This is a genomic window from Pseudomonas sp. B7(2017) (genome assembly GCF_002112745.1).
Classification (GTDB): domain Bacteria; phylum Pseudomonadota; class Gammaproteobacteria; order Pseudomonadales; family Pseudomonadaceae; genus Aquipseudomonas; species Aquipseudomonas ekonensis.
This window is the reverse complement of sequence record NZ_NEIP01000022.1, coordinates 1-56,727: the sequence shown is the minus strand read 5'-3', so window position 1 is coordinate 56,727 and position 56,727 is coordinate 1. Positions and strand designations below refer to the sequence as shown.

Below are 56,727 nucleotides of genomic sequence, written 5' to 3'. Positions count from 1 at the left end.
GTCGACCTTGGTCATGCCGACGCTGTCGGTGTCGTGGATGATCTGGCGTTGCAGGTTGGTCAGGTCGACCGTGTCGAAGTCCGCCAGGTGCAGCTCGCCGACACCCGCCGCCGCCAGATACAGGGCCACCGGCGCGCCGAGCCCGCCGAGGCCGACGATCAATGCCCGGCTGTCCTTGAGCCGCAGCTGGCCGTCGATGTCGACGTGCTGCAGCAGGATCTGCCGGCTGTAGCGCAACAATTCCTGATCATTCAGCACGGCAGGCGCCCCAGGCTGATCCGTTGGTGGCCGCCCAGGTCGGTGCGGCTGTGGACGTCTTCGAAACCGCGGGTCAGCAGCAGGTCGCGCACGGCCTCGGCCTGATCATAGCCGTGCTCGAGCATCAGCCAGCCACCGGCCTCCAGATGCTGCGGCGCCTGGGCGACGATCAGGCGCAGGTCGTCGAGCCCGTCGGCGCCGGCCACCAGCGCGCTGGCCGGCTCGAAGCGCACATCGCCTTCGGCCAGGTGCGGGTCGGCGGCGCGGATGTACGGCGGGTTGCTGATGATCAGCCCGAAGCGCTGGCCTTGCAGCGAACTGAACCAATGGCTGCTCAGCACCTTGGCGTTGCTCAGGTTCAGGCGCTGGCGGTTGCGCTCGGCCAGGGCCACGGCCTCCGGCACGCGGTCCACGGCGGTGACCTGCCAGGCCGGGCGCTCGCTGGCCAGGGCCAGGGCGATGGCGCCGGTGCCGGTGCCGAGGTCGAGGACGCTGGCCGGGGTCGCCGGCAGCAATTCGAGGGCGGCCTCCACCAGCAGCTCGGTGTCCGGGCGCGGGATCAGGGTGTGCGGCGCCACTTCCAGGTCGAGTTTCCAGAACCCTTGCTGACCGAGGATGTAGGCCACCGGCTCGCCGCTGCGGCGGCGTTGCAGGTATTCGGTGAACACCAGCACCACCTCGCTCGGCACGATGCGCTCGGGCCAGGTGTGCAGGAAACTGCGCGGCTTGCCCAGGGCGGCGGCCAGCAGCAGCTCGGCGTCCAGGCGCGCAGTGGGCGAGTCGGGCAGTTCGGCGGCGCGCAACAGGCTGGCGATGATGGTCATTTATTCACCTATCGCTGCGAGCTGGTCGGCCTGGTATTCGGCCAACAGGGGTTCGATCACCGCTTCGACGCCGCCGGCGAGGATCTCGTCGAGGGAATACAGGGTCAGGTTGACGCGGTGGTCGGTGACCCGGCCCTGGGCGAAGTTGTAGGTGCGGATGCGCTCGGAACGGTCGCCGGAACCCACCAGCAGCTTGCGCTCGCTGGCGATGGCGCTGGCGGCGGCGGCGGTCTGCTGGTCGTTGAGCTTGGCCGACAGCCAGGCCATCGCCCGCGCGCGGTTCTTGTGCTGGGAGCGTTCTTCCTGGCATTCGACCACAATGCCGGTCGGCAAGTGGGTGATGCGGATCGCCGAGTCGGTCTTGTTCACGTGCTGACCGCCGGCCCCGGAGGAACGGTAGGTGTCCACGCGCAGATCCGCCGGGTTGATCTCGATCGCTTCCTGCTCGTCCGGCTCCGGCAGCACCGCCACGGTGCAGGCCGAGGTGTGGATGCGGCCCTGGGATTCGGTGGCCGGCACGCGCTGCACGCGGTGGGCGCCGGACTCGAACTTCAGCTTGCCGTAGACGTTGTCGCCTTCGACCCGGGCAATGACTTCTTTGTAGCCGCCGTGCTCGCCCTCGTTCTCCGAGAGGATCTCCACGCGCCAGCCGCGCTTCTCGGCATAGCGCGAGTACATGCGGAACAGGTCGCCGGAGAAGATCGCCGCTTCGTCGCCGCCGGTGCCGGCACGGATCTCCAGGAACACGTTGCGTCCGTCGTTCGGATCCTTGGGCAGCAGCATGCGCTGCAGGTCGGCCTCAAGAACCACCAGTCGCTCCTTGGCTTCGCGGACTTCTTCCACGGCCATTTCGCGCAGGTCCGGGTCGCTGTCCTTGAGCAGCGCCTGGGCGCCTTCGAGGTCGCCTTGCACGCTGAGCAGCTTCTTGTAGGCCTCGACGACCGGCTCGACTTCCGCGTATTCCTTCGAATAGGTGCGGAACTTGGCCTGATCGGAAATGACTTCGGCGTCGCCCAGCAGCGCCGTCAGTTCCTCGAAACGTTCCTGGAGAGTCTCCAACTTATTGAGCAGTGACGCTTTCATTGCGGTTTTTTATCCGAAAAGCTATCCGGTGAGCCCTCAAGGGCAAAGAGTTCCTGGGCCATGGCCAGCGCATCGACGCGGCCTTCGGCAGAAAGCTTTTTCAACTGCACGCTCGGCGCGTGCAGGAGTTTGTTGGTCAGGCCCCGGGCCAGCTGGCCCAGCACGTCTTCGGCGTTGCCGCCGTTGGCCAGCGAGCGCAAGGCCTTCTGCAGCTCTTCGTCGCGCAGGCGCTCGCTCTGTTGACGATAGGCCTTGAGCACGTCGACCGCCGCCAGTTCACGCAGGCGCGCCATGAAATCGTCGGCGCCGACCGAGACCATCTCCTCGGCGGCCTGGGCAGCGCCCTGGCGGCTCTTGAGGTTCTCGGCGACCACTTCGTGCAGGTCGTCGACGCTGTAGAGATAGACGTCGTCCAGCTCGCCCACTTCCGGCTCGATGTCCCGGGGCACGGCGATGTCGACCATGAAGATCGGCTTGTGCTTGCGCTGCTTCAGCGCGCTTTCCACCGCGCCCTTGCCCAGGATCGGCAACTGGCTGGCGGTGGAACTGATGACGATGTCGCTGCGCACCAGCTCCGCCGGGATGTCCGACAGCAGCACCGCGTGGGCGCCGAACTGCTCGGCCAGCAGGCTGGCGCGCTCCAGGGTGCGGTTGGCCACGACGATGCGCTTGACCCCCAGCTCGTGCAGGTGGCGGGCGACCAGGGTGATGGTCTCGCCGGCGCCGATCAGCAAGGCCTGGCTGCGCTGCAGGTCGCTGAAGATCTGCTTGGCCAGGCTGACGGCGGCAAAGGCCACGGAGACCGGGTTCTCACCGATGGCGGTGTCGGTGCGCACCTGCTTGGCGGCATTGAACGTCGCCTGGAACAGGCGCCCCAGCAGCGGGCCGATGGTGCCGGCCTCGCGGGCCACAGCGTAGGCCGACTTCATCTGGCCCAGGATCTGCGGCTCGCCCAGCACCAGCGAGTCGAGCCCGGAGGCGACGCGCATCATGTGACGAACGGCCGCATCGTCTTCATGCACGTAGGCGCTGGCGCGCAGCTCGTCGAAGCTCAATTGGTGGTATTCGGCCAACCAGCGCAGCACGATCTCCGCCGACAGGTGATCCTGTTCTATATAGAGTTCGCTGCGGTTGCAGGTGGAGAGGATCGCCGCTTCGCGGCTGTCGGTGAGCCGGCAGAGCTGCTGCAGGGCCTCGACCAGCTGCTCAGGGGTAAAGGCCACGCGCTCGCGGACGTCTACTGAAGCAGTCTTGTGGTTGATACCGAGTGCGAGGAAGGCCATTCAAGGTCGCTGATGGTGACGTGAAGCCGGCAATTGTCCTACTTCGAAAGATCCAGAACAACTACCGCCGACTATTGTCTCCATTGCCGGCCCCTATAATGGCCACAATCGAGACTCGGTTATGTTTGGCCGAAGGCTTGTGTCATGATGATCCGACCGCAGGTTAGTCGCCACTTCCCCCATATGAATAGATCTTCCGCGTTGTTCCTCGCTATTGCCTTCCTCAGCGGCTGCCAGTCCCTGGCCCCCGTTTCGACGGACGGCACCCCGCCGGTCGAAGACACGGCCCCGGCGCCCGAAAAGGCCAAGGTCTACAGCTCGTTCAGCGAGGAAACCGTCTTCAGCCTGTTGAGCGCCGAACTCGCCGGCCAGCGCAACCGGTTCGACATCGCCCTGGACAACTACGTGACCCAGGCCATCAACACCCAGGATCCGGGCGTCTCCGAGCGGGCGTTCCGCATCGCCGAGTACCTGGGCGCGGACCAGCCGGCCCTCGACACCGCCCTGATCTGGGCGAAGAACGCCCCGGACGACCTTGAGGCGCAGCGTGCCGCCGCCGTGCAGCTGGCGCGGGCCGGGCGCTATGACGACTCGATGGTCTACATGGAGAAAGTCCTGCAGGGCAAGGGCGACACCCATTTCGACTTCCTGGCGCTGTCGGCCGCCGACACCGACCAGGAAACCCGCAACGGCCTGATGAAAAGCTTCGACCGGCTGCTGCAGCGTCACCCGCACAACAACCAGCTGATCTTCGGCAAGGCCTTGCTGCTGCAGCAGGACGGCGACAACAAAGGCGCGCTGACCCTGCTGGAGGACAATCCGCCGGAGGACGGCGAAATCGCCCCGATCCTGCTGCGCGCGCGTCTGCTGCAAGGCATGAACCGCGGCGACGAGGCCCTGCCGCTGCTGCAGAAGAGCATCCGCAAATACCCGGACGACAAGCGCCTGCGCCTGACCTACGCGCGGATGCTGGTCGAGCAGGACCGGATGGACGACGCCAAGGCCGAGTTCTCCTCCCTCGTGCAGCAATACCCCGAAGACGACGAACTGCGCTATTCACTGGCGCTGGTGTGCCTGGAGGCCAAGGCCTGGGAAGAGGCCAAGGGCTACCTGGAAGACCTGATCGCCCGGGAAAGCCATGTCGATTCGGCGCACCTGAACCTGGGCCGCATCGCCGAGGAACGCAACGACCCGCAAGGCGCCCTGATCGAGTACGCCCAGGTCGGCCCGGGCAACGACTACCTGCCGGCGCAGCTGCGCCAGGCCGACATCCTGATGAACAACGGCAAGACCGCCGAAGCCCTGAGCAAACTGGCCGTCCAGCGCGACGAACAGCCGGACTACGCGATCCAGCTGTACCTGATCGAGGCCGAGACCTTGTCCGCCAACAACCAGGGCGACAAGGCCTGGAAAACCCTGCAGCAAGCCCTGCAGCAGTATCCGGACGACCTCAATCTGCTTTACACCCGCGCCATGCAGGCGGAAAAGCGCAATGACCTGGCGCAGATGGAAAAGGACCTGCGCCTGATCATCAAGCGCGACCCGGACAACGCCATGGCGCTCAACGCCCTGGGCTACACCCTGTCCGACCGCACCACCCGCTACGCCGAAGCCAAGACCCTGATCGAACAGGCGCACCAGCTCAACCCGGAAGACCCGGCGGTGCTCGACAGCCTCGGCTGGGTCAACTTCCGCCTGGGCAACCTCGACGAAGCCGAGCGCTACCTGCGCCAGGCGCTGGAGCGTTTCCCCGACCACGAAGTGGCCGCGCACCTGGGCGAGGTGCTGTGGACCAAGGGCAACCAGCGCGAAGCCAAGCAGATCTGGGGCAAGTTCCTCAAGGATCAGCCCGACAGCACCATCCTGCGCAGCACCATCAAGCGCCTGACCGGATCCGAGACCCTATAACCCATGTTTTTGCGCCACCTCATCGTTTTCAGCTTCATCGCCCTGCTCGCCGGTTGCGCAGGCTTCGGCGCCCGTGAATCGGTCGAAGGCCACGGCAACCCGGCCCAATGGCGCGAGCACAAGCAGCAACTGACCGGGCTCGACGGCTGGCAGATCGACGGCAAGATCGGCATCCGCGCGCCGAAGGACTCCGGCAGCGGCACGTTGTTCTGGCTGCAGCGCCAGGACTACTATGACATCCGCCTGTCCGGCCCGCTGGGCCGCGGCGCGGCGCGCCTGACCGGGCGGCCGGGCAAGGTTTCGCTGGAGGTCGCCAACCAGGGCCGCTACGACGCACAGTCGCCGGAAGCCCTGCTCGAAGAGCAACTGGGCTGGAAACTGCCGGTGTCGAACCTGGCTTGGTGGGTGCGCGGCCTGCCGGCGCCGGACAGCAAGAGCCGCCTGACCCTCGACGCCGACAGCCGCCTGGCCAGCCTGGATCAGGACGGCTGGCAGGTCGAGTACCTGAGCTATGCCGAACAGAACGGTTTCTGGCTGCCGGAGCGGATCAAGCTGCACGGCACCGATCTGGACGTGACCCTGGTCATCAAGACCTGGCAACCGCGCAAGCTGGGGCTGTGAACATGAGCGCACCTCGCCTGACCCTGCCGTCGCCGGCCAAGCTCAATCTGATGCTGCACATTCTCGGCCGCCGCGACGACGGCTACCACGAACTGCAGACGATCTTTCAGTTCCTCGACTACGGCGACGAGATTACCTTCGCCGTGCGCGACGACGGCGTGATCCGCCTGCACACCGAATTCGACGGCGTGCCCCACGACAGCAACCTGATCGTGCGCGCGGCGAAGAAACTCCAGGAGCAGTCCGGCTGCACGCTGGGCATCGACATCTGGATCGACAAGATCCTGCCGATGGGCGGCGGCATCGGCGGCGGCAGCTCGAACGCGGCCACCACCCTGCTGGGCCTCAACCATCTCTGGCAGTTGGGCTGGGACGAAGACCGCCTGGCCGGCCTCGGCCTGTCGCTGGGCGCCGACGTCCCGGTGTTCGTGCGCGGCCATGCCGCCTTCGCCGAAGGCGTGGGCGAAAAACTGACCCCGGTCGAACCCGCAGAACCCTGGTACGTCGTGCTGGTTCCGCAAGTCTCTGTAAGTACGGCAGAAATTTTTTCCGATCCGTTGTTGACACGTAACACACCGCCCATTAAAGTGCGCCCCGTTCCCGAGGGAAACAGTCGAAATGACTGCTTGCCGGTGGTTGCAAGGCGTTATCCAGAAGTACGTAACGCATTGAATTTGCTAGGTAATTTCACCGAAGCAAAACTCACCGGAACTGGAAGTTGTGTGTTTGGGGGCTTCCCAAGCAAAGCTGAAGCTGATAAAGTTTCGGCCCTTCTGACAGAGACCCTTACAGGGTTTGTAGCCAAAGGCAGCAACGTTTCGATGTTGCATCGCAAGCTACAGAGCCTGCTCTAACGGAACCAAGTGCACGGCACTTGCAGCAACAGATACAGGGGCGTCGCCAAGCGGTAAGGCAGCAGGTTTTGATCCTGCCATGCGTTGGTTCGAATCCAGCCGCCCCTGCCATTTTCCTATACTCATCCAGGTATACCCTCAGCCTTCAGGTACTGCGCGTGTCCAAGATGATGGTCTTTACGGGGAACGCTAACCCCGATCTGGCTCGGCGTGTCGTACGTCAGCTGCATATCCCTCTCGGTGACATTTCTGTCGGTAAGTTTTCCGACGGCGAAATCACTGCCGAGATCAATGAAAACGTTCGCGGTAAAGACGTCTTCATTATTCAGCCGACTTGCGCTCCGACCAACGATAACCTGATGGAACTGGTAGTGATGGCTGATGCCTTCCGCCGCTCCTCGGCTACTCGTATCACTGCTGTTATCCCTTACTTTGGTTATGCCCGTCAGGATCGCCGTCCGCGTTCCGCACGTGTGGCCATCAGCGCGAAAGTCGTCGCTGACATGCTCACCGTCGTCGGCATCGACCGTGTGCTCACGGTTGACCTGCACGCTGACCAGATTCAGGGTTTCTTCGATATTCCGGTAGATAACATCTACGGCTCCCCGGTTCTGGTGGATGACATCGAAGACCAGCGCTTCGAGAACCTGATGATCGTGTCCCCGGACATTGGCGGCGTCGTGCGTGCACGGGCCGTTGCCAAATCCCTGGGCGTGGATCTCGGGATCATCGACAAACGCCGTGAAAAAGCCAATCACTCCGAAGTGATGCACATCATCGGCGATGTCGAAGGTCGCACCTGCATCCTGGTCGATGACATGGTCGATACCGCCGGCACCCTGTGCCATGCGGCCAAGGCCCTGAAAGAGCACGGCGCAGCCAAGGTCTTCGCCTACTGCACACACCCTGTGCTGTCGGGCCGGGCCATCGAGAACATCGAGAATTCCGTGCTGGACGAGCTGGTGGTGACCAACACCATCCCGCTGTCCGCTGCAGCACAAGCCTGTGCGCGTATCCGTCAACTGGATATCGCACCGGTGGTTGCCGAAGCGGTTCGCCGCATCAGCAATGAAGAATCGATCAGCGCGATGTTCCGTTAAGGGCCCTGCCCTTCTCGAAATGTCCTGTTGACGAAAAGCGCCCCGCCCCGGCATTCCTGTCCGGGGCGGGGCTTTTTTGCCCATACCGTGTTTGGCGCTGGTCGCAAACGCCACTCGGTGATGGCTATTTTGGAGATATGAAATGACTGATTTCACCCTGAACGCACAAGCGCGTACTGACCTGGGGAAAGGTGCGAGCCGCCGCCTGCGTCACGCCGCCAACATCCCGGCCGTTGTCTACGGTGGCAACAAGGACGCTCAGTCCCTGACCATCCTGGCCAAGGAAATCACCAAGCTGTTCGAAAACGAAGCTGCCTTCAGCCACGTGATCGAGCTGAACGTCGACGGCACCAAGCAGAACGTCATCGTCAAGGCCCTGCAGCGTCACCCAGCCAAGCAGTTCATCATGCACGCTGACTTCGTGCGCGTTGTTGCCGGCCAGAAACTGACCGCCAAAGTACCGGTTCACTTCATCAACGAAGAAGCCGCAGTCAAGAAAGGCGGCGAGATCTCCCACGTCGTGGCTGAAATCGAAGTTTCGTGCGAAGCCAAAGACCTGCCTGAGTTCATCGAAGTTGACCTGGCCAAGGCCGAAGTCGGCACCATCATCCACCTGTCCGACATCAAGGCCATCAAAGGCGTTGAGTTCGTGGCACTGGCTCATGGCAACGACCTGGCTGTCGCCAACGTTCACGCTCCACGTGTTGCTCCAGAAGCTGCAGAAGGCGCAGCAGAGTAATTTCACTCTGCTTGCCGGAGCGGGCGGAACATCGCGGACTTAAGCGTAGCGAGAAAGCGGGCGAGAACGCGGAGTTTACATCCCAGGTAAATGCGCATCTTTCGTCCGTTTTCGCCGCATGCACGAGCTGCGGCGATGACATCCACCACTCCATAGAAGGGCCCCTATCGTGACTGCCATCAAACTGATCGTTGGCCTGGGTAATCCAGGCGCCGAATACGAACAGACCCGGCATAACGCAGGGGCCCTTTTTGTTGAGCGCATCGCCCACGCACAAGGCGTCAGCCTCGTGGCCGACCGCAAGTATTTCGGCCTGACCGCACGCTATTCGCATCAAGGTCAGGACGTTCGTCTGCTGATTCCCACCACCTACATGAACCGCAGCGGCCAGGCCGTGGCGGCACTCGCCGGTTTCTTCCGCATCAAGCCCGAAGAGATCCTGGTGGCACACGACGAACTCGACCTGCCTCCGGGCGTCGCCAAGCTCAAGCAGGGCGGCGGCCATGGCGGTCACAACGGGTTGCGCGACATCATTGCGCAACTGGGCAATCAGAACACGTTCCATCGCCTGCGGCTCGGCATCGGCCACCCGGGCGTGGCCAGCATGGTGTCGAATTTCGTCCTGGGTCGTGCGCCGCGCGCCGAACAGGAAAAGCTCGACGCCAGCATCGACTTCGCCCTCGGCGTGCTGCCGGATATCCTCGCCGGAGAATGGAACCGCGCGATGAAAAACCTGCACAGCCAGAAGGCCTGACTCTTATCCGAGGGGAAACACCATGGGATTCAATTGCGGCATCGTCGGCCTGCCTAACGTCGGCAAGTCCACCCTGTTCAACGCCCTGACCAAGTCCGGGATCGCGGCCGAGAACTTCCCCTTCTGCACCATCGAGCCGAACAGCGGCATCGTGCCGATGCCGGATCCGCGCTTGAACGCGCTGGCGGAAATCGTCAATCCGAAGCGCATCCTGCCGACCACCATGGAATTCGTCGATATCGCAGGCCTGGTGGCCGGCGCATCGAAAGGTGAAGGCCTGGGCAACAAGTTCCTGGCCAACATCCGCGAGACCGACGCCATCGCCCACGTGGTGCGCTGCTTCGAAGACGAGAACGTGATCCACGTCTCCAACAGCGTCGATCCGAAACGCGACATCGAGATCATCGACCTGGAACTGATCTTCGCCGACCTCGACAGCTGCGAGAAGCAACTGCAGAAGGTCGCCCGCAACGCCAAGGGCGGTGACAAGGACGCCGTGGCGCAGAAAGCCCTGCTGGAACAGCTGATCCCGCACTTCACCGAAGGCAAGCCTGCGCGCAGCCTGATGAAGAACATGAGCGCCGAGGAAAAGGCGATCATCAAGGGCTTCCACCTGCTGACCACCAAACCGGTCATGTACATCGCCAACGTCGCTGAAGACGGCTTCGAGAACAACCCGCACCTGGACGTGGTCAAGGCCATCGCCGAAGAAGAAGGCGCCGTGGTGGTTCCGGTGTGCAACAAGATCGAGGCGGAAATCGCCGAGCTGGACGACGGCGAAGAGAAGGACATGTTCCTCGAGGCCCTGGGCCTGGAAGAGCCTGGCCTGAACCGCGTGATCCGCGCCGGCTACGAAATGCTGCACCTGCAGACCTACTTCACCGCCGGTGTCGAAGAAGTCCGCGCCTGGACCGTACGCGTGGGCGCCACCGCGCCGCAGGCCGCCGGCGTGATCCACACCGACTTCGAGAAAGGCTTCATCCGCGCCGAAGTCATCGCCTACAACGACTTCATCCAGTACAAGGGCGAAGCCGGCACCAAGGAAGCCGGCAAATGGCGCCTGGAAGGCAAGGACTACATCGTCAAAGACGGCGACGTGATGCACTTCCGCTTCAACGTGTAAGACACAGCGCCCATGAAAAAGCCGCGTTCGATACGCGGCTTTTTTGTGCCTGCCGCTAGCCCAAGAACCCTGTGGGAACAGGCTTGCCAGCGATGGCGGCAGGTCAGGCGACAGAGATGCCAGCAGTGCCGGCCCTATCGCTGGCAAGCCAGCTCCCACAGGATGGGTGGCGGCCGCCCACTCTGCCGACACCCGCGATTCCTGCTGGCCCGGAATCAGGCCTTCTTCGTGCGCGGCAGGAAGATCGCCAGCACCCCGAGCAACGGCAGGAACGAGCACAGCAGGTACACCTGCTCGATGCCGTAGAGGTCCGCCAGGTGCCCCAGCAGCGCCGCGCCGATCCCGCCGAAACCGAACATCAGCCCGAAGAACACCCCAGCGATCATCCCGACGTTGCCCGGCACCAGCTCCTGGGCGTACACCACGATCGCCGAGAACGCCGAGGCGAGGATGAAGCCGATCACCACGCTCAAGACGCTGGTCCAGAACAGGTCGACATGGGGCATCAGCAAGGTGAACGGCGCCACGCCGAGGATCGAGAACCAGATCACGGCCTTGCGCCCGATCTTGTCGCCGATGGGGCCGCCGAAGAACGTTCCCGCCGCCACCGCGCCGAGAAACAGGAACAGATGCAGCTGTGAGCTGGCCACCGACAGGTCGAACTTCTCGATCAGGTAGAAGGTGAAGTAACTGGTCAGGCTCGCCATGTAGAAATACTTGGAGAACACCAAAAGCCCGAGCACCACCAGCGCACCGGTCACCCTGCCCTTCGACAATCCGTGCGTCGCCGCCTGGCCGGCCTTGAGCTTGAACAGGTTCAGGTGATCGGCGTACCAGCGGCTGATGCGGTACAGCACGAACAGCGCAAACACGGCGAACAGCCCGAACCACGCCACGTTGCCTTGGCCAAAGGGAATGATGATCGCAGCCGCCAGCAACGGACCGAATGCCGAACCTGCGTTGCCGCCGACCTGAAAAGTGGACTGCGCCAGTCCGAAGCGTCCGCCCGACGCCAGCCGTGCGATACGAGAGGCTTCAGGGTGAAAGGTCGAAGAGCCGATGCCGATCAGCGCCGCCGCCAGCAGGATCAACGGGAAGCTGCCGACCATCGACATCATCACGATGCCGACCAGCGTGCACACGGAACCGGCCGGCAGCAGCCACGGTTTCGGATGGCGGTCGGTGTGGTAACCAACCCACGGCTGCAGCAGCGAGGCGGTCAACTGGAAGGTCAGGGTGATCAGGCCGACCTGAGTGAAGCTCAAGCCGTAGTTGGCCTTGAGCATCGGGTAGATCGACGGCAACACCGACTGGATCAGGTCATTGATCAAATGCGCCAGCGCCACGGCGCCGATGATGCGCATCACCAGTGGGCTGCTTTGGGGAGACGCCGGCGCCGAAGCGGCGGGCTGGACGTTGCTGATGGCCATGGGAATTTCCGGACAGCGGATGGGTGCACGCAGGCAGGTGCGCCAATGTGCCATTTTTCGGTGCGCAAGCGCCATCCCCTTAGCCAGCTAACGAACTAATCGTTCATCGCCGCAACGGTGATAGCTCAACGCCATGGTCTGAATCTTGCCTTGTCTGTCCCCTTGAACGCGGCCCCTTACAAAGGGGACCGAGAATGGGAAGTTTCGCTACAGAGCCGGCCCACAGAGCGGGCGAGAGTGAACTTTCGAGGCCTTTTAGCAGGGCACCGGTCGAGGTCGCGACGACCGCGACGCACGCCGATGGTGCGCGGTGTCCAGAGGAGTCATGGGGCATGCAGGCTTTTTTATCGCCGGGGATCGGTTTGCTGGGGCGCTTTGGTTTCGCCCGCAAATTCCAGCTGTTGTTTCTGCTGTTCATCCTGCCGCTGGCCGGCAGCCTGTTGATGATCGGCCAGGACTACCGCGACAGGCTCAACCTCATCGCCGGCGAACGGGCCGGCGTCCGCCAGTTGCTGGCCCTCGACGCGCTGGACAACCTGCTCACCGCCCAACGCGACCGCGCCGCCCGCTGGCGCGCCACGGAAACCAACCGCCAGCCGACGCCCGCCACCCTCGCTGCGATGGCCGCGTTCGATGGCGTGCAGCCTGCCGTCGCACAGGCCACCACCGAGCTGGGCAATGCCTTGCAGGCTGAAGGCGCCGGCGGCGAAACCCTGGCCCGCTATCAGGCCCTGCAGACCGCGCTGGGCGGCCTGGACTCGAAAAGCCTGGGCAGCGTCGGCTGGTGGCCGGACGGCTACGACCGCTTCACCAACGCCCTCAGCGCCCTTCAGGCATTGCGGGAACAGATCGCCATGGACAACCGCCTGACCCTGGCGCCGTGGCTGGAGACTTACCTGCTGACGCAGATTTCCACCCAGCATGCGCCGGACCTGATCGAACGGGTCGGGCGCCTGGCGGCGGTCGGGCAGGCCTCGGTGGTGTCCGGTCAGTTCACCCTGCAGAGCCGCTTGCAGTTGCGTGACCTGCGCAGCCGCATCGGCGACGCCCGCGAGCAACTGGTGAAGACCGCCAGCCTGCTGGAGGCGCGTCTGCCGAGCGACCTGCAAGGATGGGCCGCGCAGTACCACGACAGCCTCAAGCAGCTCGACACCGGCCTCAAGGTGCTGGACGACGGCGTGTTCGGCGGCAGCATCAACCTCAAGCCGGACGACTTCGAACGCAGCCTCGACGCCCTGCTCGGCAACCTGGCGACGCTGCGCCAGCAATCGCTGGTCTCGCTGGACGGGCGGCTGGACGACTACCACGGCTCGGCCATCCGCCAGTTCATCGTCGTGGCGGCGGTGTTCGGCTGCCTGTTGCTGCTGGCGCTGTACCTGTTCCTCTGCCTGCAGGCCTCGATCCGCCGCAGCGCCAGCGGCATCACCCTGCTCGCCGAAGCCCTGCGCGACGGCAACCTGAGCCTGCAAGTGGCGGTGCAGGGCCGCGACGAACTGGCGTCGATCAGCACCGCGCTCAACGTCGCGGTGGTGCAGCTGCGCGGCAGCCTGCTGGGCGTCGATCACGAGACTGCGCAGTTGAGCCAGGCCGTGCGCAGCCTCAACGACCACTCCAGCGGCGCCTTGAGCGAAGTCGAGGCGCAGCAATCGCAGATCAGCCAGATCGCCGCAGCGGCCACCCAACTGGCCGCCACCTCCCAGGGCGTGGCGCAGAGCTGCGAGCAGGCGTCCGGCAGCGCCCAGCACACCCGGCGCATCGCCGCCGACAGCAGCCGCGACAGCCAGCGCACCACCGCGAGCATCCAGCAGCTCAATCAGCGGCTGAACGAAACGGCGGCGGCGCTGGGCCGGGTCAGCGAACAGGGGCAGCAGATTCAGTTGGTGGTCGACACCATCCGCGGCGTGGCCGAACAGACCAACCTGCTGGCGCTCAACGCCGCCATCGAGGCGGCCCGCGCCGGCGAGCAGGGCCGCGGCTTCGCCGTGGTGGCCGACGAGGTGCGCAGTCTGTCGCAGCGCACGCAGTCGTCCACGGCGCAGATCGCGGGGACGGTCGACAGCCTGCGCACCACTGTCGACGAAGCGGTGAGCCTGATGGAAGCCGCCTGCGGCCAGGCGCAATCGGACGCCCAGGCGGTCACCGGCCTGGGCGAACGCCTGGGCGAGATCGCCAGCGCCGTGCAGAGCGTCACGGACACCCTGGCGCAGATCGCCACGGCGGTCGACGAACAGGCAAGCACCGCCGATGAGGTCAGCGGCAACATCCAGCAGGTCGATCAGGCGGCGCTGCGCCTGCTCGAAGGGGCGCGGGCGGTGAATCTGGCGGCCGACACCCTGAGCGAAGGCAGCCGTGCGCTGAGCGCCAACACCGCGAGATTTCAGCTGCGCTGACCCCTCCTCCCCCCGTTTTTCGGGCCTGGCGGGTTAAGCGGTTGAAAATAAGAAGAAATATTTTGAATTCGCGCTTGACGCATCTGCATTACGGGTGAATAATGCGCGCCACTTGGCTACATAGCTCAGTTGGTTAGAGCATAGCATTCATAATGCTGGGGTCCGGGGTTCAAGTCCCTGTGTAGCCACCAAGTACCGATTCACAGATGTCTCTAGATATCTCTGAATCAAAACAAGAAGCCCGCCATGTGCGGGCTTTCTTGTTTCTGGCTATCCCTCCTTGTATCCCCCTATACCTTCCCTCCTTGTATCCCACTGTGTATCCTCGACAAATAATTGAACCGAGGGGATACAGGTCAGATGAAGCGTTCAGAGATCAAGCGCCGCCCCCTCTCCGACACTGCGTTAGCCGGGCTAGAGCCTGACGCCAAGGAATATCGCGAGCTCGACGGGAACAGCCTTTATTTCCGCGTCAAAACTGACGGTCAGAAGTCCTGGCAGCTCCGGTACAAGAAGCCTGACGGGAAATGGTCATGGCTCGGGCTGGGTGGTTATCCCGATGTGAGCGGGTCAGTGGCCAGGCAGAAAGCTGCCGTGTTGCGCGCCGACGCTGCTGATGGAAAGAACCCGATCGTCACAAAGCAGGCTCGCAAGAAAGCGGAAAGGAACACTGCCTCCGAAACATTCGAGCCGCTGGCAAGGGAGTGGTACACCTCACGACTCACCAACTGGGATGCGGGCACGTCGAAGCGAATCATGGGAGCCTTCGAGCGCCATGTTTTCCCCGTGTTCGGTAAGAGACCCTACGCAGAGATCACCCCACTCGAGTGGATGGAGTTTCTGCGAGGCATGGAGCAACAGGGAATACTCGAGCAGATGAGCCGGGTTCGCTCGTACTGCAGAGACGTTTACGACTTAGCCAGGGTAACCGGCCGCGCGACTCATAATCCGCTGGAAGGCCTTCAGAAGTACCTCCAGTCAGGTAAGGCAGAGAACTACGCTCACGTGTCGCCGGAGGAACTGCCAGGCCTGATCCGCGCAATAGCAGCCTACCCTCATGCCCATGATGTGCGCCTCGGCCTGCGACTGCTGAGTCTCTTCGCCGTGCGACCTAGCGAATTGCGCGAGGCACGCTGGTCTGAGTTCGATTTAGCCAAGAAGATTTGGACGATCCCCGTCGAACGTAAAGGCCGCAAGAAAGGCCTTGAGCACTTGGTACCACTTTCCACTCAAGCGATCGCCGCGCTGGAGGAACTGCGTCATTACACCGGCAGCTATCCCCTTCTCTTCCCGGGCCGGAGCGACCACACCAAGCCGCGCAGCGACACGGTGTTCCTCATGGCACTGCGTCGGATGGGATACGAAGGTCGGCAAACTGGCCATGGGTTTCGGCATATCGCGTCGACGGTGCTCAACGAACACGGCTTCGACGAGAACCATATCGAGGCCCAGCTTTCGCACAAGAAGCCCGGCGTCGCAGGCGTTTACAACAAGGCACAGTACCTGCCGCAGCGCACGACGATGATGCAATGGTATGCGAACTATCTCGACACCCTCGCAGGCGGGGTCGTTGTACAAGGTGACTTTGGCAAGAGGGCCTGATGCGTCTCTTCCTTTGCTTTCATAGACACATATAGACTGAAATCACGACTGTCCGGATTGCCGTGATCCGGACATGCATAGCGTTTCGGCCAACCTAGCCCGACGGGGCGAACAGCGGACACCCATCCGCCCGGTTGGCTGCTTTCTCGTTAAAGGGCGCCGCGGGAGGCGTTTATCGTGGATACAGATAAAGAATTCGATGCTTTTAGGGACACGGTGCCGCTCGATCCCATATATCGGCTACGCGGCATGCAAGCGCGCGCCAAACTCGTGCTTGAGAAACGATCAGAACTAGAGATCAGAGGGGCCGCCTCAACTATCGAGTGGCTCACCAGCGAGTATTTTTACGAAGAGAAAGAATCCTGGATTGCTCATCAAATAAAGAACAATGGGCCGATACTCCGTTATCTCCCCGACGAAAAACGGACAGAAGATGGGCTATGGGAGCTGGTCGATCGCAACCCTGAAATCATTTCCGATGAGTTCGATTTTCCGAATGAGGACAACACTAGCCCTCTTGAAGCACTGGAAGAGAGTTTAAAAGGGGTCGACCTTGACGACGAACATTTCCCTGACGCAAAACCTTACGAGTACATCGCCGTTTTAGCATTGGTGCTCATTGGTCAAGCGATGCTTTCATTCCAAGACGATGAATGGTGGCCACCCGTCCTGAAAGAAGACTTGCCTATGGTGCGCCTCAGCTCCATTGCCAACAATGCGGTAGATATCATGGAGGTCGTTTGTAGAGCAGAGCAGTATCAAGACCAACACGAAATGCTTAAGAGAATCGAGTTTTTCCTGCAGGGCAATGAAAAAAGTATCCCCGAGCAGGTAGATGAACTGGTGAGGAAAAAGGTTTCTCTCGCCGCAAGTCTAGCAGCCAATGCTCGACACAAAGAGACGAGCCAAAGCAAAACAGCCGCTCTATTGTGCTGGGACACCACTGGCTCGAACTTCAGTAGCCGAGCAGCTTTTGCCAGAAATATGCACAAAGACTACGGAGTTACCGATAGAACGCTTTATGGTTGGATCACAGCGCATGAGCGTTTGAAGACCTGACTGAGGCATTACCATCCTGCGCGCAGACTGTACGTTTTGCGCGCTAACTGTACAGTCTGCGCGCAGGCGGGTCTGCCAAGAGTAACCCTGCGCAATCACCATGTTTCCCGTCTACACCAGTATCGGGAAACACAACATGCACACCATTCACGCACCGTACCAAATGTCTGCCGCAGCCGCGCAGAACTTTGACCCATCGATCACCCTAATTCGGATGCCGGATTTGGAGGCCATCACCGGCCTCGCCCGCCCCACCATTTACAAGCGCCTCAAAGACGACCCGACCTTCCCTCGCCCTGTACCCTTGAGCAACAGCAAGTCGCGCGGTTCGCCAATTGGTTTTGTGCTTGCGGAAGTTGAGGCCTGGGTTCGCCAGCGCATCGCACTGCGTGGGGAGGCTGCATAAATGACAGACAAAAAAATGGCCGACCAACAGGCCAGCCGCGAAAACACTCCCGTTGAGAATACCAGCGGAACCGCCCAACGCGCACGCCTTTTGGAGCGTTTGAAGGCCGGCCCGATTGACACATTCACCGCCGTTCGTGAGTTGAACATCGTTCGCCCTGGCGCTCGCATCTGCGAACTGCGAGCCCTTGGCCACAACATACTTACTCACCGTGTGAACCTGACCGACGATCAAGGTCGGCGGCATGGCGGCATGGCTCTGTACTACCTCAGCACCAATCCGCCAGCGGGAGCGTCTGCATGATGACTATGCTCATGCCAAGCGATATTCGGTTGAACGCTTCGCTTGCTCAGATGCAGGGCCGGCGTTATGGTGTAGGGGTCTCGGTAAATCCCGTGACCGACCTTGGCCGGTCGAGTATCGTTAGGCGCACAAGCGCCCACCATCCGATTGCAGGCGCTTTTTTTGCGTCCGCACAATCGTGTTATGGCGGCTGTGCGTGGGACACCTTCGGGTGTGCCGGGCTCCTAACGTCCCGGTCGGCCAACCCGCGTACAGCTGCCACCCATCCTCGCTTGGCCGCGAAAAGTGGCAGCTCCTCAACGTTAGGAGCTACACCGATGAAATACTCCATCACTCCGTCCGCAAACTGCGCCTTTGCTCACCGCCGCATGGCCATGAGCGCTTTCCGCGCAAACCCATCCCTTTCCTCTCGCCTCGCCCGCTACAACACCAACATGGCTATCGCTCTCACTCGGAAAGCCGTCGGGGGTGTGCAATGAATACCAAAACCAAAGCATCAAGCTACAAAGACGTCGCAGACGAAGCCGCTTTCCAACTGGACTGTGACCGTGAGTTTGCCGACTGGATGTTCACACTCATGACGGCGATCAACAACGACCACAGGCACTCATCCGGGGCCAACTCCGCTGCGCTGTCGAGACTCGGGGTGTACCTCTCTGAAAGTCACCTGGCTGACACTGAGCGCGCCCTCGAAAACGTCAGCAACAACCTGATAGCCTTGGGAGGTGAGCAATGAACCGGATAGCCACCCCACAGACATTCTTCATCGTTCAGGTGGAGAACGCTCAAGGCGTCTTTGGCTTTCAGATCTGCCTAACCGACCAGGCATTTGCTCGCCACGTCTATGAGGTGCTGGGGCGTGATCTGCCAGGTCGTCGGGTCATTTTGCACAGCCTGGAGAAGCCACCTGAAACCGTCAAGGACGTAGCGGTTTTTCGATCCATGACGCAGCGCATGAAGCTCCTGATGGAGCGCTGCCAAGTACAAGACTCGCCCGGGCGGGCGTTCCTGATCGCTTACGTTGAACACTGGCACGAACAGATGCCAACGAGCGTCATCGAGGCTTTCTTTGAGCACGCTACGTACGAGCCAGACCACGAGCAATTCGTCTACATCCAATGCGCCGGTCGGCAGCTCGGAGCGGCCTATGAACGCCCATAACCATGTTCGGTTTCGCGTAGCCAAGCAAGAGGCTTAATCACCATGAGCGACCAAACCTGCAGAACAGCCGGTGCGAACTCGGCTTGCCCAAAGAAAGCTACTGAGCTGTTTTTCGTGACTCATCCCAAGGCCGCCAAAGCGCTGCTGGGGCCATTCTTGAGCGCGGCCGATGCCGAGTGCGGACGCGTAGTTGTGCGTAGTCCTGGCGCTCAGGTGACGGCCTGTCTCGTTGACTCGATCGACGACATCACGCACTGGCACGCCGTGAACAATGGCCGGGTTTGCCGAGCCTTCGTGGGGAGCACCAGCCGCGGATGACGCTACAATCAGATGCGATAAGACTTCTGCTGACTGCAGCCAAAAAGAAAAGGATCTGCGCAAATGAACCACGGAAACTTCTTCGCGATTGGGGCTGATGAGTTCTCGGCAGCCTGTGATCTTGGGTTGCGGCCGGCGGTTTCCTTGCTTGTTATGGCGAGAGGCACCGGAAAGGACAACTCCACTACCTCATGGAGTGCCCAGGCCATTTTTGAGAAGACCGGCATAGCATGGCGGCGCGCCAAGGAGGCGATCGATGCTTTAGTTGCCGCGGAAATTGTCAAAGTGCTGAAAGCTGGGAAAAAGCCGCGCTACAAGCTCAGTAAACCCAATGATGATGCGAAGCTCATCTGGTTGCCGAATGAGCTGATCGATGGTGCCGGTGGAGAAATACCGCCGGTCACCAAGCTTCGTGAAACTGGCGACTTGGTACTGCTTCAGAAATTCATCGAGCTCTATGGGGCCCATGACATCGACAACGACGGAGGTCTACCGCGAAGCTTGGCGTGGCAAACGTATTCCCGCGAAACGATTTGCCCGATAGGCCCTTTCATCCTTTATGGCTTTGAGCGGCAAGAAGCTAAAGCAAGGGCTACAGGCTCTTTAGCTGTACTCAACGGGCAGGAAGACGATGCTGGCAACCAAGGCGCTTGGATTGTTCTATCCCCTCTGGTGGGGCTTGGACTTCTCCAGAAGGTCAGCTACATCGCAGAATCCAATGAGCAGGATTCAGAGCTTATCTACCCCGTCAACGATGAGACAAACCAGGCGATTGGAGTAATTCATAACTGGTTGGAGGAAAGCGGAGGGGAAGGGTTCGCACGACAGATTGGATTTTACGACGGTATTGGGATTGCTCCGAAGCACATCAGCAAAGCAGCAATGGTCGGCTTGTTTCGTATGACATATCGACCGAAGACAGGAAAGACCTCCCGCTGGTGGGCACTTGAGCGAGATCGAACCGAGGCCATGGTATCCAATGTTGCGGCGATCTGTAGGCCGAAAGGGGTTGTTGTTGATATCAAGGCTTTTAAAGGTTCTTAAAGGGGTCTCAAGGTACCTCAAGTAACCTATGTGTTGATATCAAGGTAAATCAAGTCGAGTAATAGCAGGCGCGATTTGCAGCGAAACACGGAGTACTGACGAATGAGCTCATTGATCATCATGTGGAAGGCATTGAAGAGCCGCGAAGAGGACAAGCGTGTAATCAATGAGCACAAGCTGGAAGCGCGGGTACTAAAGGGAGGATGTGTATTGATCAAGTTCCCGAGAAGCAAAGCGTAATCAGCACAGTGTGTAGATATCTACACAGCGTGTTGAAAACTACACACTGTGGCGATCCCAGCACATTCGGCACCAAACCCAGGAAGACGAGGCCTCCGCCCGCATCAACAGTGCGCCATCTACCTCCCCCATAGAACCGCAACAACAATCAGACGACTGACACGCCAAAACACTGTTCAAATATACAGATAAAGCCAAATCTGCTAATATTAGGTTATAACCTTGCATCGGAGAATGAGTTATGAGCACCAAGACCCGAGGCCACCAAACCAAGCCAACCCGCGCAGAGATCACAGCCGCATATGAGCGCCTGCGCATCGCAGCGAACTCTGGAAGCGTGCAGGCGAACGCCGCACTGATCGCCCTCGCAGAACGCCGTCCTCTGCTTCCGATGGAGGTCTTGGTCGCATGAACAGTTCTCAATTTGCCCTGGGCCTTCAGGCCTCCCCTTTCCCACGCCGTCAGTAAATGACGGTTCAGCATCGCACCACGTGGAGCTGATATGGACGGACTTCTTGATTTCGTGAAAACGCCGGAGGGGCAAGGGCTCCTCTCGGCCGCATTCGGCGGCCTGGCAGGCGCGCGCCGCGGCGCCCCGGTAAACACGCTGGGAATCGCCGGCCTGGCAGGCATCGGCGGCTACAGCAATGCCCTGCAGCGCCAGGCAAGCGACCAATACCGCAACATGCAGGCGCAGCAGATCCAGGCCAACCTCATGCAGAGGCAAAGGCAGAATGACTGGCTGCAACAGCACATGCCAGGGAACAACCCGGGAGCAGGATCAGGCAATATGCAGCCTGCAGTCGGCCCCGATAGTGCCCAGGCTTTCCCTCAGCCTAACCGTCAATCGCCTATTCAGGTTGGCAGTGTTGATGGGGGTCAAATGCCTAGTTCTTCAGGATTGCCTAGCACACCGCCTGGCGGCATGTCGCAAAACCCAAAAGCTCAAGGCGAATTCCCACTAAGCCTGACTGACATCATGACTTATCAGATGCTTGGCATGGATGGCGGGGGAACCTTGCTCGACCTGTACAAGCAGGCGAACAACCCGCAGGAACGCAAGTCGGGCAGCTACTACTTCGATCCGCGCACTGGCAAACAGACCTATACGCCGAAGGTAGCGGAAGGCGTCATGCTGAATGAACAGGGCCAGGCCGTGCCGATCCCCGGCGCCGCCCAAGCCAACGCCGGCTATAAGGGCGCCGAGGCCGGCTCAATAAAGGCGGCGCAATATCCATGGGAAGTTGCGCAGAAGCGCTCCGAGCAAATTGGCGCAGCTAATCTTGATCCGATGCAAGTGATTGGGTCGGACGGCAACAAATACTACGTCGACCGCGGCACTGTCGCCGGCGGCGCCGGGGCAGGCGGCCCGTTCATGTCAGCACAAGACCCGGTGAGGCAATCTGCGAATCAGGATCTCAATAAAAACTGGATCACTAGCACTTACCAGCCGACCCTCGATGCCGGAAAGAGCGCCGCCGACATGAGGAATTCAATTACGGCCGCGCGCAATATTGACCTGAATACTGGATATGGCACTGAAGCTAAAGCGCTTGGAGCCAACTTCCTGACCAGTCTTGGGATTGCTCCAAAAAATGCGGAGCTTTTCGCCACCAACGCGCAGAAGTTGCAATCTGTGGCCATGGATCGCTTGCTGACGGTGCTGGGCGCTCAGAAAGGGCCTCAGACCGAAGGGGATGCTGATCGAGCAAGCAAGACGTTCGTCAGTCTCAAGAACACGCCGGAAGCGAACACTTTCATTCTGGATCTGGCAGAGGCAAAGGCCAATCAGGATGCTCGCAAGGCGCAGTTTTATCAGGACGCGCTGCCTCAGGCGCAGAAAGAAGGCGACCTGATGCGTATCGATCGCGAGTGGCGGAACATTCAGGGCTCTATCTGGAACGATCCAATACTTAGTCGCTGGCAGAAACGCTAATGGGTCTCTTCGATGGTCTGGAGCGGCGCAATGGACTGCCGGCAGGGCTTCTGGATGCCGTTTGGTCGGCCGAATCGAGCCGCGGGCAGAACATGCAATCGCCGAAGGGCGCACAAGGGCATTTCCAGTTCATGCCAGCCACCGCCGAGCAGTATGGCGTCAGCGACCCAAACAACCTCCAGCAGTCCGCCGCCGGCGCCGCCAGGATGCTCGCCGACATGGTGCGGCAGACCGGCAGCGTCCCGGGCGCCCTGGCCGCCTACAACTGGGGGATCGGCAACCTCCAGCGCAAGGGAATGGCCGCCGCGCCGGCGGAGACGCGCAACTACATCAACAAGGTGACCGCCAACATGTCTCATCAGGAACCGCAAGATGATGCTTGGGCTGCACTTCGCAGCAAGTACAGTCAGCAGGCGCCACAGGCGCCCGCGCCAGACGATGAGTGGAGCGCTCTCAGGCAGAAATACTCGATGCCAGAACCGCAACAGGTTCCGCTCGGAAGCACTGCCCAACCCGGCCAATCTGATCAGGTCGCCCAAGTAACCGCGCAGCAGGCTCGCAGCACTCCACCAGATCGACTAGCCGGCAGGAACTGGCTGGAACGAGGCACTCTCGGCGCCGGCAAGGCTGTCGCAGATTTGATGGAAGGCATCGGACTGGGCGGCGTCATCTGGCCTCGCGGGTGGCAGCGTGCGCCGGGGGCCGATGACGACCTGATGTCCGACCCCGCCGGTCTTGTCGGCAACATCGGCGGCCAGGTCGGCCTTGCATACCTTGGCGGTCGTGGACTGCAGGCAGGTGGGCAGGCGCTTGGAGCGACCAAGGCAGCCAGCATGCTGCCGAGCCTGAAAACCGCTGGTGGCCTTCTGGAGGGCGCCGGCAATGCGATGGTGAACCCATCAACCTACAAACAGGCGATCGGCGCCGGCGCGGCTTTCGGGGCCATCTCTCAGCCTGGAGAGCTATCTGACCGGCTGGCGAACGCCATCGCTGGTGGCGCAGGCGGTGGGGCTGGCTTGGCGCTAGGGCGAGGCATCGGCAAGGCCGCCGGCGGCATCCAGGCCATGATGAAGCCGGCAGCGCCCATCGAGATGGAAGTGGCTGCAAAACTCTCCAGAAAGGGTGTCGACTTCTCGGCATTGCCACAGTCCATCAAGGATCAGATCGTCGATATCGGCAAGAGGTCGATGGATGACGTGGACAACCTTGACGGCGACCAGTTGGGGCGCATGGCGGATTTCAATACCCTCGACATCAAGCCAACGCGCGGCTGGCTCAGTCGCGATCCGAAGCAATGGTGGATGGAGAACAACCTGAACACCGTCGACGACCAGATCCAGAAGCGGTTTGTCGATGCAAATCAGTCGCTGCTCTACGGCGTACGCAAGGGCGCCGGCATGGAGACCGACTACCAGCGCGGGCAGACCCTGCAAAAGTCGATCACCGATTACGACGCCAGCCTGAAGGACAAAGCCGACAAGCTTTACCAGACGGCCCGGGACACCGCCGGCCGAGATATTCCTCTCGACCCCCACAAGTTCGTCAGTGATGCCTCGACCGAACTTGACCAGCAGATGCTCGGATCGAAACTGCCAGCAGACACCCTGAAGTGGTTCAAGAAGGCCACCACTGGCAAGGAACCATTCGACATGGGGACTGCCCTGCAGCGGCTCCAGGCCCTGAACGGCAGGATCTACAGCACGAACGACAAGGCCGAGGCGGTGGCCCTCAACATCGTCAAAAGGCATCTGATCAACGCCATCGACAATGGCGAGTCGGCGGCCTTCAATCCGGCGCCAGGCTTCCGTCCTGGGTCGACCCCAGGTGTCCAGCCTGTTCCCTCGGATATCGGCATGATCGAAGGCCCAGGGCGATTCCTGCCTGGCGGCGCCCCAGTACCAGGACAAGGCGGCATCGTTCCATATCAAGGTGGGATTGGGCCATTCACTGGCGGCGCCGAACAGGCTGCCGAACAGGGCCCAATGGGGATCGCCGACGCCTTCCGCGCTGCGCGCACGGCCGCGGCAGACCGCTTCCGTTTCCAGGAAGCCAGTCCGCTGATCGAGAAGATCCTGAAGGGCAATTATGCTGCGGAAGACCTGCCTGACATCGTCGGCAAGATGAAGGTCGACCAGCTGAAAGACCTTTCCCAGCTTGAGCGCCAGAGAGGCGTGCCGATCATGAGCTCGCTGCGCAGCGCAGCCCAGGCCTACATCCGTGATTCTGCGACCCTGCAGGGAGAGACGGGTGGATCGTTCACTATCCACGGCATGCGGAAGGCTCTGGACAAGATCGGGCCTGAGAAAGGCAAGGAACTGTTCGGCAACGCCGGCTGGAGCGACTACCAACGAATCCTCAGGGCGGGCGGGGCGATCATGAACCCACCAATGAAGCCTGCCGGCTCCAGCACGGTTCCGAACCTGCTGAGGTTCGTCCAGTCTATGCCCAAACTCCCAATTGCCCATGGCCTCCTGAACATGACGGTCACGGCCGCCGGCAAGGCCAAGCAGATGGCTGATGTCGGCTCGGCGCTGAATCCGCCATTGAAGGTGATCGTCCCAAAAGAACCTCAATCAAGCCTTCTGCCGCTATTCACGGCGCCGGGCCTGCTTGGGTTCTCGGAGCAGTAGCTCAGTCCTCGTCAGGATTGATCAGGACGATCTTCCTGATCCTGCTGCCCTTCGGCAGATGCCTTTTGGCCAGAACTGTCAGCCACTCCTCAAGCTTGACCAGCAGCTGCACGCCGATGAATACGGCGGATATCTGAATCGCCTTCAACCAGTGTTCATCGACCATGCGAACCTCCAAGGTGCAATGCCTTCACCTACCGGAGCGGTACCCGGCTCGTCATGAGTCTAGTCGCTCCACGGGGCTTATAAGGTCAACAAAATTGACCGTTTGTCAGCCTGGCCGCACTTCGGTAACCAGTAACGGTAACCACCTCGTCTGGTTCCCAGTATCAGCTCTGGTATCCACTGTTTAGACCATTTCAGGCGGATATCGGAGATGGTGAGCAAGCGCGGTCACTGGCATCAGCGACCACCACTTTCCCTGTCATCGTCGGAACGAATACACCCGTTGGTTTCCACTCAGGTTTCCAGGTATTCCGAGTTTTCGGATGCCCTAAAAAGGATCAGGCGCCCGTACCGACGACGTGTAACAAGGCAGGCTGTTACAGCTCCCGTTACGGCAAAACACGCTGTTTCTCGTAGCGCTTCACGCACAGGTTTCGCGCACCAGAGTTGCGGCAAAAACCACAACGTACGCAGGCTGTTACGCGCCATAAGTACGCTCCCTGGTGCGCTTATCGCTCAAGAATCCAGCTCTAAGTCTCGGACACCAAAAACCAACTGAGCGGCGACGGGGTGCCATAGCACTGATGTAGCGTTCGCTGAAGCGACTACTTGGCGCAATGATTTATCTAGTAAGGGCCCTGGGGAGTGGGTCGACTTGCCATCGTGAGTAATTACGATTGCCGTTCCAAAAGCAGATAGCGATTTGATCGCTTCCGTGACGTAGCCTGGGATCGGCCCTGCGAAATCAAATGTCAGCCATACAGTCATCTTCTCCATCCATCGATGAGAGGCCTCAATGGCGCCAGCTAACACAGCACCTGCGTCAGTGCAGGCCGGGCGCAACGGGCAGATGATCTTGTTAATTACATATGAGTCGCCCACTTGCTGGAATGAGCCAATGTCGAACCCGGCCTTTCTTGCCGCATTGAGTGCGGCTGTATCCGTAGAGTTGTAGCCCATTGAATCCTCCTCACCTTGTCTTGGAAAATCTATCGGCAATTCCAACCAGTTCTTTATCTGCGTCGCGTATCGCCGAAAGCGCCGTAGCCCGGACAAAGCTACACAGCATCTGCCTTCGGAAATGGAGGACAACCAGATTCACTAAATTCAGATTCCCTGCCGACAAAGAGGTAGGAATGCCACATTGTGGCAATGGCACCACGCCCATGAGCTAAGTGAAATCAACCAGCCGACGCTTTCGCGCGCCAATGGAACCGGCTATACACCCCAGGCATTGATCATCTGCAGCGACTCGAAACGCTTGTCAGCAAGTGAGCAGTTTGTTTCATGCTCCTATCGAACCTGCGCTGCTACGCTTTCATTTTCTCGAATGGAGACGAAGCGATGCCTTCCCCCGAGTACTCTCTCCCAGATGTCCTAGAGCGCATGTATCGTAACCAACTCGCCGTGGAAGCCGCGCTAATGGAGCTGACCCTGCTAGTCGAAAGCCAGGGGCACGCAGACGTCGGCGACAATATCCGCACCGCGCTGGAGACGATTGGAGAAAACGCCGGGCACATCAAGCAAGGTTTCGCCCGGTTGAAGGCACAAGGGCCGCAGTGAACGAACCAGCGTCAGAACCGCCCATGGGCGATGACTTCGAGGTGGAGTTCATAGCGGGGCTAGGCAAGATGCTTGGCCGAGCTGAGGCGTCGGTCTGAGAAGGAGCACGCCGTAGTTCCTCCACCGATTAGGCGGCCTGGCGCCAGTCGGCAATCGCCAAATGGATATTGGATCTGAGCCAGGTTAGAGATTAAATGACTGCAGGGCGGAAGTGTTCTCGTGAAAACTGAGCTCCATGAACGGGCTCAGCCTACCCATGTTACCCGCGGGGTAAGCCGCATGACTCTGATATCGATCTCCGAAGCCGCCGCTCTATTGGGCATCGGTCGCACGACGGCCTATCGTCTCGCAAGAGAAGGCCGCATTCCTTGCGTGCGAAGCTTCGGGCCTCTGAGAATCCACGCAGAAAGGCTTCAAGCCATGATTTACGCAGAGGCTGAGGCGAGCATTGCGCCTGAACCAGATTCAAAGCACAACTCAGCAGCAGTTCGGCCGGCAGCCAAATCTGGGATTGGCGGATCACACCCAGTGCAGCTTTCACGAAAGCTTGACGCCCTACTCCAGTCCGGGCCCAGGAAAAAGTAACTTCGCCTATTGCGCACGCAATGTTGTTGGACAGCCCAGGGCGGCTATACCTAAAGATCTACACAGCGCTGCTCCTGGGGAACAGGATGAAAGGAACTCTCTATTGCACAAAGTGCGGAGCTGCTAACTCTGCTGACGCCAACTACTGCTTCAATTGCGGCCAGCAGATGACCAAGGTGCAATCCAACGTAGTCAATGAAAAGGCACTCCCTCCGACTGAAAATCCAAACCTTGATGCGGCGATGCAACCAAGCGATGACGGTGCACCAGCAGTATTAACAGCGCCGAATGTTGCCCCCAGCAGGTCTTACAACTTCATCGCCAAACACTGGCGCGGGGAATACTCCCTCGGTATTTCCTATTGGCTATTCGGCTTTTTGGTCGCAGCCTTCGTCGCTCTCATGGATATAGCGTTGAGCAAACTCAGCGAAGCTATGAGTCTGAACACGCAGAATCAAGGTTTCCTGATCCTAAGCTACTACCTCGTTACGATCATGGTGGCGGTCTGGCAGATCGTCGGGGTGATTCGTTCATCTTCCTCCCACGTTTCGCGCGGAGGCAAGCATTTCTGGGCGGTTATGGCCCAAGTGTTGGTCTGCCTTGGCGCGTTCCAACTTCTCGTTAGCTTCATCGTTAACGGCGTCCCCCTCATTCGCGAAGGGCTCGATATGATTCGGGGGACTGACAACATCCCGCCATATTCGCTACGCCTACTGCGCAACAACACAGAGCTTGAAGTAGCCGGCGGGATTCCGATCGGCACAACCGATGCGGTCAGGATCATGCTCGATTCCTCACCCGCTGTTCGAGTCATTCACCTGAATAGCATCGGCGGCCGAATAGTGGAAGCGAACAAACTCGCCGGCTTGATCTCTCAACACCATCTTATTACCTACACAAGCACAAACTGCTCCAGTGCGTGCGCACTAGCCTTCCTCGCTGGCCAGGAGCGCTATATCGGTGAACACGGCAAGATCGGCTTCCACAGTGCCTCCATCAATGGAGCCACAGGTGACGACGAACTCGACATCAACGCCAGCTTTAGAAAAAGTCTTTCCCGTTTAGGTGCAACGCCCGCGTTTGTTGCGAAGGCGACTACCACTAGTCCACAAGACATGTGGTTTCCGACCAATGAAGAGCTGAAACAGCAGAACATCATTTCTGCGGTTGTCGACTCCCGCTACTTTGGCCTGTCAGGAATCGTTGATTGGCGGGATGCCAATGTGATCGAACAGTCGCTGCTGAAAACGCCAGTCTACGAAGCGTTGTCGATCTACGACGCCGGTAACTATGCCAAGCTCAGGAAGGCCGTCGTCGAAGGAGTGCAAGCAGGGCGCTCGATGGCTGAGATACAAGTGGACATTCAGACGCTGTTCACTAGCTCGATTGTGCCGTATTACTTAGTCCATGCCCCTGACCTGCCCCTCCTCCGCTACTGGCGCTCACAGATTGCCGAAGTGAGATTCCTAGGCAAGACAAACCCTTCACATTGCGTGACTTTCCTCGGCATTGACAATAAAACACCAATCCTGAAGTTGATGGAAAATGTCCCGAAGGATCTGACCAATGAAGACCTCGCAGCACTCACAGAAGTAATCAAACAAACGGCTTCGGTGCCCGACAAACCACAGCCGTTCTCGAACTATGACAAAGACTTCGAAAAGGTGCTGCGTGTAATGATGGCAAAGGATCTACAGTTGGTAGAAGTGATGGCGAATCCTGAAAAATTCTCAAATGACCCGACAGCCACTTGCAACAGCCTAATCCTGCTGTACGACACAATCCTTTCACTGAGTGACTCAAAAAAATCAGCAGGCATCTTGCGAAGTATGATCCAGGAGTCGAGGCGATAAATTAGCAGCGTTCAAATGCTGATGGCACAAAGCATTGGGAGAACAAGTGCCAACGTTGCCACCAACGCGAGCAGTGAGTAGCGACTCGGTCGAAAATCGCAGGCGGGACTTGGATAAAAGATAAGGTTTGGCGGAAGGCTCGAGATGGGCGCGTGCTGATCGACGTAGATGGTTGCGAAGCCTGGGTAGAAATGGTGCGCCATCCGCGGCCGATCACAAGAATAGGCCATGATCGACAGAGAAACCTGTAGCTCTGTCGATCATGGCCTCCAGATGTAGAAGCCCAAAGCCGTTAATTTGATGCCGTTCGTCGGAGCATACTCATAAGACACGGGTGAGTTTCGAGCGCCCGTCGGAAAGTTGAAACAAGGCCAAAAAAGCGTCTAGGAACGAGCGCCGTGTATCCCTGCATGTATCCCCAGAACAACCGAAAACACAAAATACCATTAAATACTGATACTTAAATCATCAGTTCAGTTGTCTGTGTACCACCAAGTACTAAAAACGGCTTACCGAAAGGTAGGCCGTTTTTTTATGCCCCGAGAAAAGCCGCAGTTCAGGAAAGCACTGTAGGGAAACCAGCACCCTCCTGGTACGAACTGGATTTTTCGTGAAATCAGGCGCCTGAAACGCTCCCCGTCGGTTTGCCCGCCTCCCCCATTGACCGACAAGCTCCCTTGGCTCGATTCAGGCCATACAGGGAGTTGCCGTGGCTCGATTCAAACCTCTCTTCGATGATGAATGGCTTCGCAAACGTCGCAATGATGTTTACTCATGGGCCACATGGAGCCCGCCACCGCCGCCTGAGCCGGTGTACATCGAAAAGGATGAATGGCCGACGCCCAAGTCCCCTGAAGATCAGGTGTTCGCCAAATCCTGCACGGCGAACAACTGGTGCCGTACGGATGTCGGCACGGCAGCGGAACCCTCCTCCAACTTCGGCAAGGTCATGGTGGCGGGCGCCATGCTCTTTCCGTCCGCCAGCAGCGCGGTAGCAACGGCACTCGGCGCTGATCTGGCATTGGGGCGCATGGCAGGCGGCGGCATCTTGCAGCAGCGCCTCAACTGGGCGGTACGCGGTGCAGGCGGCCCGGCGAGTGTGTTCATCCTCGGAATGCTCCCGGCCAGGATGGGCGACGGCACTCTTCATACCGATGAACAGTTGCGCCGCATGACCCGCGCCACTACCCGCGTGCGTTTCCAGTTCCGGCGCGATGCCGAAGGCGTCATGCAGGTCTACGGCATCCATACCGGCGCCTCGGGCGATGACTCGGTGCGCACCGTCAAGGTCGAGTGGAACAGCGACAAGACAGCGATGGAGGCCAGTCTCAACGGCATCACGATATTGTGGACGCCGCAGCGCGGGCCCCTGGGGTCATTGCCGCCGCTGATCTATCCGGAACACGCGGAGCAACTGGGTACAATCCTCGTTCACCCGATTCCCGAGAACACCGACAGCCAGATAGAAGGCCTGCCCGGTGAAGACATCACCGCTGAGGATTGCATCCTGGTGTTTCCGGCGGAGACCGGACTCAAATCGCTGTACGTGGTGTATTCGAAGCCGGCCAGGCTGATGCCGGGCACCGTGACGGGGATTGGTGAGGATGTGCCGGGAATGTGGCTTGCGGGCGCGGGGACGGGGATCGGCGCGCCGGTTCCGACACGGATTGCGGATAAACTCAGGGGACGGGAGTTTTCGAGTTTCGATGCATTTCGCAAGGCATTTTGGCAAGCCGTTAGGGATGATCCGGATCTCTTCAATCAGTTCAACAAAGATGCCCAGGATCGCTTGATGTCAGGCAATGCCCCCGCAGTTCGAAACAGAGAGGCTGTAGGTATACGAGGAGTGTTTGAGTTACATCATCTCGAACGGGTCGCAGATGGCGGCGCTGTCTATGACGTAGACAACCTTCGAGTCAACACCCCCAGGAATCACATCAATCAACACAGAATCCAATGAGCATGTCATGACAAACATATCTGACTACACCGAAGCTGAATTCATTGGTTTCATCGAAAGGATACGAGCCACAAACAAACGCGGCTCAGATGCGGAACTGGGCGAGTTGCTGGCGCAATTCAGAACGCTTACCGAACACCCGGAAGGCACCGACCTCATTTTTTACCCGGAACCTGGAGAGGACAGTTCTGCCGAAGGTATTGCGCAGACAGTGAAGCACTGGCGTCAGGCGAACAGTTTGCCGGGCTTCAAGCAATAAACACCTGGCCGACCCGACTCACCTACATCCTGCACCGTTCTCCCTCTCCGAACGGCCTATCGAAAGGCAGGCCGTTTTTCATGCCCCGAGAAAAGTGCCGGGCATCACTCGCCCAGCGCCGCCAACCCCTTCGCCCAGATCTGCCGGGTGCGCAATCCCACCATCGCCCGCCAGTCCGGATCTGCCGGATAGAACTGCTCCAGCAGGTTGAGCTTGATCTTGCGCCCCTGCGCACCGAGCGGATCGCCGTGCAGGTGCAGCCAGTGGTCGTCGCGCAGATGCCGGTGCACCTGCGCCCCCGGATAGGTGCCGCACTCGATCACGAACGGCATCATCCGCACGCCCGGCAGCGCATCGAGCAGCGCCTGGGAGGTGTAGCCGGTGGCCGTCGCCGCGACGCCGGTTTCGCTCAGGGTATCGGCGCCGGTGTGCAGGGTGTACAGCCACGGGCCGTAAACCGCTTGGGCCTGGGCCAGCGCAGGGTATGGGCCTGGGGTGATGGTCAGCAGCATCGGGTGGCCGTACTCGCCCGCGCCGGTGTGCAGGTCGAAACACATCACGGTTTCGGCACCCGCCAGGTGCTGCTGGACGATGCGGTGCAACGTGCGGTTCGACCAGGCCGGTTCCCGCCCGCCATAGAACAATCCGTCGGGGTGGCTGTGCTGGCCGCCCTCGACGATCGACATCACCGCCGGCCAGCCGTGTTCGGCGATCTGCGCGTCAAGCAGGGCATCGGCCCGCTGCCGCTCAGGGCCGTCGAGCTGCGTGCAGGCATAGATCCCGTGCAGCGCCGCATAGGCCCGGTTGTCCGGCAACGGCCGGGAGAAGTCCAGGTGGTTGCGGTTGAGGTCGATGTTGTCCTCGTTGACCCTGCGCAGCCACGCCGTGCCCCACGGGTTGATCAGGTGCACCATCACCACGGCGACGTCCCTGGGCAACTGGTCGGGCGTGAACCGCTTCAGCCAGTCGATCTGGCAGTCGGAGCCGTAGTAGCCCTCCACCCCGTGCGTGCCGCTGATGGCCACCAGACGCCGCTTGGACTGGGGATCGCCCAGCACCGCGACATCGGTGCTCAACGGCTCGCCGAACGGCCCGTTGAGCGGATGCGCGTAAGAGAAGAGGGTCGCCCCGGCGATGTTCGCGGCGGCGAGAAAGCGTTCGCGCTGAAGGCGGTAGCCGGTGTGTGTGGCAAATGCGTTGTCCATGGAGGCCTCTTGTAGGTTTTCTGGCGTCTCGTGTGCCTTCGACCCTACAGAAAATCCACCGGGGCTTGAAGGAGAAAGTACCCGGCGGTTTGCGTCCCGTACGGTCGGCCGATACAGTCCGTCAGTCTTTTCACCCCACGGACGGAGAAGCCCGCGTGTTTCCAGCCCTGCCCCTGAGCCGTTTTCGCCTGCCTGCCCTGAGCCTGATCGTCAGCGCCCTCACCCTCGCCGCCTGCAACGCCCCGCCCGCCTCGACGTTGCCGCAGGCACCGGAAGCCGCCTCCGGCTACCGCACCGGCCTGCAGGCCAGCCACGCCAGCCGGCACATGGCGGCCGCCGCCAACCCGCTGGCCGCCGAAGCCGGCCGGGAGATGCTGCGCAAGGGCGGTTCGGCCGTCGACGCGGCAATCGCGATGCAGGCGGTGCTGACGTTGGTCGAGCCGCAATCCTCGGGCATCGGCGGCGGTGCGATGATCGTGCTGTGGGACGGCAAGCAGGTGCGCACCTACGACGGGCGTGAAACCGCGCCGGCCGGCGCCACCGAGAAGCTGTTCCTGCAAGCGGACGGCAAACCGATGCCGTTCCCCCAGGCGCAGATCGGCGGGCGCTCGGTCGGCACGCCCGGGGTGATGCGGGCGCTGGAGCTGGCGCACCGGCAGCACGGTCGCCTGCCGTGGGCGACGCTCTTCGAACCGGCGATCAAGCTGGCCGAGGACGGCTTCGCCCTGTCCCCCCGACTGCATTCGCTGCTGGCGTCTGACCCGGCGATCGGCCAGTCGCCGGACATGGCCAGGTACTTCCTCAACGCCGACGGCAGCGTCAAGGCCGTCGGCACACGCCTGCGCAATCCCGAACTGGCCGCCGTGCTCAAGCGCATCGCCCACGAAGGCGCCGACGCCCTGTACAAGGGCCCGATCGCCGAAGAGATCGTCGCCAAGGTCCAGGGCCACGCCAACCCCGGCAGCCTGTCGCTGAACGACCTCGCCCGCTATCAGGCCAAGGAGCGCGCGCCGCTGTGCACCGACTACAAGCGTTGGCAGGTCTGCGGCATGCCGCCGCCGTCCTCGGGCGGGATTGCCGTGGCGCAGATCCTCGGCACCTTGCAGGCCCTCGAGACCCGCGACCCGCGCCTGGCGCTGACGCCGCTCAAGCCCCGCAAGACCGACCTGCCCGCAGGCATTGAGCCTGCGCCTGAAGCCGTGCACCTGATCGCCGAGGCCGAACGCCTGGCCTACGCCGACCGTGCGCAATACGTGGCCGACACCGACTTTGTGCCGGTGCCGGTCAAGGGCCTGGTGGATCCGGGCTACCTGGCCACACGTGCCGGCCTGATCGGTGAGCGCAGCATGGGCAGCGCCCGGCCGGGCAACCCGCCAGGGGTACAGGTGGCCTATGCGCCGGACCGTTCGCCGCTGCGCATCTCCACCTCGCAAGTGGTGGCGGTGGATGACTTCGGCGGTGCGATCTCCATGACCACCACCATCGAGGCCGCCTTCGGCTCGCACCTGATGGTCCAAGGCTTCTTGCTGAACAACCAGATGACCGACTTCTCGTTCATCCCCGAGGAGAACGGGCAGAAAGTCGCCAACCGCGTCGAGCCCGGCAAGCGCCCGCGCTCGTCGATGGCGCCGACCCTGATCTTCGACCGCGCCAGCGGCGGGTTCGTCGCCACAGTCGGCTCCCCGGGCGGCTCGCAGATCATCGAGTACGTGGCCAAGACCACCGTCGGCCTGCTCGACTGGAACCTCGACGCCCAAGACGCCATCAGCCTGCCCAACTTCGGCAGCCGCAACGGGCCCACCGAACTGGAGCAAGGCCAGTTCAGCCCGGCCCTGATCCAGGCGCTCAAGGCCCAGGGGCACGCGGTGAACGAGATCGACATGACCAGCGGCACCCAGGCCATCGTGCGGGTCAAGGATGCGCAAGGAAAGGTCTCTTTCGAGGGCGGGGCGGATCCGCGCCGTGAAGGCGAGGCGTTGGGGGATTGAGCTTGCCCTTGGGGCAGGCTTTAGCGTGAGTCCCGAGCAGCCAAACAGGAGAGATTCATGCTGACCATCGGACAAATGGCCCGCTGCCACGGGCTCACCACCAAGACCCTGCGCCACTACGACAGCATCGGGCTGTTCAGCCCGGCGCTCACCGGGCGCGACAACGGCTACCGCTACTATCGCCCGGAGCAGATCGTCATCCTCGGCCGGATCCTCTGGCTCAAGGGCCTTGGCCTAGCGCTGGAGGACATCCGCTCGCTGGCCGCAGGCGGCGGGCTCGACAGCGTCGGCGCGATGCGCGAGACCCTCGAAGCCCACGCCCGGCACTTGCGCGCGGAACTGCAGCGCAGCGAAAACGTGCTGGGCCAGCTGACTCGCTACCTCGCACAGCCGGATCGCGGACTGCCGGCCCTGCAGGCGCCCGAACGGGTCGCCTACCCCGCGCTGCGGATCATGGGCATGAGCTGGCAGCAAGGAGAGGACGGTTCGATCGCGCAAATGTGGGATCGCTTTGAACCCAGGGAGCCCGAGATCGACCGCCTGCGCGAGCCGGTCGGCACCTTCGGCGTGTGCGAGCCTTTGGCGGACGGTCAGTGGCGGTACGTCGCCGGGCTCCCGGTGGGCAGCGGCGCCCACCTGCCCGACGGGATGGTGGAACTGCACATTCCCGCCCGCCCGTACGCCCGCGTCGAGCACCACGGTTCGGTGACCACGCTGCCGGAGACCTTCCGTGCGGCCTACAGCGAATGGCTGCCCGCCGCCGGCATGGCCCCGGCCGAAGGCATCGAGTTCGAATACTGCGGCGAGCGCTTCTTCGGCCCGATGGATCCGCGCAGCGTGGTCGAGCTGTACATTCCGCTCAAGGACTGAGGTTCCCTCACGGCGACTGCTGCGCCGTCGAGCGGGAGCGGTTCGCTCCCGCCAGCCCCGGACATGACGGCAACGGGTCCGGGAAAAGAACCGGTCAAGGGCCGTTCCCGGCGCTCTGCTCACACCACGTGGAGAAATGCCCTGCAACATCCGAAGAAGCGTCAGACATCCGCCCTGAAGCCGTTGATTTAAGGTGTTACATCTTCAACTGCACAAGGCACGGCATTCCATGAGCAACCGCTGGCAGAGCAATTCATACGCGGATTTCGGAAGGTTTCTGCGGCGTTTCAGAACCGAGCTGATCGTCGGTTTCCTGCTGGGGACGGTGCCGCTGCTGATGCACTCGACCCGTCCCTCGGAGCTGCATGCCATGCTCCAGGCCCTGCTGGCCAGCACCCCGGTGATCGACCACGCCGTGTGCCTGCTGCTGATCTACAGCCTGGTGTGCCTGCACAAGAAACTGTACCGGCTCAAGACAGACCGCATGCGGGAGCGCTTCGAGTCGATCTACCAGGTGACCGCCGAGGTCGGCACCAGCTTCCTCACGCTGCTGCGCACCGGACTGGGGGCCATCGTCGGCTTCCTGATCATCGCACCGTTCATCGAAGTGGAGCCCGTGGCCCTCAAGCAGTGGCTGGCCAACGCCGTGCTGGGCATCATGACCCTGGTGCTGTCGGCCTGGGTGTCACTGCTGCACGACTTTCTGCTGCCGCAGCCGAGCCGTGCCCACGTGAAGAACCATATCCGCCTTTAGGCCTTGAGCGCCTTGCCGTCCACCGGGTCGCCGATCTTCAGGAAGTGCCCGCCGGCCACATGGTGCAGCGTGCGCAAACCGTCCTGACCGTCGAAGTGCCAGCGGCCGTCGCTGAACACGCGTTCGTCCGCCTGGGCGGCGATCACCTCGGCGAGAAACAGGTCGTACCGGTCATGGTTGTGCGGCTCCGGCAGCAGCCGGCATTCCAGCCAGGCCACGCAGCCGTCGAGCATCGGCGCCTGCACCTGTTCGCCTTCGAACGTCTGCAAGCCAAAGGCCTGGAACTTGTCCCGGCCCTGGGCCTGGCTGATCTCAAGCCCGGAGGTCGAACCGACGGTCTGCACGACGTCGGCCTGAAGCGCACAAGGGACGTTGAGCACGAAGGTGCCGCTGGCTTCCAGCAGTTGCCGCGTCCAGGTGGACTTGTCGAGCACCACCGCCACCTTCGGCGGTTCGAAGTCCAGCGGCATGGCCCAGGCGGCGGCCATGATGTTGCGCTGGCCGTCGTGGGCGGCGCTGACCAGCACGGTCGGGCCGTGGTTGAGCAGGCGGTAGGCTTTGTTCAGGGGAACCGGGCGGCGGTGGGAAACGCTCATGGGCATCTGCTCCGGGAAAAGGAACCGATTGTAGCCTCAGCCCCAATGACTGTGGGAGCGAGCCTGCGTGCGAGGGCGCCCCGTCAGTCACCTGGAACGTGAGTGATCGGACGCCATCGCGAGCAAGCTCGCTCCCACAGGGAGAAGCCTTGAATCAGTTGGACAGCTGGTTGGCGAACTGGCCGACCGCGTTCACCACCTTCTGCGCACCGTCCTGGATCTCGACGATCACGGTGCCCGCCTCCGCCGCCAGCGCCAGGCCCTGTTCGGCCTGGAGCTTGCCGTCGGTCATCAAGGCCACGGCGTTGCGCGCCATGTCCTGGTTCTGGCGCACCACGCCGACGATCTCTTCGGTGGCCTGGCTGGTGCGCGAGGCCAGTTGCCGCACTTCGTCGGCCACCACCGCAAAGCCCCGCCCCTGCTCGCCGGCGCGGGCCGCTTCGATGGCAGCGTTGAGCGCCAGCAGGTTGGTCTGTTCGGCGATGCCGCTGATGGTCTTGACGATGGTGCCGATCACCAGCGACTGCTCGTTCAGCGCCTCGATGCCTTCGCCGGCGGTCTGCATGTGCCGTGACAGGTCGCGCATCACATTGACCGCTTCGGTCACCACCGCGGTGCCGCGCTGGGCGGTGCTGTCGGTCTGCAGCGAGGTGCTGTAAGCGATGTTGGCGGCTTCGGCGACCGCCTGCTCCTGGTTGACCTGGTCGGTGATCACCGTGGCGAACTTCACCACTTTGTAGAGCTTGTCGTTGGCGTCGACCACCGGGTTGTAGGAAGCCTCCAGCCACACGGTGCGGCCATGGCTGTCCACCCGCTTGAAGCGGCCGGCCACGAACTCGCCGTTGTTCAGGCGGCGCCAGAAGTTCTGGTAGTCGGCGCTGCCGGCTTCCATCGGGTCGCAGAACATGCGGTGATGCTTGCCCTGGATCTGCGCCAGGCTGTAGCCCATGCCATTGAGGAAGCGGTCGTTGGCGCTCAGCACGTTGCCGTTGAGGTCGAACTCGATCACGGCGGTCGAACGCACCAGCGCCCCGATCAGGTTCTCGTGCTCGCGCGAGGCCTCGATGGTGCGGGTCAGGTCGCTGGAGTAGATCGCGAAATACTTGATCCGCCCGTCCGAGGAGCGGATCGGCTGCGAAATGGAACGCAACCAGGCTTCTTCGCCATTGCCGCGCAGCAGGCGCACGGCCCCGGCGAAGTGTTCGCCGCGGGTCAGCGCGGCGCGGAAACGGTGGTGGAACTCATCGGACTTCACATGGGCCGGCACGATGTCTTCCAGGGCACGACCGATCAGGTCGTGGCTCCGGTAGCCCATCTCGTTGAGGAAATTCTGGTTGGCGGACTGGATGCGTCCGTCGGGCTCAAGGGTCAGCACCAGCATCTCGCTTTCCAGACTCTCTTTCACTTGCAGAAGGCTGGAGAGTTCTTCGCGAAGAGCCGCGAGCTCTTGCTTCAGGCGTGTATTGAACATGGGAAAGCACCGATGGGTAGAAAGCGGGTATGCCACCTAACCATCGGCCTCGGGATTCTTTTCTGAAGTGCGCTTGAGGGCTGTCCTACAAAAATAGTTCGGCCCCCGCCACTCAGGCGGTTCCCGCCACCCGGCACTGTCCCGGATGCGGCATCCGCGAGCCGAAATACGCCGCGCCGGCCAGGCCCGCCAGGCCCATCACGGCGCAGAAGATCACGCAGACCCACGGGCTCCACGGCATCAGCCCGACCAGCAGCAGCGGCGTGACGCTGGCCCAGGCCGCGTAGGCGATGTTGTAGGTGAAGGAGATCCCCGACACCCGGATCCGCGCCGGAAACAGACCGACCATCACCGACGGCACCGCCCCCACCACGCCGCAGGCGAGCCCGGCCACGGCATAGGCGAGGCCGATCCAGCCGCCCCCGCCGATCAGGCAGGCGTACAGCACGCCGATGCCCAGCGGCAGCAGCAGGCTGTAGAGCATGACCGTGCGCCAGGCGCCGATGCGGTCGACCAGTTTGCCGGCGATCACGCAGCCGATGTTCAGGAACACGATGCCCAGCGCGCTCAAGGCGAAGGTGCGGCTGGCGGTCATGCCGAAGGTCTTCTGCATCATGGTCGGGGTGATGACCACGAACACCACCACCGCCGACGTCAGCACGCAGGTCAGCAGCATGGCCGGCAGCATCGCCAGGCGGTGCTCGCGCAGCACCGTGCGCAGCGGCAGTTCGACCCGCGCTTCGCGCTGCGCCTCCATCGCCATGAACACCGGCGTCTCGCTGAGCCAGCGGCGCAGCCACACACCGATCACGCCGAACACGCCGCCGAGCAGGAACGGGTAGCGCCAGGCGTAGTCGAGTACTTCCGCCGGGGTGAACATCTGCGCCAGGAAGGTCGCGGTCAGCGCGCCGATCAGGTAACCGAAGGTCAGGCCGGCCTGCAGAAAGCCCAGGGCATAGCCACGGTGGCCCGGCGGCGCGTGCTCGGCGACGAACACCCAGGCGCTCGGCACCTCGCCGCCCACCGCCGCCCCTTGCAGGATGCGCAGCGCCAGCAGGAGCAGCGGCGCGAAGTAGCCGATCTGCGCGTACGTCGGCATCAGCCCGATCAGCAGGCACGGCAGCGCCATCATCAGGATGCTCAGGCTGAAGACCTTCTTGCGCCCCAGGCGGTCGGCGAAATGCGCCATCAGGATCCCGCCCAGCGGCCGCGCCAGATACCCGGTGACGAAGATCCCGAAGCTTTGCAGCAGGCGCAGCCATTCGGGCATTTCCGGCGGGAAGAACAGCTGGCTGAGGGTCAGGGCGAAGAACACGAAAATGATGAAGTCGTAGATCTCCAGCGCCCCGCCCAACGCCGCAAGACCTAAGGTCTTGTAGTCGGAACGGCTGAAAGGGGCCGGTCGGGCAAGCGGGTCGGCAGTCATGACAGGGGCTCGGGCAGCGGCAAAAACCGGGGCGCCCATGGTCTACGCAAACGGGCCGGGGGACAACCCGTTAGACCATAGTCCCGGTTTTGCAAAACCTGCTCACGGAAAGGCCGGCGCCTGATTTACTGTTGGGGCCTGTCCGCAGACACCACGCCAGACACACCGTGGCAGCGGGCTTGCCCCCGAAGAGGCCGTTGCGTCCGGCACCGATGCCGACCGGCCTGACGCCTTCGCGGACAAGCCCGCTGCCACAGGGGGCGCGGCGCTTCTGACGGATCACAATAAACATAAGAATCCGAGGTATTCCCGTGGCCGTTGACATCGAAGATAGCCGCTCCGCCCGTTTTGCCCTGCGCTGTTCCAACTTTGCCGAACGCTGGTTTCCCGATTCCTGGGTGTTCGCCGCGCTCGCCGTGATCATCGTGGCCCTGGCCACCCTGGCCATGGGCGCCAAGCCCACCGACGCCGCCATGGCGTTCGGCGACGGGTTCTGGAGCCTGATCCCCTTCACCATGCAGATGGCCTTCGTGGTGATCGGCGGCTATGTGGTCGCCAGCTCGCCGCCCGCCGTGAAACTGATCGACCGCCTGGCGCGGCTGCCCAAGAACGGCCGTTCGGCCGTGGCCTGGGTCGCGCTGATCTCGATGGTCGCCTCGCTGCTCAACTGGGGCCTGTCGTTGGTGTTCGGCGGCTTGCTGGTGCGCGCCCTCGCCCGGCGCAGCGACCTGAAGATGGACTACCGCGCCGCCGGCGCCGCGGCCTACCTGGGCCTCGGCGCGGTATGGGCGCTGGGCCTGTCCTCGTCGGCCGCGCAACTGCAGGCCAACCCCGGCAGCCTGCCGCCGTCGATCCTGTCGATCACCGGGGTGATCCCGTTCACCCAGACCATCTTCCTCTGGCAGTCCGGCGTGATGCTGCTGGCGCTGATCGTGGTGTCGATCATCATCGCCTACGCCACCGCCCCCGGCCCGAACTCCGCCCGCGACGCCCAGGCCTGCGGCATCGACCCGAGCTTCAACCTGCCGCCGCTGCAACCGCGCACCCGCCCCGGCGAGTGGCTGGAACACAGCCCGCTGCTGATCATCGTGCTGGTGCTGCTGGCGGCCGGTTGGCTGTTCCACGAGTTCTCGACCAAGCCTGCGATCACCGCGATCTCCGGGCTGAACACCTACAACTTCCTGTTCATCATGCTCGGCGCGCTGCTGCACTGGCGTCCGCGCAGTTTCCTCGACGCGGTCGCCCGCGCCGTGCCGACCACCACCGGAGTGCTGATCCAGTTCCCGCTGTACGGCTCCATCGCCGCGCTGATGACCACGGTCAAGGGCGCCGACGCCCAGACCCTGGCCCACCACATCTCGACGTTCTTCGTCAGCATCGCCTCCCACGACACCTATGCGCTGCTGATGGGCGTGTACTCGGCGATCCTCGGCTTCTTCATCCCGTCCGGCGGCGGCAAGTGGATCATCGAGGCGCCGTACGTGATGCAGGTGGCCAACGACCTCAAGTACCACTTGGGCTGGGCGGTGCAGATCTACAACGCCGCCGAGGCCCTGCCGAACCTGATCAACCCGTTCTACATGCTGCCGCTGCTGGGCGTGCTGGGGCTGAAGGCGCGGGACTTGATCGGCTTCTCGTTCGTGCAGTTGCTGGTGCACACGCCGTTGGTGCTGGTGTTGCTGTGGGCACTGGGGACGACGCTGGCCTACCTGCCGCCGGTGATGCCGTAACCGCCTCGGCTGACGGATACGGGCCTGACGGGCGCGCGGACACGCCGCGCTCCCGCTGGGACGGGCCTGGCCTTGCGGACGGTCACCCAACCGTCACATTCCCTTGCTAGCGTCCGCCAGAAATATACTGAAACAATTAAGCAGACACAGGCTTCTAGATGAACGACGACACAAACGACAGCGCCCCGCCCTCCCCCGACCATGACCTTCCTGCCGACACCAGTCGCCGCCGTTTCCTCGGCGGTGTGGCGGTGCTCGGCGCCGGAGCGACGCTGGCGGCCTGCGGCAACCGCGGCGACGGACCGGACAAGCCGGACGAACGTCCGCTGTCGGCGGCCGAACTGGACAAGGCCCTGCAAACCCACGTGAAGACCGTGGTGGTGATCTACGCCGAGAACCGCAGCTTCAACAACCTGTTCGGCGACTTCCCGGGCGTCGAGCGACCGCTGTCGGCCCTCAAGCCCGCCGACTACCAGCAGCGCGACCGCGACGGCAGCCTGCTGCCGGCCCTGCCTCCCGCCTGGGGCGGCATCCTGCAGACCGGCCCGCAGACCCTGGACGGCGTGACGTACCCCACCGCCGTGCAGTTTCAGGAAAACCTGCCCAACGCACCGTTCGCCCTCAAAGGGCCGAACGCCGAAGACTTGCCGCTGGGCCTGGTGACCCGCGACCTGTGGCACGTGTTCTACCAGAACCAGATGCAGATCAACGGCGGCAAGAACGACGGCTTCGTGGCCTGGGCCGACTCCGGCGGCCTGACCATGGGCCACTACGCACAGAGCCGCTATTCCCTGCGCCTGTGGGACGTCGCCCGGGAATTCGTGCTGTGCGACAACTTCTTCCAGGGCGCTTTCGGCGGCTCCTTCCTCAATCACCAGTACCTGATCAGCGCCACCGTGCCTTTCTATCCGCACGCGGCCGAGTCGGTGGCCAAAGGTCAGATCGCGTCCCTGCAGAGCGACGACCCCGCCGACCCGCGCCTCAAGCCGCTGGAGCAATCCCCGGCCAGCGCCATGACCGGCCCGCCGCAGTTCGGCCCGAGCGCGCTGACGCCGGACGGCTATGCGGTGAACACCCTGGCGCCACCGTACTGGCCCACCTGGATCCGCGACCCGGAGCGGCCGGCCTATTCCAAACCGGACCTGCCCAACGTCCTGGTGCCCCAGACCCACGAACACATCGGCGACAAGCTCTCCAAGCGCAACATCGACTGGGCCTGGTACGCCGGCGCCTGGCAAGCGACGCTGGATCAGTTCAAGGACTCGGGCGGCATCCCCAAGATCCCGAACTTCCAGTACCACCACCAGCCGTTCAACTACTTCCGCCAGCAGGGGCCCGAGAACCCCGAAGAGCGCGCCCGGCGCCTGCGTGACGCGGGCCTGGGCGACGAGTCGGGCAGCAACCGCTTCTTCGCCGACGCCGAGGCCGGCATGCTGCCAGCCGTCAGCTTCTACAAGCCCCAGGGCAACCTGAACATGCATGCCGGCTACGCCGACGTGGCCTCCGGCGACCGCCACATCGCCAGGGCCTTGAAGGTGCTGCAGGAAAGTCCGCAATGGAAAAACATGGTGGTGATCGTCACGGTCGACGAGAACGGCGGCTGGTGGGACCACGTCGCGCCGCCCAAGGGCGACCGCTGGGGCCCCGGTTCCCGGGTGCCGGCGCTGGTGGTGTCGCCGTTCGCCCGCAAGGGCACGGTGGACCATACGGTGTACGACACCGCCTCGATCCTGCGCCTGATCACCCGGGTGTTCCGGCTGGAGAAGCTCGACGGGCTCAGGCAACGCGACGAGGCCATGGCCGCCCGGGGCCAGAAACCGCTGGGCGACCTGACCGCCGCCCTGCGTTTTCCGGTCTGAGGAGAGCGCCTGCGGGCGTGCAAAAAAACTCCGTGCGGGCGCTTCTCTGCGCCGTACGGCTGATCCAATATGGCACGCATCCCATCTCCGGGACCCACGCTGAAAAGGATCTGAGCATGTTCAAACTCGCAGGACTCACTCTCGCCGCGCTGACCCTCAGCGCGGCGGCCCACGCCGATGTCGACCTGAAGCTGGGCAGCACCGAACGCGTCACCCGCCTCTTCGCCTACCCCAACAACTGCAGCGTGATCTGCTTCCGCAACTGGACGCTGGAACAGACCGTGTCGCACTACCTGACCCAGAGCGTGCAGCGCGACGGGTACGCCAACGCCAAGGTGCTGGTGAAGACCGACAACGATCAGCTCTACGCCGAGATCAGCGGCGTGCCGCAGGGCTACGACAAGCCGCTGTCCGCCCTGCTGGACGCCGGCGACCTGGCCTACACCGGCGCCAGCAAGCTCAACGCCGACGGCAAGTGGGCGTACAGCTGGTATCTGTTCCTGCCGCTGGGCATGGCCCTGGAGAACCGCAAGAGCGTCGAGCTGCTGCACTTCCCGCCGGACTATTCGCTGACCCAGGCCCAGGACTACCTGCGCTCCAACACCACCGACCGCTGGGCGGCGCTTCTGACCGACAACGGCATCCCCGCCGACCAGACCCCGGCCTACCAGACCATCGTCGACATCGCCCCGATCGCCGCGCCGGCCAGCGCCGGCAAGGATCTGGAAGGCGTCTACGACTACTTCAAGGACTACCAGACCACCATGGTCAAGCAGGTCAGCGTCAGCGCCAACGGCGCCGCGTTGCCGATGGTGGCCTTCGGCGCGCCGGTGCGTAACTGGATCAAGCAGCAGTACGGCCAGACCGTGAACGTGCTGGGCCTGGCGACCATCAGCCCGAGCGATGGCGTGAAGGTGCCGGTGCTGGGCTCCAACCACCCGAGCTACATCTGGTACGCGGCGGATCCGGAAACCTACACCGGCGACGACGCCCAGGCCAAGGCCGACGCGGCCGGCCTGAAGGTGATGGGCCAGGACCTGAGCGCCGCCTGCTGGCAGGCGGGCATGGGCAGCAAGCCGGGCAGCGATCCGAAGACCCTGCTCGACAGCTGCACCCAGACCTGGCAAGTCACGCAGAAGGTCAAGACCTGCGAGCTGTTCTACACCTCGATCCGCAACCTCACCCCGGAGCAGGCGGCGGCCAAGTGCACCACCGCGCCGGTCAAGACGCAGCTCAAGGCCCTGAAGGAACCGCTGCCGGCCACCGCCCAACCCGCCCCGCACCTGTAAGGCACGCTCGACGCCCCTTGTGTCAGCCAGGACTGACGCAAGGATGCGTCCATTTCGCCTGTCAGATCTGACAGTAGACCTGCCGGGCCGCTCGCGAGAACATTGAGCCAATCAGCGAAACAGTACCGACAGGACGTCGGTTTTGAGGAATCAACACGACCATCGACAGGGACAGTTATGAACCGTTGCGTCGTCCAACGACCCGTGCCGCGCGACACGGAAGGCATCTATCCGTTCGCGGGGCTGCCGGTCCGCCTAGGCTTTCCCTCCCGGCACGACTTCGAGATCGTCCACGATCCCCAAGGCCTGCCCTCGGCCGTCGTGGCGCGCAAGGGATTCCTGCGCATCAGCCGCATGTGCCGGATCTCGGGGCAACTGCTGCCCTACCGCTGCCGGCAGACCCGGCAGTTGCTGCCGGACGTGCATCTGTATGACCCGAGATTCTGCGGGTTGATCGGACATGCCTGCGACCCGAACGTGTTCCTGGACATGAGCGAACTGTGGCTGTGGGCGCTCAGGGACATCGCGCCGGGCGAGCGGCTCACGGTCGATCTGGCCGCCACCGAAAGCAAGGTGCTGCACCAGTTCGCCTGCGGCTGCGGCGCCCCGCGCTGCCGCGGCTGGATCACCGGGTTCGACGAACCGCCGAACCCGCAAGGCCAGCGCTTCCTGCAGGACTGGAGGCGCCGGCGCTGATCACGCCGTCACGGCGCCCCGACCGGACGCAGGCGGTATTGCGGCGGCAGTTGCTCGAAACCGCTGATGGTGGTGTTCAGGCTTTTCCAGCGACCGTCCTTGATGCCGTAGATGCAGCCGTGCACCGACAGGCTCTGGCCGCGGTGCCAGGCGTTCTGCACGATGCTGGTATGGGCGACGTTGGCCACCTGCTGGATCACGTTGAGTTCGCACAGGCGGTCGACCTGCTCTTCCTCGGTCGCAAGCTTGGCGATCTCTTCGCGCTTCTCGTAGTACAGGTCGCGGATCGAACGCAGCCAGCCGTCGATCAGGCCGAACTGGCGATCCTGCATCGAGGCCCGCACACCGCCGCAGCCGTAGTGGCCGGTCACCAGGATGTGCTTGACCTTGAGCACGTCCACCGCGTACTGGATCACAGACAGGCAGTTGAGGTCGGTGTGCAGTACCACGTTGGCGACGTTGCGGTGCACGAACAGATCGCCCGGCAGCATGCCGACGATCTCGTTGGCCGGCACCCGTGCGTCGGAGCAGCCGATCCACAGATACTCCGGCGTCTGCTGGCGGGCCAGCTTGGCGAAGAAATCCGGGTCTTCCTTGGTGATCGCGTCAGCCCAACGCTCGTTGTTATCAATCAGGTCTTGTAAGTCATGCATGCTGTAAGGCCTCAAGAAAGATGCGTGGGTGTGACAGTCGACCGCCGGTCGGGGTCACGGATGCGCGGCAAGTGTTTTCATCGGAATTTCTCGGGTGCCCGGTGAGTCCACCCAGATAAGGCCCACAGCATAGTACGAGGAATTGCCATGAACGACTCACGACGCCCCTTCGACGCAGCGCAGCCGGCGCCGATCGATGATACCCAAGACCGCATGGGGTCGGTGCACGAGCTGGATTTCGACGACGAACAGCCGGACGCCAAGATCGGCGACGAACTGCCGCCCCGGGAGCGCGAACAGCTGATGCCCCGCCAGCGGGTGCGTGAAGCGGGCATGACCGGTGCTTCCGTCGGCGACCATCAGCCCACCGACGATGACCTGAGCCCGGAGACCCTGATCCGCGAAGACGGCGCCAGGGATGCCCGTGAGGCCGGTCGGGACGATCCGGCGGACTGGGACTTGAGCATCGTCGACAGCCGGGACATCGGCGCCGGCGACGGGCCGGACGAGGCGGAACTGGCCAGGCGCGACCCGCTGGACCGCAAGCGCTGAGACCGTGCAGGCCTTGTGCGGCCAGAGGGGATCAGTCGACCAGCGTGCAGACCATCACCACGGCGTCCTCGCGTCCGCCCACCGCCGGGTAGTAGTCCCGGCGCCGGCCGACCTCGTTGAAGCCGTAGCGCTCGTACAGGCGAAACGCCGCGGTGTTGCTGTCGCGCACCTCCAGGAAACACTCCCGCGCCTCGGCCGCGTAGGCTCGGGACATCAGGTGCTCCAGCAGTTTGAGCCCCAGGCCGCGGCCCTGGTTCTCGGGCTTGACCGTGATGTTCAGCAGGTGCGCCTCGTCCAGGATGATCTGGACGACGCCGTGACCGACCTGCTGCTGGCCTTCGAACATCAGCCAGATCTGGTACTTGCCCAGACCGTCGAGAAAGATCCCGCGGGTCCACGGGTGGCTGTACGCCGCGTATTCGATCTTCAGCACAGCGTCCAGGTCCGCCTCGGTCATCGGGCGGAACGATACAGCGTCACTCATTCGATTCTTTCCAGCGCGCCATCAGCCGGCGCATGGCTTGCCACACGGCGCCCTTGCGCTGCGGCTCTTCCATCAACAGTTCCAGGCCCGGCAACGCCCAGGCCGGGCCGAGCCCTTCGATCTGCAGTTCGCGGTTGAACGCCTCGGCGTCCGCCTCGCCGGCAAACCGCACCGCCGGCAGACCGATCAGCCACACAAACGCACACGGCGCTTCTTCCATGCGCACCGACAGGAACCCCTGGACGAAATCCCGGGCCGCCTCCGGCCCCTGATCCATCGAACTGCGCACCAGCAGCGGCCAGCGCACCGGCTCGCCGACGATCTGCGGGGCGTCCGGCAGGCCGGCGGCGCGCAGCATGTCCTTGAGCAGCAGGTAGGCCGGATCCCGGGACTGGAACGGCTCGCCGGTGGGCAGCTCGACCAGCAGGAAGCACCGCCCGGCCCGCAGCAGCTGCAGGGCGAAACGCGGCGGCGGCACCGGTGCGGGACGCACGACCGGCGCCGCCTCCTCGGCGTCCTCCACCGGTTTGGCGGCAGGACGGCCGGCGGCCGGCGTCGGGCGCGGCACTTCGATCTTCACCCGCTCGGCCGCACGCGGGGCCGATTGCGCCGGGGCCGAGGCCGCAGAGGCCGGCAGATCCGGCACGACGGCCTCGGGTTCAGGCGCCTCCAGCAACTCGGGCCGCGACGGCGCGGCAAAGGGCAATTCGGTGCGCGGCAGCCAATTGACCACCTGCATGGCGTTCAGATAGGCGCGGCGGCGGGACTCGATAAGCAAGGGTCGGCCACTTGTGGATAACTTAAAGTGCGCTGATTCTACCGCCCTTCGCTCAAGATCGCTTGCTGTTGATCGATAGCCTTGACCGGTGTCCGTTCACCAAAGAATGCGACAGCCCGTCCCGAGAATGAATCGCACCGCGCGCGATGCAGTACAATCGCGGCTTTTATCCGCCAACCAGCCGGCCATTCCGATGATCGAACCCAAGCGCGTCTTGCGCGCCCTCGCTGAACACTGGGCACTTCTGGAGCCACTGTGCGAGCACTTCGACCAAGGCACCCTGAGCCTCAACGAACTGCGCACGCAACTGGCCGCCCAGCAACTGGAAAGCACGCCGCAGGACATCACCCACCTGCTCGACGTGTGGATCCGCCTCGACATTCTGGTGCCCGTGGCCAAAAGCCCGAACCGTTTCGAGCTCAACGCGCAGATCCACGACTTCCTCGCCTACCTGCGCCGTGAACACCGCCTGGGCCTGTGCCTGGAGATCGAAGCCTACCTGCGCCACCTCGAACGCCTGGCCGGCTACATCCAGGACGCCTTCGAGATCCGCGACGGCAACGACCTCGCCCGTCAGTTGCGCCTGCTCGACATGCGCGTGCGCGACGTCCTGAAGAAGCTCGACAACGACGAGCAGGCCCTGGTGGCCGTGGCCGAACGGGCCAAGACCAGCGACCGGCAGATCCCGCTGCGCCAGCGCTACGCCGAAGTGCTGGCGACCTGGGACGAGTACGTCGAGCCGATGATCGACCTGGTCAACGCCGACGGCGCCTTCGAACAGGGCGTGCGCAAGGTCGAGACCGTGCTGCTCAAGATGCTCAGCGAACAGCAGCGCCTGGGCCATCTGGTCGACGACGACATGCTGCTGCGCACCCACGCGCGCATCCTCGAAATGCAGACCAGCGCCCAGCTCACCCTGCGCCACGCCCGGGAACTGCTGCTGCCGCTGCGCGAAGAGGCCCGCCGGCACAACGCCGTGACCCGCGGCGCCGCCCTCGCCCTGGCGGCGATCCGGCGCAAGGGCCTCGACGCCGTGCCGCAGGCGGCGATGCCGTTGTTCACCCGTCCGCAAAGCACGTTCCTGGGCAGCGCCAGCCAGGTCGAGGCCTACGTGTACGCCCTCGCCCGCTTCGAGCCGAAACCGGCGCGCTTCCCCAAGGCCCACAAGACCGCCAAGGGCGGCGACGCCCCGCGGGCGCCGCGCACCGTGCGCGAAATGGTCGACCGCTGCGAAGAAGCCCTGCCGATGCCGGATCTGATGAACTGGCTGCTGGAGCAGGAACCGGACGGCGCCACCGACGAACTGCTCTACTGGTTCTCGCGCCTGTCGCGGGAGAAACGCTTCAAGCGCGAGCGTCTGGAGCGCCGCGAATACCACACTCACGAGCACCGGGTCAGCCTGCGCTCCTTCGCCCTGCTCTCGGCCCGCGACACCGCCGCCGAGGATGCTGCGAGCCCCCTCTCTGCAGGTACTTCTCATGCATCTTGATCTATCCGAACTGTCCCAACTCGCGCCGATCTTCCGCGAACTGTTCAAGGGCTACCACGTCAGCCGCCGCGATCCGGAACTGTACGCGCAACTGTCCAACTTCCAGGACCAGTACCGCACGCTGTTCAAGGCCCTGGGCTTCGAACTGGTCTGCGACACCCGCGGCTTCTACTACTTCGTGCCGGACATGGCCGCCGCCGCGGTGAACAAGACCGCCCAGCGCCTGGCGCTGTTCACCTTCATCCTCGTCGAGCACCTGGCCGACCAGGGCCGCGACCCGATCGCCGTGCTCGACGGCGGCAGCCTCGGCCGCGAGGAACTGCCGTCGCTGCTGGAAAAGTACCGCGACCTGTTCATCCAGGCCGAAGTGCAGACCCAGGACGAACTCGAAGAGAAGATCATGCGCCGCATGACCCAGCTCGGCTTCGCCAGCGAAGAGAACGGCGTGTACCGCTTCCTGCCGCCGATGCACCGTTTCCTCGACGTGTGCCTGTCGGTGCAGCAGGACCGCGACCTGGCGGCCAGCGTCCACAGCGTCCTGCCGCTGCCGGCGCCGGTGCTGATCGACGCCGCGGCCGAAGCGAAGTTTCTGGCCACCGACGACCCGCTTGACCTGTCCGAATTCGAGGACGAAAGCGAAGAAGACGCACTGGCCCGGGCCATTGCCGAAGAACAGGAGTATGGCGAATGAGCCAGGAACGCTACGGCATCCGCCGCTTTGCCCTTTTGAACACCGCCGGCTACAGCCTGGGCCTGTTCCCGCTGGAAGAGCCGCTGTCGGTCTACGGCGCGAACAACCTCGGCAAGTCCGCCTCGATCAACGCCTTGCAGTTCCCGATCCTGGCGCGCATGTCGGACATGAGCTTCGGCAAGTACAGCCTGGAGCAGTCGCGGCGTTTCTACTTCGCCTCGGACACCAGCTACATCCTCGTCGAAGTCAACCTGCCCCACGGCCCCCACGTGATCGGCGTGGCCGGTCGCGGCCCGGGCGGCGGCTTCGGCCACCAGTTCTTCGCCTACGCCGGCAAGCTCGACCTGGCCCACTACCAGAAAGACGACACCTGCCTGCGCCAGAAGGAGCTGTTCAGCAACCTTGAGCGCGAAGGCCTCAAAGCCTACGAGCTCAAGCCCGACGAACTGCGTCGCCTGCTGGTCGGCGGCCATACGTCGATCCCGCTCGACCTGACCCTGATCCCGCTGCGCTCCACCAACGAGCAAAGCCTGAAGACCTTCCGCGCCCTGTTCATCAACCTGCTGCACATGCGCGAAATCACCGCAGCCAAGCTCAAGCAACTGTTCCTCGACGCGTTCGAGCACAGCCTGCGCTCCGGCAGCGTCGACTACATCGCCGCCTGCGAAGAAGCCTTCCGCGATGTGCGCCGCATGGAACAGGACTACAACTCGCTGGTGGCCGCCGGCCCGCTGGTCGAGGCCCTGGCCAACGGCGTCAAGCAGCGCGACGTGTTGCGCGGCAAGCTGCATCGCCTGTCGCCGCTGCTCGACTCGCTGCTCGGCACCTGGTCGGACTACGCCAACGCGCGCAAGGAAGAGCTGACGATCCAGGCCGAACACTACCGCCGCGAGCAGGACGACCTGCAGAACGACCAGCGCGGCGGCACCCAGGAACTGATGCGCCTGGAGCGGGAAATCACCGGCATCCAGCGCTGGCTCGGTGAGCTGTCGGTGCTCAAGCACCGCTTTGCGTTGGTCGACGACGTCAAGGTGCTGGAGCAGCAGTTGCTGGCCGCCAAGGACGCCCACGACGAACTGGCCGGCGCCCTGGCGCAGTCCCGTCAGTTCAGCGCCGAAGATCTGGAAGAGCGCCTGCGCGATCTGGAGAAGCGCCTGAAGTCGGTGAAGCAGCAACTCGACCACGCCGACAACAACAGCTACGCCCGCCTGCGCGAAGAGTTCTCCCAGCAGGACGTCGAACGCCTGATGCGCCTGTTTAACAGTGCGCTGTTCAGCCTGCCGCTGGGCGAACACGGCATCGCGCTGGACGACGCCGGAGAATGGGTCAAGTCCGTGGAACTGATCCTCGACGGCTTCAAGGGCGAGCGCTTCGAGGTGCCGGGCCTGTCCATCGACATCTCGCACATCGAGCCGCCGGCCCTCCAGGCCCTGGCCGACCGCGCCGCGCTGCGCGACCAGAAGGAGCGTCTGGAAAAAGAGCTCAAGCAACTCAAGACCCAGCAGGCCGTGGCCGCCGACCGCGCCGCGAGCAAGACCCAGACCGAAACGCTGTACCAGCAGGTGCTGGACGCGCAGAAGGCGCTGGAAGACTTCCGCCGCACCCAGACTCTGAGCGCCGAGGAAGGCGACAAGCTCGAACAGCTCGCGCAGATGGAAGCCGCCCAGGACGAGCTCAAGCGCTCCAGCGATGCGTTCACCGAACGCGTCCAGCAGCTGTCGGCCAAGCTGCAACTGGTCGGCCGGCAGATCGCCGACATGGAAGCCAAGCAACGCACCCTCGACGACGCCCTGCGCCGCCGTCAGTTGCTGCCGGCGGATCTGCCGTTCGGCACGCCGTTCATGGATCCGGTCGACGACTCGATGGACAACCTGCTGCCGCTGCTCAACGACTACCAGGACAGCTGGCAGGGCCTGCTGCGCTGCGACGGCCAGATCGAAGCGCTGTACGCCCAGGTGCGCCTCAAGGGCGTGGCCAAGTTCGACAGCGAAGACGACATGGAGCGCCGCCTGCAGCTGCTGATCAACGCCTACGCGCACCGCACCGACGAAGCCCTCACCCTGGGCAAGGCGCGGCGCGCGGCGGTCACCGACATCGCCCGTACCCTGCGCAACATCCGCAGCGACTACGACAGCCTCGAACACCAGTTGGCGCTGTTCAACCGCGAGATCAACAAGCGTCAGGTGTCCAACCTGCAAAGCTTCCGCATCGTGCTGGCACCGAACAAGGAAGCGCTCAAGCACATCGACCAGATCATCCACAGCGCCGGCCAGTACGAGGAAGGCGAGACCCTGTCGGTGTTCGACCTGAGCCAGAGCGCCGAGCAGGACAACAAGAACGAAGAGGCCAAGGAATACCTGGCGCGGCTGGTGGCGGCCAACCACAACCAGCTCGGCCTCAAGGACTTGTTCGAACTGGCGTTCGAGATCACCAAGGTCAACGGCCAGCCGGTGATCCACACCGACATCGACGGTGCGGCGTCCAACGGCACCACCATGACCATCAAGGCGCTGACCAACATGTACCTGTTGCTGCACTTGATGGACCGCGACCTGGCCGGCCGCGTGCGTCTGCCGTACTACCTCGACGAGGCGGCGGACATCGACGAGAAGAACCAGGCCGCGCTGCTGGAGACCAGCCTGCAGCTGGGCTTCGTGCCGATCCTGGCGAGCGTGAAGCCGCAGGTCTGCGCCAGTGTCGCCATCGACCTGGAAGGCGGCAGCGGCCCGGCGGGGATCTACATCGACGAGGCGGACTGGAAGTACATCCGCCGTCACGACGTGGTGAAGGCCACCCTCAACGCGCAAGCCGACGAGCCGGAGCTGGACGCGGTCTGATCCGCGTGGGCTGAAGGCAAAACAAAGGGCCGCGATCCAATGGATCGCGGCCCTTTTTCTTGGCCTGGGATTTTCAGTGCCGGCGCCTACGCATAGGTCACTTGCCGAGCGGAATCTTCGGCGCCCAGGTCAGCCACTCGTCCTCGAACTTGTCGAACAGCGGGAACGTCTGCTCCGCACGGGCCGGGCTGCCCATCCGCTCGCCGTCCGGCGTGGCGAAGGCGATGCCGCCCTGGATCAGGGTCTCCAGCGACTCGGTGCGCACCGTCACGCCCTTGAACAGACCGTAATCGAAGCCCAGGCCGCTGGTGTTCCAGAACCGCGTGCCGCTGCGCACCAACGGCGCGTACTTCGGTTCGATCAGGATGTGCACCAGCACCCGGTCCGCCGTCTGCCCCAGCTCGTAACCGGTGACTTTGCCCACCGTGATTTCGCGGTAGGTCACCGGCACGCCAGGCTTGAGCGAGCCCCGGCGGGCGGCGCTCAGCACCAGGCTCAGCCCCGGCTCCTGTTTCGCCGCTTCCGGCGGGCTGGCCAGCGCCACGAAGTTGTTCTGCGGCCCGAGGCTCTTCGCCGCCGGCTGCACTTCCAGGTATTGGCCGGTGACCAGGGTCTCCAGGTTGGAGGTCTTGATCAGCCCCAGCTCCGGCTTGACCACCCAGAACTGACTGCCGACCCGGGCGATGCGCTCCGGCACTTCGGTGATGCGGGCAGTCAGGATCACCGACTGCAGGTCGTCCGTCAGGTCGACGCTCTCGACCTTGCCGACATCCAACCCCTTGAAGCGGATCGGCGTGCCGCTGCGTAACCCGTCGGCGCGGTCGACCTTGATCGTCACCACCTCGCCTTTCTGGTTCGCCTCGTCATGGTTGGCGAACAGACGGAAACGCGGAATGCGCTTCTGCAGCGGTGCCTTGGCCTGCGGCGTCTCGAATGCGATGCCGCCGGCCATCAGGCTCTGCAGGGATTCGCTCTTGACCTGGATGCCGCTGGTCAAGCCGCCCGTCAGCGTGACGCCGCTGGCGTTCCAGAAACGGGTGGAGGCGTTGACCAGGTTTTCGTATTCCTTCTCGATGTGCACGCCGATGACCAATTGCTTCTTGGTCTTGGAGAACTGATAGCTCTGCACCGAACCGACCTTGACTTGCTTGTAGAGCACCGGGCTGCCGACCTCCAGCGAGCCCAGGTTGTCGGTGAACAGCACCAGGTGCAGGCCCGGCGCCCGCAGGTCGAGCGGCGGCGCCTTCGGCCGGGCCTCGAACTCGCGCTGCGGCGCCGCACCCTTGTCGCCCGGGCGCACAGCGATGTAGTTGCCTTTAACCAACGCTTCCAGGCCGGTGATGCCGGCCAGGGAAATCGACGGTTTGACCACCCAGAACTGAGTGCCGGCCACCAGATAGTCCTCGGCCAGCGGGTCGAGGGTCAGTTCAGCGGTGGCGGTGGACAGGTCCGGATCGATCTTCAGCGCCTTGAGGTTGCCGACCTGGATGCCCTTGTACATCACCGGCGTACGGCCGGCCTGCAAACCTTCGTAGTCGCTGAGCTTGACCTTCACCCGGATCCCGGCGGCCGCGGCGTCGAAGTCCTCGTAGAGGCGGAACGGCAGGCTCGGGTCGGTGGGCGGGCTGTCCTTGCGGTTCTCCGGGGTGGCGAACGCGATGCCGCCGGCGACGATGCTGGCCAGGGATTCGCTGCGCACCTTCACGCCTGACAGGTTGGCGTCGATGCTGATGCCGCTGGCGTTCCAGAACCGCGTGTGCTTGCGCACCAGTTTGGCGTAGGCCGGTTCGATGAACACTTTGAGCTCGACGGTGTTCTGGTCTTCGGACAGCAGGTAGCTTTTGATCTGGCCGACCTTGATCTGCTTGTAGAACACCGGGCTGCCACGGTCCAGCGAGCCAAGGCGATCCGCCTTGATGGTCAAGTGCAGGCCCGGCTGGGAATCGGACAGCGGCGGCTCTTCGGCCAGGGCCGTGAACTTGCGGGTCGGCTCGCCTTCTCCCGGGCTGATGGCCACGTAGTTGCCGGACACCAGGGTCTCGAGGCCAGTGATGCCGGCCAGGCTCACGCTCGGCTTGACCAGCCAGAAACGGGTGCTGGTCTTGAGGTACTGTCCGACATCCTTGTTCATCTCGATCGTGGCGATCACGCCTTTGGAGTTGCCTTCGTCGTCGAGCTTTAGGGCCTTCACCTTGCCGACCGTCATGCCTTTGTAAAACACTTCGGTCTTGTTGGCCTGAATGCCCTCGCCGCTTTCGAAGCGCACCTGAATCTCGATGCCGGTCTCGTTGTAGGCACGCCAGCCGAGCCAACCGCCGATGATCAGGGCGATCAGGGGCAGCACCCAAATGGCGGACCAGTTCGAGGCCGGTCGGGTTTTCGCTACAGGCAAATCAGTCATGGTCGGCATCCGACTCCGTGTTGTCCCAAATCAGTCGGGGATCGAAAGTGACAGCGGCGAGCATCGTCAGGATCACCACACTGGCGAAGGCGACGGCGCCGAGATTGGCTTCGACGCTGGCGAGCCGGCCGAAGTTGACGACCGCCACCAGGATGGCGATCACGAAAATGTCGAGCATCGACCAGCGGCCGATGAACTCGATGAAGCGGTACATCCAGATCCGCTGACGTGCGGACAACGGCTGGTGCCGCTGCACGGAAAACAGCAGCAGGGCGATGCCCACCAGCTTGAACGTCGGCACCAGGATGCTGGCGATGAACACCACCGCCGCGATCGGGATCATCCCGTGCTGCACCAGTTGGATCACGCCGGACATGATCGTGGCGGGCTCGCCTTGGCCCAACGCGCTGACGGTCATGATCGGCAACACGTTGGCCGGGATGTAGATGATGGCGGCCGTGATCAACAACGCCCAAGTACGCACGAGGCTGTTCGGACGCCGGGCGTGGACCTGCGCTCCGCAACGCGTGCACGTCTGCTCATCGGTGCCGGCCTCCTGCCTGTTCAGTTCATGGCATTCGGCACAGATCAGAATGCCTGCATCAATCGCCCGCATGGGCATCCTCTCCTGATAACGCCTGCCAGATTTGATGCGGTGACATCACCACCTCCAGCCAGACCTGAACCAACAGCAAACCGATGAAGCACATCAGGCCGAGACCGACGGTGATCGCCGCCATGTCCGCCAACTTGACGATCGCCACCAGCACGCCCATGAGGTACACCTCCAGCATTCCCCAGTCCCGCATGTGGTGATAGATCCGATAGAGCAGCAGGCCATAACTGCGTCCGACATTGAAGCGGATCGTCAGCAGCACCATCAATTGGCACAACAGCTTGAGCAGCGGAATCGCCATGCTGCACAGGAACACGACGATCGAGACGCCGCGCATGTCGGTGTCGAAAAGACCGACGACGCCGCTCCAGACCGTGTCCTGCGATGATTGCCCGAGTACATTGAGCTGCATGATGGGCAGAAAGTTCGCCGGCACATAAAGCAATAGCGCCGCCACAACCAGGGCGAGGCTGCGCTGCACCACGTTGTGGCGATGGGCGTACAGTTCGTAGCCGCAGCGAGGGCAAAGGGCTTTCTCGCCATGGGCAAGTTTCGGCTTGCGCATCAGCAAGTCGCACTCATGGCAGGCCACCAAGTCATCCAGCGGTAAATCTGACAGCCCGGGGGCGTCAACCGAATCAGACATAAGGGCACTGGCTCCGAAAAAGAGGGGTCTATTTTAGTGTTCTTATTCGAAAATAACTGTGCAAATTTGTTCTGCGTACGCTAACAAAACTTTCCTGCGGGCAAAACAAAACCCCAACCGCTTTCGCAGTTGGGGTTTCGGAATTTAATCTTGACGATGACCTACTCTCACATGGGGAAACCCCACACTACCATCGGCGATGCATCGTTTCACTTCTGAGTTCGGGATGGGATCAGGTGGTTCCA

50 protein-coding genes, 2 tRNA genes, 1 rRNA gene and 2 pseudogenes (1 of these 55 only partly in view) are annotated in these 56,727 nt (G+C 62.7%); 36 read left to right on the top strand and 19 right to left on the bottom strand.

Annotated elements, in window-relative coordinates:
• The 4 genes in view from CAG29_RS26040 to hemA are tightly spaced (each overlapping or abutting the next) and all read right to left on the bottom strand, a layout consistent with a single transcriptional unit that may run on beyond the window.
• A protein-coding gene (locus tag CAG29_RS26040) for a molybdopterin-synthase adenylyltransferase MoeB (RefSeq protein WP_085584719.1) crosses the window boundary here: on the bottom strand, positions 1–258 show its 5' portion. Its footprint begins 498 nt before the window's first position; only the first 258 of its 756 coding nucleotides appear in the window; its start codon is at positions 256–258; its stop codon lies off the left edge, out of view.
• The gene (gene prmC, locus CAG29_RS26035; RefSeq protein WP_085584717.1) at positions 252–1,082 is read right to left on the bottom strand and encodes a peptide chain release factor N(5)-glutamine methyltransferase; all 831 of its coding nucleotides are present in this window, start codon (positions 1,080–1,082) and stop codon (positions 252–254) included. The genes CAG29_RS26040 and prmC overlap by 7 nt, the downstream gene beginning before the upstream one ends.
• Entirely contained in the window at positions 1,083–2,165 is a 1,083-nt protein-coding gene (gene prfA / locus CAG29_RS26030) for a peptide chain release factor 1 (RefSeq protein WP_085641033.1), read from the bottom strand.
• Positions 2,162–3,448: a glutamyl-tRNA reductase gene (gene hemA / locus CAG29_RS26025; RefSeq protein ID WP_085584713.1), complete on the bottom strand. Its 1,287-nt coding sequence runs from the start codon at positions 3,446–3,448 to the stop codon at positions 2,162–2,164. Before hemA ends, prfA begins: the two co-directional genes overlap by 4 nt.
• Before the next feature lie 183 nt (positions 3,449–3,631).
• Here hemA and CAG29_RS26020 point away from each other — a divergent pair, with 183 nt between their 5' ends.
• The 8 genes from CAG29_RS26020 (at position 3,632) to ychF (ending at position 10,547) form a co-directional block, all read left to right on the top strand.
• A complete protein-coding gene (locus CAG29_RS26020; protein ID WP_085584711.1) occupies positions 3,632–5,356 on the top strand; it encodes a tetratricopeptide repeat protein in 1,725 nt (574 codons plus the stop codon).
• Between the two features lie 3 nt (positions 5,357–5,359).
• Positions 5,360–5,977: a lipoprotein insertase outer membrane protein LolB gene (lolB, locus tag CAG29_RS26015; RefSeq protein ID WP_085584709.1), complete on the top strand. Its 618-nt coding sequence runs from the start codon at positions 5,360–5,362 to the stop codon at positions 5,975–5,977.
• Between the two features lie 2 nt (positions 5,978–5,979).
• Positions 5,980–6,831, top strand: a complete 852-nt coding sequence (ispE, locus tag CAG29_RS26010; RefSeq protein WP_085584707.1) for a 4-(cytidine 5'-diphospho)-2-C-methyl-D-erythritol kinase — start codon at positions 5,980–5,982, stop codon at positions 6,829–6,831.
• Positions 6,832–6,867: 36 nt separating this feature from the next.
• Positions 6,868–6,942, top strand: a tRNA-Gln gene (locus tag CAG29_RS26005).
• Positions 6,943–6,989: 47 nt separating this feature from the next.
• On the top strand, positions 6,990–7,931 hold the full coding sequence (locus CAG29_RS26000; protein ID WP_003171603.1) for a ribose-phosphate pyrophosphokinase: 942 nt from the start codon (positions 6,990–6,992) through the stop codon (positions 7,929–7,931).
• 142 nt (positions 7,932–8,073) lie between these two features.
• Positions 8,074–8,670: a 50S ribosomal protein L25/general stress protein Ctc gene (locus CAG29_RS25995; protein ID WP_085584705.1), complete on the top strand. Its 597-nt coding sequence runs from the start codon at positions 8,074–8,076 to the stop codon at positions 8,668–8,670.
• Between the two features lie 169 nt (positions 8,671–8,839).
• Positions 8,840–9,424, top strand: coding sequence for an aminoacyl-tRNA hydrolase (pth, locus tag CAG29_RS25990; RefSeq protein WP_085584703.1), 585 nt, complete (start codon positions 8,840–8,842; stop codon positions 9,422–9,424).
• A 22-nt stretch (positions 9,425–9,446) separates the two neighbouring features.
• Positions 9,447–10,547, top strand: coding sequence for a redox-regulated ATPase YchF (ychF, locus tag CAG29_RS25985; RefSeq protein ID WP_085584701.1), 1,101 nt, complete (start codon positions 9,447–9,449; stop codon positions 10,545–10,547).
• 215 nt (positions 10,548–10,762) lie between these two features.
• Here ychF and CAG29_RS25980 read toward each other — a convergent pair whose 3' ends face one another.
• Positions 10,763–11,977, bottom strand: coding sequence for an MFS transporter (locus CAG29_RS25980; RefSeq protein ID WP_085629366.1), 1,215 nt, complete (start codon positions 11,975–11,977; stop codon positions 10,763–10,765).
• Positions 11,978–12,309: 332 nt separating this feature from the next.
• On the opposite strand from CAG29_RS25980, the gene CAG29_RS25975 reads away from it, so the two are divergent.
• The 12 genes from CAG29_RS25975 to CAG29_RS25920 all read left to right on the top strand — a co-directional run bounded on the left by CAG29_RS25975 (position 12,310) and on the right by CAG29_RS25920 (position 25,066).
• A complete protein-coding gene (locus tag CAG29_RS25975) occupies positions 12,310–14,367 on the top strand; it encodes a methyl-accepting chemotaxis protein (protein WP_085584697.1) in 2,058 nt (685 codons plus the stop codon).
• Between the two features lie 114 nt (positions 14,368–14,481).
• Positions 14,482–14,558 (top strand) — tRNA-Met (locus tag CAG29_RS25970).
• 169 nt (positions 14,559–14,727) lie between these two features.
• Positions 14,728–15,969 (top strand): tyrosine-type recombinase/integrase, encoded by a 1,242-nt coding sequence (locus CAG29_RS25965; RefSeq protein ID WP_085695353.1) that lies wholly within the window; start codon positions 14,728–14,730, stop codon positions 15,967–15,969.
• A 177-nt stretch (positions 15,970–16,146) separates the two neighbouring features.
• Positions 16,147–17,028: a hypothetical protein gene (locus CAG29_RS25960; RefSeq protein ID WP_085695352.1), complete on the top strand. Its 882-nt coding sequence runs from the start codon at positions 16,147–16,149 to the stop codon at positions 17,026–17,028.
• 136 nt (positions 17,029–17,164) lie between these two features.
• Positions 17,165–17,434: an AlpA family transcriptional regulator gene (locus CAG29_RS25955; RefSeq protein ID WP_085695362.1), complete on the top strand. Its 270-nt coding sequence runs from the start codon at positions 17,165–17,167 to the stop codon at positions 17,432–17,434.
• A complete protein-coding gene (locus CAG29_RS25950) occupies positions 17,435–17,737 on the top strand; it encodes a helix-turn-helix domain-containing protein (protein ID WP_085695351.1) in 303 nt (100 codons plus the stop codon).
• 475 nt (positions 17,738–18,212) lie between these two features.
• A complete protein-coding gene (locus tag CAG29_RS25945) occupies positions 18,213–18,473 on the top strand; it encodes a hypothetical protein (protein ID WP_085695350.1) in 261 nt (86 codons plus the stop codon).
• The gene (locus tag CAG29_RS25940) at positions 18,470–18,898 is read left to right on the top strand and encodes a hypothetical protein (protein WP_085695349.1); all 429 of its coding nucleotides are present in this window, start codon (positions 18,470–18,472) and stop codon (positions 18,896–18,898) included. Before CAG29_RS25945 ends, CAG29_RS25940 begins: the two co-directional genes overlap by 4 nt.
• 42 nt (positions 18,899–18,940) lie before the next feature.
• The gene (locus CAG29_RS28860; RefSeq protein WP_085695348.1) at positions 18,941–19,216 is read left to right on the top strand and encodes a hypothetical protein; all 276 of its coding nucleotides are present in this window, start codon (positions 18,941–18,943) and stop codon (positions 19,214–19,216) included.
• Positions 19,217–19,279: 63 nt separating this feature from the next.
• Positions 19,280–20,260 carry a hypothetical protein gene (locus CAG29_RS25930; protein WP_085695347.1) on the top strand — a complete coding sequence of 327 codons (981 nt, stop codon included), beginning with the start codon at positions 19,280–19,282 and terminating at the stop codon, positions 20,258–20,260.
• Between the two features lie 742 nt (positions 20,261–21,002).
• A complete protein-coding gene (locus CAG29_RS25925) occupies positions 21,003–22,436 on the top strand; it encodes a hypothetical protein (RefSeq protein WP_085695346.1) in 1,434 nt (477 codons plus the stop codon).
• On the top strand, positions 22,436–25,066 hold the full coding sequence (locus CAG29_RS25920; protein WP_085695345.1) for a lytic transglycosylase domain-containing protein: 2,631 nt from the start codon (positions 22,436–22,438) through the stop codon (positions 25,064–25,066). Before CAG29_RS25925 ends, CAG29_RS25920 begins: the two co-directional genes overlap by 1 nt.
• Before the next feature lies 1 nt (position 25,067).
• Here the strand turns inward: CAG29_RS25920 and CAG29_RS28605 are convergent, their stop codons facing one another.
• Positions 25,068–25,232, bottom strand: a complete 165-nt coding sequence (locus CAG29_RS28605) for a hypothetical protein (RefSeq protein ID WP_170930405.1) — start codon at positions 25,230–25,232, stop codon at positions 25,068–25,070.
• A 515-nt stretch (positions 25,233–25,747) separates the two neighbouring features.
• On the bottom strand, positions 25,748–26,191 hold the full coding sequence (locus CAG29_RS28380) for a hypothetical protein (RefSeq protein WP_139831531.1): 444 nt from the start codon (positions 26,189–26,191) through the stop codon (positions 25,748–25,750).
• Positions 26,192–26,575: 384 nt separating this feature from the next.
• Between CAG29_RS28380 and CAG29_RS25915 the strand changes: the two genes are divergently transcribed.
• The 5 genes from CAG29_RS25915 (at position 26,576) to CAG29_RS25895 (ending at position 31,451) form a co-directional block, all read left to right on the top strand.
• Positions 26,576–26,794: a hypothetical protein gene (locus CAG29_RS25915; protein WP_085695361.1), complete on the top strand. Its 219-nt coding sequence runs from the start codon at positions 26,576–26,578 to the stop codon at positions 26,792–26,794.
• A gap of 279 nt (positions 26,795–27,073) precedes the next feature.
• Positions 27,074–27,379 carry a helix-turn-helix domain-containing protein gene (locus CAG29_RS29195; RefSeq protein WP_085695344.1) on the top strand — a complete coding sequence of 102 codons (306 nt, stop codon included), beginning with the start codon at positions 27,074–27,076 and terminating at the stop codon, positions 27,377–27,379.
• Between the two features lie 86 nt (positions 27,380–27,465).
• Positions 27,466–29,232, top strand: a complete 1,767-nt coding sequence (locus tag CAG29_RS25905; protein ID WP_170930404.1) for a zinc-ribbon domain-containing protein — start codon at positions 27,466–27,468, stop codon at positions 29,230–29,232.
• Positions 29,233–29,941: 709 nt separating this feature from the next.
• The gene (locus CAG29_RS25900) at positions 29,942–31,192 is read left to right on the top strand and encodes an S-type pyocin domain-containing protein (RefSeq protein ID WP_085584695.1); all 1,251 of its coding nucleotides are present in this window, start codon (positions 29,942–29,944) and stop codon (positions 31,190–31,192) included.
• Between the two features lie 7 nt (positions 31,193–31,199).
• Positions 31,200–31,451, top strand: a complete 252-nt coding sequence (locus tag CAG29_RS25895; protein WP_085584693.1) for a bacteriocin immunity protein — start codon at positions 31,200–31,202, stop codon at positions 31,449–31,451.
• Positions 31,452–31,555: 104 nt separating this feature from the next.
• On the opposite strand, the gene CAG29_RS25890 is transcribed toward CAG29_RS25895, so the two are convergent.
• The gene (locus CAG29_RS25890) at positions 31,556–32,656 is read right to left on the bottom strand and encodes a M14 family metallopeptidase (protein WP_085695342.1); all 1,101 of its coding nucleotides are present in this window, start codon (positions 32,654–32,656) and stop codon (positions 31,556–31,558) included.
• 155 nt (positions 32,657–32,811) lie between these two features.
• On the opposite strand from CAG29_RS25890, the gene ggt reads away from it, so the two are divergent.
• The 3 genes from ggt to CAG29_RS25875 all read left to right on the top strand — a co-directional run bounded on the left by ggt (position 32,812) and on the right by CAG29_RS25875 (position 36,268).
• A complete protein-coding gene (gene ggt / locus CAG29_RS25885) occupies positions 32,812–34,644 on the top strand; it encodes a gamma-glutamyltransferase (RefSeq protein ID WP_085629362.1) in 1,833 nt (610 codons plus the stop codon).
• Positions 34,645–34,701: 57 nt separating this feature from the next.
• The gene (locus tag CAG29_RS25880; RefSeq protein WP_085641023.1) at positions 34,702–35,514 is read left to right on the top strand and encodes a MerR family transcriptional regulator; all 813 of its coding nucleotides are present in this window, start codon (positions 34,702–34,704) and stop codon (positions 35,512–35,514) included.
• 229 nt (positions 35,515–35,743) lie between these two features.
• Positions 35,744–36,268 carry a hypothetical protein gene (locus CAG29_RS25875; protein ID WP_085584685.1) on the top strand — a complete coding sequence of 175 codons (525 nt, stop codon included), beginning with the start codon at positions 35,744–35,746 and terminating at the stop codon, positions 36,266–36,268.
• Here CAG29_RS25875 and CAG29_RS25870 read toward each other — a convergent pair.
• The 4 genes and pseudogenes from CAG29_RS25870 to CAG29_RS25860 all read right to left on the bottom strand — a co-directional run bounded on the left by CAG29_RS25870 (position 36,265) and on the right by CAG29_RS25860 (position 39,761).
• Entirely contained in the window at positions 36,265–36,864 is a 600-nt protein-coding gene (locus CAG29_RS25870) for a flavin reductase family protein (RefSeq protein ID WP_085584683.1), read from the bottom strand. The two genes, CAG29_RS25875 and CAG29_RS25870, sit on opposite strands and share 4 nt — an antisense overlap.
• A 154-nt stretch (positions 36,865–37,018) precedes the next feature.
• Positions 37,019–37,450: pseudogene (locus CAG29_RS29190) on the bottom strand (methyl-accepting chemotaxis protein); the annotation flags it as partial.
• A 156-nt stretch (positions 37,451–37,606) separates the two neighbouring features.
• Positions 37,607–38,245, bottom strand: a pseudogene (locus tag CAG29_RS29185) (PAS domain-containing protein); the annotation flags it as partial.
• Positions 38,246–38,447: 202 nt separating this feature from the next.
• Positions 38,448–39,761, bottom strand: a complete 1,314-nt coding sequence (locus CAG29_RS25860; protein ID WP_085629358.1) for an MFS transporter — start codon at positions 39,759–39,761, stop codon at positions 38,448–38,450.
• Between the two features lie 311 nt (positions 39,762–40,072).
• Between CAG29_RS25860 and CAG29_RS25855 the strand changes: the two genes are divergently transcribed.
• The 4 genes from CAG29_RS25855 to CAG29_RS25840 all read left to right on the top strand — a co-directional run bounded on the left by CAG29_RS25855 (position 40,073) and on the right by CAG29_RS25840 (position 45,335).
• Positions 40,073–41,491, top strand: a complete 1,419-nt coding sequence (locus tag CAG29_RS25855; protein WP_085656731.1) for a short-chain fatty acid transporter — start codon at positions 40,073–40,075, stop codon at positions 41,489–41,491.
• A 158-nt stretch (positions 41,492–41,649) separates the two neighbouring features.
• Positions 41,650–43,350, top strand: a complete 1,701-nt coding sequence (acpA, locus tag CAG29_RS25850) for an acid phosphatase (protein ID WP_085695341.1) — start codon at positions 41,650–41,652, stop codon at positions 43,348–43,350.
• Positions 43,351–43,466: 116 nt separating this feature from the next.
• Positions 43,467–44,639, top strand: a complete 1,173-nt coding sequence (locus CAG29_RS25845; RefSeq protein WP_085584673.1) for a hypothetical protein — start codon at positions 43,467–43,469, stop codon at positions 44,637–44,639.
• A gap of 177 nt (positions 44,640–44,816) precedes the next feature.
• Positions 44,817–45,335, top strand: a complete 519-nt coding sequence (locus tag CAG29_RS25840) for an SET domain-containing protein (protein WP_085584671.1) — start codon at positions 44,817–44,819, stop codon at positions 45,333–45,335.
• Between the two features lie 8 nt (positions 45,336–45,343).
• Here the strand turns inward: CAG29_RS25840 and can are convergent, their stop codons facing one another.
• Positions 45,344–45,988, bottom strand: coding sequence for a carbonate dehydratase (gene can / locus CAG29_RS25835; protein WP_085584669.1), 645 nt, complete (start codon positions 45,986–45,988; stop codon positions 45,344–45,346).
• A gap of 147 nt (positions 45,989–46,135) precedes the next feature.
• Here can and CAG29_RS25830 point away from each other — a divergent pair, with 147 nt between their 5' ends.
• Complete coding sequence (locus CAG29_RS25830; RefSeq protein WP_085695340.1) at positions 46,136–46,540, top strand: serine kinase/phosphatase; 405 nt, start codon at positions 46,136–46,138, stop codon at positions 46,538–46,540.
• Positions 46,541–46,571: 31 nt separating this feature from the next.
• Here the strand turns inward: CAG29_RS25830 and rimI are convergent, their stop codons facing one another.
• Together rimI and CAG29_RS25820 are read right to left on the bottom strand one after the other, a co-directional pair.
• Positions 46,572–47,024, bottom strand: coding sequence for a ribosomal protein S18-alanine N-acetyltransferase (gene rimI / locus CAG29_RS25825; RefSeq protein ID WP_085584665.1), 453 nt, complete (start codon positions 47,022–47,024; stop codon positions 46,572–46,574).
• Positions 47,017–47,763, bottom strand: coding sequence for an energy transducer TonB (locus CAG29_RS25820; protein WP_085641013.1), 747 nt, complete (start codon positions 47,761–47,763; stop codon positions 47,017–47,019). Before CAG29_RS25820 ends, rimI begins: the two co-directional genes overlap by 8 nt.
• A gap of 232 nt (positions 47,764–47,995) precedes the next feature.
• Here CAG29_RS25820 and mksB point away from each other — a divergent pair, with 232 nt between their 5' ends.
• Genes mksB through mksF form a run of 3 tightly spaced genes read left to right on the top strand, consistent with a single transcriptional unit; the run spans position 47,996 to position 52,819 of the window.
• Complete coding sequence (mksB, locus tag CAG29_RS25815) at positions 47,996–49,291, top strand: Mks condensin complex protein MksB (RefSeq protein ID WP_170930077.1); 1,296 nt, start codon at positions 47,996–47,998, stop codon at positions 49,289–49,291.
• A complete protein-coding gene (mksE, locus tag CAG29_RS25810) occupies positions 49,281–49,982 on the top strand; it encodes an Mks condensin complex protein MksE (RefSeq protein ID WP_085584659.1) in 702 nt (233 codons plus the stop codon). Before mksB ends, mksE begins: the two co-directional genes overlap by 11 nt.
• Positions 49,979–52,819 carry an Mks condensin complex protein MksF gene (gene mksF, locus CAG29_RS25805; protein WP_085695339.1) on the top strand — a complete coding sequence of 947 codons (2,841 nt, stop codon included), beginning with the start codon at positions 49,979–49,981 and terminating at the stop codon, positions 52,817–52,819. Before mksE ends, mksF begins: the two co-directional genes overlap by 4 nt.
• A 97-nt stretch (positions 52,820–52,916) precedes the next feature.
• Here the strand turns inward: mksF and CAG29_RS25800 are convergent, their stop codons facing one another.
• The 4 genes from CAG29_RS25800 to rrf all read right to left on the bottom strand — a co-directional run.
• Positions 52,917–55,220 carry an intermembrane transport protein PqiB gene (locus CAG29_RS25800; RefSeq protein WP_085695338.1) on the bottom strand — a complete coding sequence of 768 codons (2,304 nt, stop codon included), beginning with the start codon at positions 55,218–55,220 and terminating at the stop codon, positions 52,917–52,919.
• On the bottom strand, positions 55,213–55,836 hold the full coding sequence (locus CAG29_RS25795) for a paraquat-inducible protein A (protein ID WP_085584653.1): 624 nt from the start codon (positions 55,834–55,836) through the stop codon (positions 55,213–55,215). Before CAG29_RS25795 ends, CAG29_RS25800 begins: the two co-directional genes overlap by 8 nt.
• Complete coding sequence (locus tag CAG29_RS25790) at positions 55,823–56,482, bottom strand: paraquat-inducible protein A (protein ID WP_085584651.1); 660 nt, start codon at positions 56,480–56,482, stop codon at positions 55,823–55,825. Before CAG29_RS25790 ends, CAG29_RS25795 begins: the two co-directional genes overlap by 14 nt.
• 148 nt (positions 56,483–56,630) lie before the next feature.
• Positions 56,631–56,727: ribosomal RNA gene (rrf, locus tag CAG29_RS25785) — 5S ribosomal RNA — on the bottom strand; the annotation flags it as partial.

What these genes read in the sequence shown, in the direction of transcription:
- CAG29_RS25950 (WP_085695351.1), top strand. Translation starts at nt 17,435, where the DNA reads ATGACAGACAAAAAAATGGCCGACCAACAGGCCAGCCGCGAAAACACT.
- ispE (WP_085584707.1), top strand. Translation starts at nt 5,980, where the DNA reads ATGAGCGCACCTCGCCTGACCCTGCCGTCGCCGGCCAAGCTCAATCTG.
- prmC (WP_085584717.1), bottom strand. Translation starts at nt 1,082, where the DNA reads ATGACCATCATCGCCAGCCTGTTGCGCGCCGCCGAACTGCCCGACTCG.
- CAG29_RS25925 (WP_085695346.1), top strand. Translation starts at nt 21,003, where the DNA reads ATGGACGGACTTCTTGATTTCGTGAAAACGCCGGAGGGGCAAGGGCTC.
- CAG29_RS25845 (WP_085584673.1), top strand. Translation starts at nt 43,467, where the DNA reads ATGTTCAAACTCGCAGGACTCACTCTCGCCGCGCTGACCCTCAGCGCG.
- CAG29_RS25875 (WP_085584685.1), top strand. Translation starts at nt 35,744, where the DNA reads ATGAGCAACCGCTGGCAGAGCAATTCATACGCGGATTTCGGAAGGTTT.
- CAG29_RS25920 (WP_085695345.1), top strand. Translation starts at nt 22,436, where the DNA reads ATGGGTCTCTTCGATGGTCTGGAGCGGCGCAATGGACTGCCGGCAGGG.
- CAG29_RS25915 (WP_085695361.1), top strand. Translation starts at nt 26,576, where the DNA reads ATGCCTTCCCCCGAGTACTCTCTCCCAGATGTCCTAGAGCGCATGTAT.
- rimI (WP_085584665.1), bottom strand. Translation starts at nt 47,024, where the DNA reads ATGAGTGACGCTGTATCGTTCCGCCCGATGACCGAGGCGGACCTGGAC.
- lolB (WP_085584709.1), top strand. Translation starts at nt 5,360, where the DNA reads ATGTTTTTGCGCCACCTCATCGTTTTCAGCTTCATCGCCCTGCTCGCC.
- mksB (WP_170930077.1), top strand. Translation starts at nt 47,996, where the DNA reads ATGATCGAACCCAAGCGCGTCTTGCGCGCCCTCGCTGAACACTGGGCA.
- CAG29_RS25905 (WP_170930404.1), top strand. Translation starts at nt 27,466, where the DNA reads ATGAAAGGAACTCTCTATTGCACAAAGTGCGGAGCTGCTAACTCTGCT.
- CAG29_RS25895 (WP_085584693.1), top strand. Translation starts at nt 31,200, where the DNA reads ATGACAAACATATCTGACTACACCGAAGCTGAATTCATTGGTTTCATC.
- CAG29_RS25945 (WP_085695350.1), top strand. Translation starts at nt 18,213, where the DNA reads ATGAATACCAAAACCAAAGCATCAAGCTACAAAGACGTCGCAGACGAA.
- ychF (WP_085584701.1), top strand. Translation starts at nt 9,447, where the DNA reads ATGGGATTCAATTGCGGCATCGTCGGCCTGCCTAACGTCGGCAAGTCC.
- acpA (WP_085695341.1), top strand. Translation starts at nt 41,650, where the DNA reads ATGAACGACGACACAAACGACAGCGCCCCGCCCTCCCCCGACCATGAC.
- CAG29_RS28860 (WP_085695348.1), top strand. Translation starts at nt 18,941, where the DNA reads ATGAGCGACCAAACCTGCAGAACAGCCGGTGCGAACTCGGCTTGCCCA.
- hemA (WP_085584713.1), bottom strand. Translation starts at nt 3,448, where the DNA reads ATGGCCTTCCTCGCACTCGGTATCAACCACAAGACTGCTTCAGTAGAC.
- CAG29_RS25955 (WP_085695362.1), top strand. Translation starts at nt 17,165, where the DNA reads ATGCACACCATTCACGCACCGTACCAAATGTCTGCCGCAGCCGCGCAG.
- CAG29_RS25830 (WP_085695340.1), top strand. Translation starts at nt 46,136, where the DNA reads ATGAACGACTCACGACGCCCCTTCGACGCAGCGCAGCCGGCGCCGATC.
- CAG29_RS25890 (WP_085695342.1), bottom strand. Translation starts at nt 32,656, where the DNA reads ATGGACAACGCATTTGCCACACACACCGGCTACCGCCTTCAGCGCGAA.
- CAG29_RS25940 (WP_085695349.1), top strand. Translation starts at nt 18,470, where the DNA reads ATGAACCGGATAGCCACCCCACAGACATTCTTCATCGTTCAGGTGGAG.
- CAG29_RS25820 (WP_085641013.1), bottom strand. Translation starts at nt 47,763, where the DNA reads ATGCAGGTGGTCAATTGGCTGCCGCGCACCGAATTGCCCTTTGCCGCG.
- mksE (WP_085584659.1), top strand. Translation starts at nt 49,281, where the DNA reads ATGCATCTTGATCTATCCGAACTGTCCCAACTCGCGCCGATCTTCCGC.
- CAG29_RS25975 (WP_085584697.1), top strand. Translation starts at nt 12,310, where the DNA reads ATGCAGGCTTTTTTATCGCCGGGGATCGGTTTGCTGGGGCGCTTTGGT.
- CAG29_RS25840 (WP_085584671.1), top strand. Translation starts at nt 44,817, where the DNA reads ATGAACCGTTGCGTCGTCCAACGACCCGTGCCGCGCGACACGGAAGGC.
- prfA (WP_085641033.1), bottom strand. Translation starts at nt 2,165, where the DNA reads ATGAAAGCGTCACTGCTCAATAAGTTGGAGACTCTCCAGGAACGTTTC.
- CAG29_RS25980 (WP_085629366.1), bottom strand. Translation starts at nt 11,977, where the DNA reads ATGGCCATCAGCAACGTCCAGCCCGCCGCTTCGGCGCCGGCGTCTCCC.
- CAG29_RS25795 (WP_085584653.1), bottom strand. Translation starts at nt 55,836, where the DNA reads ATGCGGGCGATTGATGCAGGCATTCTGATCTGTGCCGAATGCCATGAA.
- CAG29_RS25995 (WP_085584705.1), top strand. Translation starts at nt 8,074, where the DNA reads ATGACTGATTTCACCCTGAACGCACAAGCGCGTACTGACCTGGGGAAA.
- CAG29_RS25860 (WP_085629358.1), bottom strand. Translation starts at nt 39,761, where the DNA reads ATGACTGCCGACCCGCTTGCCCGACCGGCCCCTTTCAGCCGTTCCGAC.
- CAG29_RS28380 (WP_139831531.1), bottom strand. Translation starts at nt 26,191, where the DNA reads ATGGGCTACAACTCTACGGATACAGCCGCACTCAATGCGGCAAGAAAG.
- CAG29_RS25800 (WP_085695338.1), bottom strand. Translation starts at nt 55,220, where the DNA reads ATGACTGATTTGCCTGTAGCGAAAACCCGACCGGCCTCGAACTGGTCC.
- CAG29_RS25930 (WP_085695347.1), top strand. Translation starts at nt 19,280, where the DNA reads ATGAACCACGGAAACTTCTTCGCGATTGGGGCTGATGAGTTCTCGGCA.
- CAG29_RS25870 (WP_085584683.1), bottom strand. Translation starts at nt 36,864, where the DNA reads ATGAGCGTTTCCCACCGCCGCCCGGTTCCCCTGAACAAAGCCTACCGC.
- mksF (WP_085695339.1), top strand. Translation starts at nt 49,979, where the DNA reads ATGAGCCAGGAACGCTACGGCATCCGCCGCTTTGCCCTTTTGAACACC.
- CAG29_RS25880 (WP_085641023.1), top strand. Translation starts at nt 34,702, where the DNA reads ATGCTGACCATCGGACAAATGGCCCGCTGCCACGGGCTCACCACCAAG.
- CAG29_RS29195 (WP_085695344.1), top strand. Translation starts at nt 27,074, where the DNA reads ATGACTCTGATATCGATCTCCGAAGCCGCCGCTCTATTGGGCATCGGT.
- can (WP_085584669.1), bottom strand. Translation starts at nt 45,988, where the DNA reads ATGCATGACTTACAAGACCTGATTGATAACAACGAGCGTTGGGCTGAC.
- CAG29_RS25965 (WP_085695353.1), top strand. Translation starts at nt 14,728, where the DNA reads ATGAAGCGTTCAGAGATCAAGCGCCGCCCCCTCTCCGACACTGCGTTA.
- CAG29_RS28605 (WP_170930405.1), bottom strand. Translation starts at nt 25,232, where the DNA reads ATGGTCGATGAACACTGGTTGAAGGCGATTCAGATATCCGCCGTATTC.
- CAG29_RS26020 (WP_085584711.1), top strand. Translation starts at nt 3,632, where the DNA reads ATGAATAGATCTTCCGCGTTGTTCCTCGCTATTGCCTTCCTCAGCGGC.
- CAG29_RS25790 (WP_085584651.1), bottom strand. Translation starts at nt 56,482, where the DNA reads ATGTCTGATTCGGTTGACGCCCCCGGGCTGTCAGATTTACCGCTGGAT.